At 63.9% G+C, this 53,429-nt stretch carries 38 protein-coding genes, 1 tRNA gene and 1 pseudogene; 18 read left to right on the forward strand and 22 right to left on the reverse strand.

The features are described 5' to 3' along the window. Nucleotides 1-168: 168 nt before the first annotated feature. The 3 genes from ENJ37_09005 to ENJ37_09015 form a co-directional block, all read right to left on the reverse strand. Entirely contained in the window at nucleotides 169-1,239 is a 1,071-nt protein-coding gene (locus ENJ37_09005; GenBank protein HHL40631.1) for an N-acetyl-gamma-glutamyl-phosphate reductase, read from the reverse strand. Between the two features lie 174 nt (nucleotides 1,240-1,413). Further along, nucleotides 1,414-1,806 carry a 30S ribosomal protein S9 gene (locus ENJ37_09010; GenBank protein HHL40632.1) on the reverse strand — a complete coding sequence of 131 codons (393 nt, stop codon included), beginning with the start codon at nucleotides 1,804-1,806 and terminating at the stop codon, nucleotides 1,414-1,416. A 354-nt stretch (nucleotides 1,807-2,160) separates the two neighbouring features. Then, entirely contained in the window at nucleotides 2,161-2,589 is a 429-nt protein-coding gene (locus tag ENJ37_09015; protein ID HHL40633.1) for a 50S ribosomal protein L13, read from the reverse strand. 219 nt (nucleotides 2,590-2,808) lie between these two features. On the opposite strand from ENJ37_09015, the gene ENJ37_09020 reads away from it, so the two are divergent. The 3 genes from ENJ37_09020 (at nucleotide 2,809) to ENJ37_09030 (ending at nucleotide 5,570) form a co-directional block, all read left to right on the forward strand. Beyond that, nucleotides 2,809-2,885 (forward strand) — tRNA-Met (locus tag ENJ37_09020). Between the two features lie 240 nt (nucleotides 2,886-3,125). Further along, complete coding sequence (locus tag ENJ37_09025) at nucleotides 3,126-4,595, forward strand: site-specific DNA-methyltransferase (GenBank protein HHL40634.1); 1,470 nt, start codon at nucleotides 3,126-3,128, stop codon at nucleotides 4,593-4,595. 3 nt (nucleotides 4,596-4,598) lie between these two features. Next, nucleotides 4,599-5,570 (forward strand): XcyI family restriction endonuclease, encoded by a 972-nt coding sequence (locus ENJ37_09030; protein HHL40635.1) that lies wholly within the window; start codon nucleotides 4,599-4,601, stop codon nucleotides 5,568-5,570. A gap of 80 nt (nucleotides 5,571-5,650) precedes the next feature. Here ENJ37_09030 and ENJ37_09035 read toward each other — a convergent pair whose 3' ends face one another. From ENJ37_09035 to ENJ37_09045, 3 genes are all read right to left on the reverse strand, one after another. Then, entirely contained in the window at nucleotides 5,651-6,610 is a 960-nt protein-coding gene (locus tag ENJ37_09035; GenBank protein HHL40636.1) for a hypothetical protein, read from the reverse strand. A 156-nt stretch (nucleotides 6,611-6,766) separates the two neighbouring features. After that, nucleotides 6,767-10,360, reverse strand: coding sequence for a chromosome segregation protein SMC (smc, locus tag ENJ37_09040; protein HHL40637.1), 3,594 nt, complete (start codon nucleotides 10,358-10,360; stop codon nucleotides 6,767-6,769). Between the two features lie 401 nt (nucleotides 10,361-10,761). Continuing rightward, nucleotides 10,762-13,500: a pyruvate, phosphate dikinase gene (locus ENJ37_09045; GenBank protein ID HHL40638.1), complete on the reverse strand. Its 2,739-nt coding sequence runs from the start codon at nucleotides 13,498-13,500 to the stop codon at nucleotides 10,762-10,764. 414 nt (nucleotides 13,501-13,914) lie between these two features. On the opposite strand from ENJ37_09045, the gene gyrA reads away from it, so the two are divergent. The 15 genes from gyrA to ENJ37_09120 all read left to right on the forward strand — a co-directional run bounded on the left by gyrA (nucleotide 13,915) and on the right by ENJ37_09120 (nucleotide 32,603). Further along, nucleotides 13,915-16,347: a DNA gyrase subunit A gene (gene gyrA, locus ENJ37_09050; GenBank protein HHL40639.1), complete on the forward strand. Its 2,433-nt coding sequence runs from the start codon at nucleotides 13,915-13,917 to the stop codon at nucleotides 16,345-16,347. Between the two features lie 56 nt (nucleotides 16,348-16,403). Beyond that, the gene (locus ENJ37_09055) at nucleotides 16,404-17,234 is read left to right on the forward strand and encodes a tetratricopeptide repeat protein (protein ID HHL40640.1); all 831 of its coding nucleotides are present in this window, start codon (nucleotides 16,404-16,406) and stop codon (nucleotides 17,232-17,234) included. A gap of 13 nt (nucleotides 17,235-17,247) precedes the next feature. Next, on the forward strand, nucleotides 17,248-18,264 hold the full coding sequence (locus tag ENJ37_09060; protein HHL40641.1) for an NAD(P)-dependent glycerol-3-phosphate dehydrogenase: 1,017 nt from the start codon (nucleotides 17,248-17,250) through the stop codon (nucleotides 18,262-18,264). A 31-nt stretch (nucleotides 18,265-18,295) separates the two neighbouring features. Continuing rightward, nucleotides 18,296-19,027 (forward strand): protein-L-isoaspartate(D-aspartate) O-methyltransferase, encoded by a 732-nt coding sequence (locus ENJ37_09065; GenBank protein HHL40642.1) that lies wholly within the window; start codon nucleotides 18,296-18,298, stop codon nucleotides 19,025-19,027. A 13-nt stretch (nucleotides 19,028-19,040) separates the two neighbouring features. Then, nucleotides 19,041-20,444, forward strand: a complete 1,404-nt coding sequence (gene pabB / locus ENJ37_09070; protein HHL40643.1) for an aminodeoxychorismate synthase component I — start codon at nucleotides 19,041-19,043, stop codon at nucleotides 20,442-20,444. Next, nucleotides 20,419-21,297, forward strand: a complete 879-nt coding sequence (locus ENJ37_09075; protein HHL40644.1) for a branched-chain amino acid aminotransferase — start codon at nucleotides 20,419-20,421, stop codon at nucleotides 21,295-21,297. The genes pabB and ENJ37_09075 overlap by 26 nt, the downstream gene beginning before the upstream one ends. Nucleotides 21,298-21,328: 31 nt before the next feature. Further along, nucleotides 21,329-22,402: a sensor domain-containing diguanylate cyclase gene (locus tag ENJ37_09080; protein ID HHL40645.1), complete on the forward strand. Its 1,074-nt coding sequence runs from the start codon at nucleotides 21,329-21,331 to the stop codon at nucleotides 22,400-22,402. Then, on the forward strand, nucleotides 22,393-22,779 hold the full coding sequence (locus ENJ37_09085; GenBank protein HHL40646.1) for a hypothetical protein: 387 nt from the start codon (nucleotides 22,393-22,395) through the stop codon (nucleotides 22,777-22,779). Before ENJ37_09080 ends, ENJ37_09085 begins: the two co-directional genes overlap by 10 nt. Before the next feature lie 61 nt (nucleotides 22,780-22,840). Then, nucleotides 22,841-24,952, forward strand: a complete 2,112-nt coding sequence (gene prsK, locus ENJ37_09090; GenBank protein ID HHL40647.1) for a PEP-CTERM system histidine kinase PrsK — start codon at nucleotides 22,841-22,843, stop codon at nucleotides 24,950-24,952. Between the two features lie 29 nt (nucleotides 24,953-24,981). Next, nucleotides 24,982-26,340, forward strand: coding sequence for a PEP-CTERM-box response regulator transcription factor (gene prsR / locus ENJ37_09095; GenBank protein HHL40648.1), 1,359 nt, complete (start codon nucleotides 24,982-24,984; stop codon nucleotides 26,338-26,340). A 103-nt stretch (nucleotides 26,341-26,443) separates the two neighbouring features. Then, nucleotides 26,444-27,385: an SDR family oxidoreductase gene (locus ENJ37_09100; protein HHL40649.1), complete on the forward strand. Its 942-nt coding sequence runs from the start codon at nucleotides 26,444-26,446 to the stop codon at nucleotides 27,383-27,385. A gap of 381 nt (nucleotides 27,386-27,766) precedes the next feature. Then, on the forward strand, nucleotides 27,767-28,408 hold the full coding sequence (locus ENJ37_09105; protein ID HHL40650.1) for a PEP-CTERM sorting domain-containing protein: 642 nt from the start codon (nucleotides 27,767-27,769) through the stop codon (nucleotides 28,406-28,408). Continuing rightward, complete coding sequence (locus ENJ37_09110) at nucleotides 28,366-31,074, forward strand: helicase (GenBank protein ID HHL40651.1); 2,709 nt, start codon at nucleotides 28,366-28,368, stop codon at nucleotides 31,072-31,074. The genes ENJ37_09105 and ENJ37_09110 overlap by 43 nt, the downstream gene beginning before the upstream one ends. A 491-nt stretch (nucleotides 31,075-31,565) precedes the next feature. Beyond that, entirely contained in the window at nucleotides 31,566-32,261 is a 696-nt protein-coding gene (locus ENJ37_09115; protein ID HHL40652.1) for a bifunctional phosphoribosyl-AMP cyclohydrolase/phosphoribosyl-ATP diphosphatase HisIE, read from the forward strand. Nucleotides 32,262-32,267: 6 nt separating this feature from the next. Next, the gene (locus ENJ37_09120) at nucleotides 32,268-32,603 is read left to right on the forward strand and encodes a histidine triad nucleotide-binding protein (GenBank protein ID HHL40653.1); all 336 of its coding nucleotides are present in this window, start codon (nucleotides 32,268-32,270) and stop codon (nucleotides 32,601-32,603) included. 231 nt (nucleotides 32,604-32,834) lie between these two features. On the opposite strand, the pseudogene ENJ37_09125 reads toward ENJ37_09120, so the two are convergent. From ENJ37_09125 to ENJ37_09200, 16 genes and pseudogenes are all read right to left on the reverse strand, one after another. Continuing rightward, nucleotides 32,835-33,017, reverse strand: a pseudogene (locus ENJ37_09125) (cold shock domain-containing protein). Between the two features lie 2,538 nt (nucleotides 33,018-35,555). Then, nucleotides 35,556-35,963, reverse strand: a complete 408-nt coding sequence (locus ENJ37_09130; protein ID HHL40654.1) for a CoA-binding protein — start codon at nucleotides 35,961-35,963, stop codon at nucleotides 35,556-35,558. 43 nt (nucleotides 35,964-36,006) lie between these two features. Next, nucleotides 36,007-36,858, reverse strand: a complete 852-nt coding sequence (locus tag ENJ37_09135) for a proline dehydrogenase (GenBank protein ID HHL40655.1) — start codon at nucleotides 36,856-36,858, stop codon at nucleotides 36,007-36,009. A 95-nt stretch (nucleotides 36,859-36,953) separates the two neighbouring features. After that, nucleotides 36,954-38,267, reverse strand: a complete 1,314-nt coding sequence (locus ENJ37_09140) for a GTPase (protein ID HHL40656.1) — start codon at nucleotides 38,265-38,267, stop codon at nucleotides 36,954-36,956. A gap of 311 nt (nucleotides 38,268-38,578) precedes the next feature. Further along, nucleotides 38,579-40,741, reverse strand: coding sequence for a phosphatase PAP2 family protein (locus ENJ37_09145; GenBank protein ID HHL40657.1), 2,163 nt, complete (start codon nucleotides 40,739-40,741; stop codon nucleotides 38,579-38,581). 47 nt (nucleotides 40,742-40,788) lie between these two features. Further along, nucleotides 40,789-42,069: an aminotransferase class III-fold pyridoxal phosphate-dependent enzyme gene (locus ENJ37_09150; protein HHL40658.1), complete on the reverse strand. Its 1,281-nt coding sequence runs from the start codon at nucleotides 42,067-42,069 to the stop codon at nucleotides 40,789-40,791. 304 nt (nucleotides 42,070-42,373) lie between these two features. After that, on the reverse strand, nucleotides 42,374-42,625 hold the full coding sequence (locus ENJ37_09155) for a hypothetical protein (GenBank protein ID HHL40659.1): 252 nt from the start codon (nucleotides 42,623-42,625) through the stop codon (nucleotides 42,374-42,376). A gap of 38 nt (nucleotides 42,626-42,663) precedes the next feature. Beyond that, a complete protein-coding gene (locus ENJ37_09160) occupies nucleotides 42,664-43,236 on the reverse strand; it encodes a hypothetical protein (protein HHL40660.1) in 573 nt (190 codons plus the stop codon). A gap of 131 nt (nucleotides 43,237-43,367) precedes the next feature. Then, nucleotides 43,368-44,858, reverse strand: coding sequence for an aldehyde dehydrogenase family protein (locus ENJ37_09165; GenBank protein ID HHL40661.1), 1,491 nt, complete (start codon nucleotides 44,856-44,858; stop codon nucleotides 43,368-43,370). Between the two features lie 618 nt (nucleotides 44,859-45,476). Continuing rightward, entirely contained in the window at nucleotides 45,477-46,895 is a 1,419-nt protein-coding gene (gene gltA, locus ENJ37_09170; GenBank protein HHL40662.1) for an NADPH-dependent glutamate synthase, read from the reverse strand. Between the two features lie 259 nt (nucleotides 46,896-47,154). After that, on the reverse strand, nucleotides 47,155-48,012 hold the full coding sequence (locus tag ENJ37_09175; GenBank protein HHL40663.1) for a sulfide/dihydroorotate dehydrogenase-like FAD/NAD-binding protein: 858 nt from the start codon (nucleotides 48,010-48,012) through the stop codon (nucleotides 47,155-47,157). Between the two features lie 123 nt (nucleotides 48,013-48,135). Beyond that, a complete protein-coding gene (locus tag ENJ37_09180) occupies nucleotides 48,136-48,840 on the reverse strand; it encodes a TlyA family RNA methyltransferase (GenBank protein HHL40664.1) in 705 nt (234 codons plus the stop codon). A gap of 1 nt (nucleotide 48,841) precedes the next feature. After that, on the reverse strand, nucleotides 48,842-50,740 hold the full coding sequence (gene dxs, locus ENJ37_09185; GenBank protein HHL40665.1) for a 1-deoxy-D-xylulose-5-phosphate synthase: 1,899 nt from the start codon (nucleotides 50,738-50,740) through the stop codon (nucleotides 48,842-48,844). A 21-nt stretch (nucleotides 50,741-50,761) separates the two neighbouring features. Continuing rightward, nucleotides 50,762-51,652: a polyprenyl synthetase family protein gene (locus tag ENJ37_09190; GenBank protein ID HHL40666.1), complete on the reverse strand. Its 891-nt coding sequence runs from the start codon at nucleotides 51,650-51,652 to the stop codon at nucleotides 50,762-50,764. Between the two features lie 625 nt (nucleotides 51,653-52,277). Next, the gene (locus tag ENJ37_09195; protein ID HHL40667.1) at nucleotides 52,278-52,478 is read right to left on the reverse strand and encodes a cold-shock protein; all 201 of its coding nucleotides are present in this window, start codon (nucleotides 52,476-52,478) and stop codon (nucleotides 52,278-52,280) included. A 204-nt stretch (nucleotides 52,479-52,682) separates the two neighbouring features. After that, nucleotides 52,683-53,390 (reverse strand): divergent polysaccharide deacetylase family protein, encoded by a 708-nt coding sequence (locus ENJ37_09200; GenBank protein HHL40668.1) that lies wholly within the window; start codon nucleotides 53,388-53,390, stop codon nucleotides 52,683-52,685. Nucleotides 53,391-53,429: the final 39 nt, after the last annotated feature.

A 53,429-nucleotide genomic window follows, 5' to 3' on the forward strand; every position in this document is an offset into this window, starting at 1 on the left:
GTAAAAAGGTTCCCTCAGACTCCCTCCAAAAACTTTTAACGCCCTGCGGTTCATCCCGATTTTGCAAGCAAAATCGGGATGAACCGCAGGGAATTAAAGTCTTTGAAGGGGGTCTGGGGGAAACTTTCTACAGAAAGTTTCCCCCAGGGTAATTAATCAGAGTTTCCTTCATATTTGGAGCGGCGCGGTGCGCAGTCCCTCGGTCTCGTCGAATCCGAAGAGGATGTTCATGTTCTGCACCGCCGCCCCTGAAGCGCCCTTCACGAGGTTGTCTATGGCCGAGACTATGACCACACGTCCCGTCCTGCCGTCGGCCCGCAGTCCTATGTCGCAGAAGTTGGAGCCCCGCACCCAGCTTATGTTTGGGAAGACCCCCTCGGGCCGCACGCGGACGAAGGGCTCGCCGTCGTAGAAGTCCCGGTAGAGTTCGAGAAGCGCCACCGTCGTGTGGGTGCCGGTGAGCGAGGCCGTCACGGTGGTGAGGATGCCCCGCGACAGGGGCAGGAGATGCGGCGTGAACGAGACCCTGACGGCGGCTCCGGCCACGTCGGAGAGGACGGCCTCTATCTCGGGCGTGTGGCGATGGACGGCGACCTTGTAGGCGCCGAAGGCCTCGTTGACCTCGCAGAAGGAGGTTGCGAGCGAGGCCGACCGCCCGGCGCCGCTAACGCCGCTCTTCGAGTCGATGACGATGGTCGAGGGGTCTACGACCTCCTCCTTGACGGCCGGCGCCAGGGCGAGCACGGCCGACGTGGGATAGCAGCCGGGATTTGCTATGAGCCTTGCGCCCTCGACGGCGCGGCGGTAGAGCTCGGGCAGGCCGTATACGGCGGAACCGAGAAGCTCGGGGGCCCTGTGCGGGGCGTACCAGGCGCGATACGTCCCGGCGTCACGGAGCCTGAAGTCGGCGCTCAGGTCGACCACCTTCCTGCCGGCCTCGATGAGCCCGGGCACGACGGCCATGGAGGCGCCGTGGGGCAGGGCGCAGAAGATGCAGTCGGCCTCTCCGAGCGGTCCTTCGAGAGAGCCGAGGACGCCGCCCTCGGCTTCCCCCTTCAATTCATCGAAGAAGAGTCCGTCGAGATAGCCCATGAGCGAGGGAAAGACCGACGATACCGGCGCCCCGGCGAACTGTCTCGACGAGGCGTAGCATACCTCCACCTTGTCATGGAGCGCCAGGATGCGCAACAGCTCAAGCCCCGTGTAGCCGCTTGCGCCGATTACGGCCGCCTTTATCATCGCCACCACCCCTTGTCCGGGAAAAAAAGAAGGGAAGGCATATGGCGGCCTCCCCCTCGTGACAAGACGTCCTTAAGCTGCGAACGCCTCAAGGAAACGCTGACTCATTTCACTGCGGGAAGCCTTCTTGAGAAGGTCTCCCGCAGAGCAATCAACCGGAGTTTCCTCAAGGGCCTATCTCTTGGAGAACTGGAACCTCGCCCGCGCGCCCCTCTGGCCGTACTTCTTCCTCTCCTTCATGCGCGGGTCCCTGGTGACGAGACCGTATTTTCGCAGGGTGGGCTTGAGGGCCGGGTCCATGGCGATAAGGGCCCTGGCGATGCCGTGTCTTACGGCCCCGGCCTGTCCCGATATGCCGCCGCCCACCACGTTGGCCTTGACGGAGAACTTGCCGACCGTGCCGGTCACCTCGAAGGGCTGGCGGACGATCATCTTGAGGGTCTCCCTGGTGAAGTACTCGTCTATGGGCCTCTTGTTGATGACGATCTCTCCCGACCCGCCGCAGAGCCTCACCCTGGCCACCGAGGTCTTGCGCCTTCCGGTGGCGCTGTAGACTTCCTGAGTCATTTACTCGATCCTCCGTTTTGTTTCAATTCCTTGCGGGGCGCCCGCCGCGGCAGCGCCGCGACACCGACTCCGCCGAACCGGCAATACCCTGTCGCTTATTCCATCGTCCGGCCCGTCCCGCGCCTTCCGCCCGGAAGCCGCGACACCGGCGAAGTCTCAGGGGGCGGCGCCATTTTCCTCGCCGCCTGCGCCCCTCAAGGCCGCGGCGTCTTCGGGGCCCGCCGATTCGATGAAGCCCTTTTCACGATGCCATTGCCCCCCAGCATGCCGTTGCCCCTGTCTGCCGTTGCCCCTGTCTGCCGTTGCCCCTGTCTGCCGTTGCCCCTCCTGCGCCGCCGTGGCGGCCAGCCGGGCTCAGTCCAGGAGCGGCCTGGGGCGCTGCGCTGCGTGCGGGTGGTCGGGACCGGCGTAGACCTTGAGCTTCCTGAAGAGCGATCTGCCGAGCGGCCCCTTGGGGAGCATGCCCCAGACGGCCTTCCTGATGGCCTCTTCTGGCTTCTCGGCGAGGAGCTTGCCCAGGGCGACAGTCCTGAGGCCGCCGGGGTAGTTGGTATGCCTGTAGTAGATCTTGTCGGTGAGCTTTCTGCCGGTGACGCTCACCTTGTCGGCGTTTACGACGACGACGAAATCGCCGGTGTCCACGCCCGGAGTGTAGACGGGCTTGTGCTTGCCCCTGAGCACCGACGCTATGGCGGCGGCGGTCCTGCCGAGGTTCTTGCCCGCCGCGTCGACGAGGTACCACTCCCTCTTCACCTCGCCGGTCTTTGCAAGATAGGTCTTCATGATCGCGGTAATCCCCTGAAGTCTTATTTGAACGAGTTATTTTAATGGGGCCGGCCGTCTCTTGTCAAGTGTTTTTGTTCTGCTGCGGTGAGCCGCGCCCCCTTGCCGTTCTCGCAGCACGGCCCGCTCGGATTCTCAAGAGGGGGATCTCCCTGCGCAATATTTTTCCCTTCCGCCCTTGACAAGCCCTGGGGTTTTTATTATAATGTTTACTCCAGTTGCGGGGTGGAGCAGTCCGGTAGCTCGTCGGGCTCATAACCCGAAGGTCGCAGGTTCGAATCCTGCCCCCGCTACCATACAGATTCTCGCACTTTGAGGTGCGATTTTAGGGGTCGGCCGTAAGGGCCGACCTTTTTTTGTTTGAAATTCTGGCGATTTTTTAATTTAATATGGCTAAGCATGTATAAGACAGCGGGAGAACAAGGCCCGGTTGTCCCCATTTTTGATAAAAGAAGGAGGCCTTCTTGTCTTGACAGTCCAAGATGTTGTGTGCTATTTATGTTCAAACCACTATATACTGTAAAACGTATAATACCATGGTAATGTTGTTCCAGACTGCAAAGCAGTTGCATCGGAAACAAATAGAGGACTTTGGTATCCCCATCTCTAAAGTCGAAAGGGCTGTACTCTATCAAAAATTTGCTGACAAACTTATCGTGAATCCCGAGCTTACTCGTGCCCTCGTATCCTACCAAGCTAATAAGAGTGCCCCGTTTTACCGCTGGCTGAAGTATAAGGAGGCCTTCTCTTCCGAGCTTGTCAAATATGTCTTGGACAGATTCCGGCCGAATGCAGGGAGGACTCCACGAGTTCTGGACCCCTTTGCAGGTGCAGGGACTACCCTGACCACTTCCTCGAAAGAAGGCTGGAAGGCAACCGGCATAGAGCTTTTGCCTATCGGAATCGCCGCTATTCGCGCCCGTCTTTCTGCAGACAAGGTCAACATCAAATCATTCAAGTACTACTTGGACCATTTGGGAAAATACTCTTTTGATATTGCATCAAATAAGTATACTTTTCCTCATCTCCGCATAACCGAGAAGGCGTTCTCGAAAAAGACAGAAAAAGCGCTTTCTTCGTACGTGGCATTTATCGAGAACATCAAAAATGAAGATACAAGGTATCTTTTCTGGTTCGCCTGCCTTTCCATCCTCGAAGATGTAAGTTTCACCCGTAAAGACGGTCAATACCTTCGGTGGGACTCAAGGTCGGGAAGATCACTGAGGTCGAGCTTCAACAAAGGCAATATCCCGGACTTCAGGACAGCCATAATCAGCAAGCTCCACATCATTTTCGATGACCTCAAGAAGAGAAATGGTGGCACCTTCTCTAAAAATGTCAAGGTGGTTGAAGGATCGTGCTTGACCGAGCTTGCAAAACTGCCGGCAGAATCCTTTGACCTTATAATGACCTCGCCGCCGTACTGTAATCGCTACGATTACACTCGTACCTACGCCCTTGAGCTGGCTTTTATGGGTCACACTGAAGAAGATGTGAGAAACCTAAGACAGACACTTCTCTCAGCAACCGTGGAAAACAAGACCAAGCGCAAGCAACTCGCGCTGGAATACTGCACTGCAGACAGGATGGACAGGTACGAAGCCGCGGTAAAAGCATTCACGAACCAACGAGCCCTCCACGAAGTCCTGGACATACTATACGAGGCGCGAGAGCAGGGCAGCCTGAATAACAATAACATACCAAACCTTGTGGAGAATTACTTCTTTGAGATGAACATCGTTATTCACGAGCTTTCGAGGCTGCTTGCACCGGGCGGTCACGTTGTAATGGTAAACGACAACGTCCAGTATCACGGTGAAGAAGTCCCTGTCGATCTCATTCTCTCGGATTTAGCCCAAAACGCGGGGCTTAATGTTGATCACATCTGGGTCCTGCCGCGTGGTAAAGGAAACAGCAGCCAGCAAATGGGTGCCCATGGCAGAAATGAAATCCGCAAATGCGTTTATGTATGGTCAAAACCAAACAACGAGCAAAAACCTTCATAGAAAATGGCAGAGACAAACCAATATACAGAAGATCTTCGCCTGATAAAATCCCTTCTCATAGTTACATCCCTGCAAAAACGAAGAGACCTCCATGCACTAAAACTTATCAAAAAATTCGCTGGCAAGTTGCGCTGGAAACCATACAGCAACCTCCTTATCGACCCCGAAATCTGGAAATACGCAGTTAAGACCCAGGGATATGACCCAAAGCTCGTCTTTTGCCATCCAGAGGTTCTCTTATACGAGCCCACAACAAGCCTATACTATCGAGGGCTATGTGGACTTTCATTGAAAGCTGTAAGAGACTATTTTGGTGCTGTCGATTCCCTGGAAGCGGGCAACCCGCGGGCACGTTTGGACAATGAAAAGGCGTTAAAAATGGCTCGTACCTATAATGCCTTCATTTGCTCAATCATAAAGAACTCATCTGATTGGACCCTTGAAAATGGCAACCGCACCATTATTGCCACGCTTGGCATCACCCTTGATGGCGTGATGAGGAACAAAATCGGGGATATAGCCGAAGAACGGATAAGGGGGCTTGTCGTAGAATGGCTGGCCGAACGCAATTTAATCATAGAACCGGTTCCTTCGAAGCTCAAAAAGCTCGAAAGTACACCAAGCTACCTAACCCTTAAAAAGGATATTTTGATGCGCTTTAGCCCGGAGCCGGACATATCGTTTCTAAAAGACGACCAGCTACTTGCCGTCATAGAGATTAAAGGCGGGATTGACCCGGCAGGCGCGCTCGAAAGGTACGGAGCGGCCAAAAAATCCTTTGAACATGCTATAGGTGTAAGCCCTATGTGCAAAAACTTTTATCTTGGAGGTGTCTTTACAGAAGAGCTTACCAAGCGCATAAGCAGTGACCGCCTCGTTGAAAAAACATTCAATGTCATCGAAATCCTTGACAAGCCAAAAATACGAAAAGAATTCTTTGACGAGATTTTTCATCACACATTGCGGCTGATATGAAAAGAGGGCGGACTGAGTGAAGAGCTCACCGTGAACCTTCTAGAAATAGGGGGACGCCACCTCGTGGCGTCCCCCTATTTCTAGAATGGAATGTCGTCGTAATCATCTGTTTCAGGTCCGGCTTTCGGTTCTTCATTAGCCGGGTGAAGCTCAAGATGTCGTTTCAAGAGGTAAAGCATCAGGACGCCAGATAGATTTACAGCGAGTTCTGCAAGGCTCTTAGGAGGCTCGTTGACATCTATACCTTGTCCGTGCCCAACCCCCTTTTCAAAATTTCGCACCACGGGAACAGCTCGGAGAATATGCTCCTCAAATGCTTTCAAGAAGCCCTCATGGTAGTCGGGCACAAGACCGCTATCGATAACCTTTTTAATAAGACGCCCTGGCTTTTCCTGGTCAATCCCAAGAATCGCCTTCATCGTGCTTTCTACCGCAAGATTAGCGGCGTGCATGGCACCCTTGTAGTCCCCGCTGGAGAAATCGGACCGAGCATGTTGAAATTCAGCTAACGCACCTTCGAATCCCCCTATGAACAGAAGCTCTGCCGCTTTTGAATGTATTTCTGCTTCCAACCATTTCGAATCAACACGTATGATCCGGCCTTCAAGCATACGCCAGGGTAAATTGGCATCTTCGAAGACAACGTTCAGCTGGCCTTGGTACTGGGCCGGATCGGCTAAAGGAGTATTCCAGTGCACTTTGTCTTCCACGAGAAGATCGTAAAATAGCTCCATAGCATCGAGGACAAACCTGGGGACACCACGCAGAATAAACTCTTTGGCATCCTTCAGAACCTCCCACTCCGACCGCGACTGGTAGGCACGTAGTTCCTCCCAACCGTGTTCTTTTTTCAGACAGTCGGGGAGTTCATCCCAAGCAAGTGTCCGGTTGTTGTTGTTGATACTGTTGGGATCGTAATAGGGATCAAATTCCTCAATCACATACCAGATTCTTCGGCGAACAGGCTGACTAAGGCTTACTTCCCTGGCCGCTTCTGGATGTCTCTTTGAGAAAACTTTCAAAGCCATGGTATTCTTCACCTCGGAATCGCCAAGAGCATCGCGTCCAGTAATCGTTTCCACTGCCTTTCGAGTACATGGCCAAAAGCGCGTTGACCAAGTGCAGGAAGTCAGGGCCGCGATCCTGCTCTATCGTGATGAGCGCGCGCAGTTTATGGTCGGCCCGGAAAGACCCGCTCAGAACTCCACGCTCACGGCCTTCGATACGCCGGGCTCCTCCATGGTGATGCCGTAGAGCCTGTCCGCAAGCTCCATTGTCCGCTTGTTGTGGGTTATGAGCAGGAACTGGCTGCGGGCCGACATCTCCTTCAAGAAGGCGTTGAAACGGTCGATGTTGGCGTCGTCGAGAGGGGCGTCCACCTCGTCGAGCAGGCAGAAGGGACTCGGTTTTATGAGGAAGATGGAGAAGATCAGCGCCGTGGCCGTCAGCGCCTTCTCGCCGCCGGAGAGCAGCGTCATGTTCTGGAGCCGTTTGCCGGGAGGCTGGGCCGCTATCTCTATGCCCGACTCCAGGATGTTGGACTCGTCGGAGAGCCGCAGCTCGGCCCTGCCGCCGTTGAAGAGCCGCGGAAAGGTCTTCTTGAATGTGGCGTTCACCTCATCGAAGGTGCGACGGAAACGCTCGCGGCTTGTCCTGTTTATCCGGGCGATGGCCTTGCGGATGGCCTCCATCGAGCGGGTGAGGTCCTCCTGCTGGGAGACGAGGAATTTGTGCCGCTCGTCGAGTTCGGCGAACTCCTCGAGGGCCGCCATGTTAACCTCGCCGAGCGAGTCGAGTCGGGCGCGAAGCTCATCGCGCCTGCCTTCGAGGGCCTCGACGTCTATATCCCCCTCTCCCGCGGCGGCGCCGGCCGTGTACGCGGCGAGGTCGCAGCCGTAGCGGTCGGCCATCCTCTCGCTCAGGGCCTCGCGGCGAAGCTCCGTCTCCTTGAGCTCCACCGAGAGCCTCCCGGCCTCCTCGCGCACGCGGGAAAGCTCCGAGCGCAAACCCTTGAGCTCCTCCTCGAGCTCCTTTTGCCGGCGGACCAGCCCTGCGATAACCTCCCCCTGCTCGATCTCCCTGCGCCGCACCCCCTCTCTTTCGGAGAGAAGCTTCTCGATGCGCCTCTTGAGCCCCGCGGCCCTGGACTGCGCCTCGCGGCGCTCCCTGAGACCCGACTCCACCTCGGCGGCCTTGAGCTCCATCCGGCCGCCGAGCTCGTCGATGAGTCTCTTCTTTTCGGCGAGTCTCTCCTTGAGCGCCCCGAGCTGCTCACGGGCCGATGCGATGGCCACCCGCGCCTCGGTCACCGAGGCGCGGCACCTCTCGCACTCGGCCGCAAGCTCCGCCTCGCGGGACGAGAGCTCGGCCATGCGGGCCTCGACGGCCCCGCGCCGCTCCTCGAGCTCCTCGCGTCGCGCCGAGAGCGCCGCCTTGGCCGCGGCCACCTCCTTTAGCTTCTCCTCGGCCCCGCTCCGCTCGGAGGCGAGGGCCCCGCACCTGGTCGATAGCCGCTCCACCTCCTCGGCGAGCCTTTTTACGCGGCCTTCGACCTCGACACGCCCGATCTCCGTCGAATGGAGCGTCTCCCTCAGTCCCTCGACGACCTTCCTCGTCTCGGCCACGGCCGCCGAGAGCCCCTCGCGCCGCTGCCGAAGCGGCCGGAGCCGGCCCTCGAGGCGGGCCACATCGTCGCGCAGGCGCTTGATCTCCATCTTCTGCCGGAGTATGCCGCCTTCGGCGCCGCCGCCCCTGCCGCCGGTCACGACGCCGCATGGGTCCACGACCTCGCCCTCACGGGTGACTATGGTCCGCACGGCGCCGTTGCCTCTCCACAGCTCGGCAGCGGCGGCCATGTCGTCGACGACCACCACATTGCCGAGGAGGGCCCTCACAAACCCCTCGCAGCCGTCCTTGACACGAACCTCGTCGATGAGCACCGACGCATCGACGGTTCCGTCAAGGCCGATGGCCGGGTCTCCCACCCCGGCCATGACGGGGCTTCCCGCCTCCTTGAGGGGGACGAAGCTTCCGCGCCCGGCGGACCGCTCCTTGAGGTACTCGACGGCCTCCACGGCGCCTTCCATGTCGTCGACGAGCACGTACTGTAGCCTGTCGCCGAGCACGGCCTCGACGGCCCGCTCGAAGCCCGGCGAAGGCTCGATGACGTCGGCAAGGAGACAGCGCACGCCGGAGGAAAGGCGGGAGCGCCCCCCGCGCTCCCCGTCCCGGCCCAGGCGCATGACGGCCTTCACGCCGTCCTTGAGCCCCTCGTAACGGGCCTCCATCTCCTCGAGGGCCCGGAGTCTCGAAGCCTTGTGCGAGAGCTCACCGGTCAGCGCGCCGAGCTCCTCCTCCACGGCGGCCCGTTCGTCTTCCAGGGCCTTGAGTTCGGCTGAGCTCTTCTCGAGCTCCGCGCCGAGGCTGCGGGCCTTCTCGACGAGGCCGTCGAGACCGCTGCGGAGTTCTCCGAGGCGCGCGCGCCTCTCTTCCAGCGCAGCGCTCGTCTCGGATATCTCCCTCGCCGCCCTCGCCTCGCGAAGCCTCAGGTCGTCCTCCTCCCTCATGGAGGCCTTCATCGAGTGCTTGAGCTCGGAGAGCTCGGAGAGTATCTTGAGGTGGGCGGCCTTCTCCGCGCTGAGAAGCGAGCGCTCCTCGTCGAGACGCTCCCGCGCCTCGGCGAGGCTCCGCTCTCTTGCGGCCAGCTCCTCGCGGCTGCGGGCTATGGAGGCCTCCCTGTCGGCCACGGCGGAGGCGATCTCCTCCACCTGGCCGCCCGCCGCCTCCCTCTCGGCCTCGAGGGCCGCGATCTCCTCGCCGAGCCTGCGCTCGTCGCGCTCGAGCCCGCTTACGAGCATGGCCACACGCTCGTTCTCGCGCTCGCAGCCGTCGATCTCGCCGTCGATGGCGGCGAGCCTGTTTCTCGTCTCGGCGAACGCCGCCTCCGCCTCGTCGCGGCCGCCGCTCAGCTCCTCGCCGGCGGCCTCGGCCGCGCTCATCCTGGCTGCAAGCGCCGCCTCCTCGTCGGCGAGGAGCGAAAGCCTCCTTCTCCCCTCGTCGATCCTGCCGGCAAGCTCCCTGTAGCTGCGGCCGGCGAGCCGCAGCTCCACTTCCCTGAGCTCGTCGCGCAGGGCCTTGCACCGCTCGGCCTTTCGGGCCTGGCGCTTGAGCGAGCCGAGGCGGCGCTTGACCTCGCCGGTTATGTCGCCTATCCTCGTGAGGTTCGCCTTCGTCGCCTCAAGGCGCCGCAGCGCCGCGTCGCGCTTGCCCTTGAAGCGGTTTATGCCCGCCGCCTCCTCGAATATGACGCGGCGCTCCTCGGCTCTTGCGTTTATGAGCCAGCCCACCTGGCCCTGCTCTATTATGGAATAGGCCCTCGTGCCTATGCCCGTGTCGGTGAAGAGGTCTACTATGTCCCTGAGCCTGGCCCTCACCTTGTTTATGTAGTACTCGCTCTCGCCCGAGCGGTAGAGCCTGCGCTTGACCTCTATCTCGCCGAAGGAGGCGAATCGCGGCGGGGCGGCCCCGCCGTCGTTCGAGAAGGTGAGGACCACCTCGGCCATGCCCATGGGCTTTCGCGTCTCGCTGCCCGAGAATATGACGTCCTCCATGAGACGGCCGCGCAGGTGCCGGGCGTTCTGCTCGCCCAGGACCCAGCGCACGGCGTCGACGATGTTGCTCTTGCCGCAGCCGTTGGGGCCCACCACGGCCGATATGCCCAGCGGGAGGTCGAAGACAACGGGGTCGGCGAAGGACTTGAAGCCCTGTATCTTGAGTCTCTTTATCTTCATGAACACACCTCGGCGCCACGGACCCGCCGCCGGCCCCGCGACGAAACCGCTCCTCGCCACGGCAACCACACCGGCCGGACACGGGGCCTCACCTGTGTGAAGAGGTTAGCAGAGTCCCGAGACTTTGTAAAGGGAAAAATACTACGGAAAGTATACCGGAGAGACGCAGGATACAATATGTTGGGGCAAGCCGGCGATTGCACTGAGGGAACCTTTTTGAAAAAAGGTTCCCTCAGACTCCCTCCAAAAACTTTTAATGCGAGTTGGCTTCCCCCTGTTTTGCCAGGCAAAACAGGGGGAAACCAGCTCGTATTGAAAGTCTTTGAAGGGGGTCTGGGGGAAACGTGGGCCTGTGGCCCTTCTACAGAAAGTTTCCCCCAGGGTATTTAATCAGGGCTTCCTTAAGATTTGCGGCTGCTCTTTGCGCTCTTTCGTCCCCTGCCCTTTTTGCCTTCCTCGGCGTCCTTGAGCGCCGCGTGGGCCGCGGCGAGCCTTGCTATGGGGACCCTGAATGGAGAGCACGAGACGTAGTCGAAGCCGTTACGGTGGCAGAACTCCACGGTCGCCGGGTCTCCGCCGTGTTCTCCGCAGATGCCTATCTTGAGGTCTCTTCTCACGGCCCGGCCCTTTTCTATGGCCATGCGTATTAGCAGGCCCACGCCCTCCTGATCGAGCGACTGGAAGGGGTCGTTTGCGAAGATGCCCGCGCGGTTCTCGTCTACGTAGACGGGGAGGAAGCGGCCCGAGTCGTCGCGCGACATGCCCATGGTCATCTGCGTGAGGTCGTTGGTGCCGAAGCTGAAGAACTCGGCCACCTCGGCCACCCTGTCGGCCGTGAGCGCGGCCCTGGGCACCTCGATCATGGTGCCCACCAGGTAGCGGACCTTGACGCCGTAGCCGGCCATGACGGCGGCGGCGACCTCTCTTGTGCGCGTAGCCAGTATGTCGAGCTCCTTTGCGTCTATGACGAGGGGGTGCATGATCTCGGGGAGCACGCGCACGCCCTTCTTCTTGCACTCGCAGGCGGCCTCCATGATGGCGCGCACCTGCACCTCCAGTATCTCGGGATAGGTGATGCAGAGGCGGCAGCCCCGGTGCCCGAGCATGGGATTGGACTCGTGGAGCCGCTCTATGCGGTGGCGCACCTGGTTGAAGGGGAGTTCGAGGGCCTGGGCCAGGAGCTTCTGGTCGCTTTCGTTGTGGGGGACGAATTCGTGGAGAGGGGGATCGAGCAGCCTGATGGTGACGGGCTTTCCGTCCATGGCCTTGAAGATGCCGATGAAGTCCTTGCGCTGGAGCGGCAGGATGCGCTCGAGCGCCTCCTTGCGCGAGGCCGTGTCGTCGACCAGTATCATGCGCTGGATGGCGAGCCTCCTCTCGTCGGTGTCGAAGAACATGTGCTCCGTGCGGCAAAGCCCTATGCCCTCGGCGCCGAGTCGGACGGCGTTCTCTGCGTCGTAGGGGGTGTCCACGTTGGTGCGCACCTTGAGGGTGCGGGCCTTGTCCACCCACTTCATGAGCTTGAAGTAGGAGTCCGGGAGCTGCGGCTTCTTGAGCCTAAGGGCCGCGCGGAAGACCTCGCCGGTGGAGCCGTCGAGCGTTATCTCGTCGCCTTCCTTTATGACCGTATTGCCCACGGCGGCCGTCTTGGCCTCGTAGTCGACCGCGAGGTCCTCGCATCCCACGACACAGCACTTGCCCCATCCGCGCGCCACCACGGCGGCGTGGGAGGTCTTGCCGCCCTTGGCCGTGAGGATGCCCTTTGCGGCGTGCATGCCGCCCACGTCCTCGGGGCTCGTCTCCTTCCTCACCAGGATCACGTCCTTGCCCGAGGCGGCCCACTCCTCGGCGTCCTTTGCCGTGAAGACCACGTGCCCCGATGCGGCGCCCGGCACGGCTCCGATGCCGGAGGCGAAAAAGTGTTTTTTCCGCTCCTCGACGGTTATGGAGGGGTCGATGATCGGGTAGAAGAGACCTTCTATGTCCTTCTCCGTTATCCTCTTGACGGCCTCCTCCTTCGTTATGAGCCGTTCCTTGACCATATCGACGGCTATCTCGAAGGCGGCTATGGGCGAGCGCTTGCCCACGCGGCACTGGAGGATGTAGAGCTTGCCGTCCTCGATGGTGAACTCTATGTCCTGCATGTCCTTGTAGTGGCGCTCGAGCTTCTTGCGCACCTCGCAGAGCTGCTTGTAGGCCGCGGGCATTATGGTCCTGAGCTCATCGAGGTGGATGGGCGTGCGGATGCCGGCCACCACGTCCTCTCCCTGGGCGTTCATGAGCAGGTCGCCGTAGAAGACGTTCTCGCCGGTGCTCGGGTCCCTGGTGAAGCACACGCCCGTGCCGGAGGTCTCGCCCATGTTGCCGAAGACCATCTGGACGATGTTGACGGCCGTGCCGAGAAGCCCCGTTATGTTCTCCACGCGGCGGTAGGTCACGGCCTTCTCGGCCATCCACGAGCCTATGACGGCGTCTATGGCGCCCCAGAGCTGCTCGAGCGGGTCCTGGGGGAAGTCCTCGCCGGTGCTCTCCTTGTAGACCTTCTTGAGGACGGGTATCAGCTCCTCCAGTTCTTCCTCGTTCACGTCCGTGTCGACCACGGCGCCGGTGCGCTTGCCCAGGCGAACGCGCGTTCTCCTCTGTTTTATGTCCTCGAACTCGTCCTCGAACCTGGCCTTGTCCACCCCCTTGGCCGTGGAGCCGTACATGAAGATGAAGCGGCGGTAGGCGTCGAGGGCGAAGCGGCGGTTCGAGGTCTTGCGCGCAAGACCCTCGACGGAGCGGTCGTTCAGGCCCAGGTTGAGGATCGTCTCCATCATGCCGGGCATGCTCCGCGCCGCGCCCGAGCGCACGGAGACGAGAAGCGGGTCGTCGGCGTCGCCCAGCTTCTTGCCCGTGAGCTTCTCCAGTCTCCTGAGGTGGGTCAGGACCTCGTCCTCGAATCCGGGAGGGTACTTCCTGCCGTGCCTGTAGTAATAGTCGCAGACTTCGGTGGTAATGGTGAAACCGGCGGGCACCGGCAGACCTATGTTGGGCATCTCCGCCAGTCCGGCGCCCTTACCACCGAGGAGATCCTTCATGTCCCCCCTGCCCTCGGCCTTGGCCGCGCCGAAGAAATAGACGTACTTTTTCCTGGCCATAAAACCCCTCCCGCAAACAGTTTGGTCTACGATGCAAAAAGGTTAACAAAAATAGAGGCGGAAGTCATCAAGTAATTTCCCCGCCATGGCCTCTTTTTCCGCCCCCCGGCGGGCCGTGAGGGCCGTCCCGCCCCCTCCTGCTAAGGGGTCGAAAACAAAAAAGTTTGACACGATGGGCCATCCTTCATATCATTAGGGAAACTCTGATTTATTGCACTGAGGGAACCTTTTTGCAAAAAGGTTCCCTCAGATTCCCTCCAAAAACTTTTAACGCCCTGCGGTTCATCCCGATTTTGCAAGCAAAATCGGGATGAACCGCAGGGAATTAAAAGTCTTTGAAGGGGGTTCCGGGGGAGACTTTCTACAGAAAGTCTCCCCCGGTCAATCGACCCGAATCTTATCCGAGGAGAGACGATGGGCCGCCAGGAAAGACCTGTAGCCATAGAAGACGAGATGAAGAAGTCCTACATGGACTACGCCATGTCCGTCATCGTGGGCAGGGCGCTGCCCGACGTGCGCGACGGACTCAAGCCCGTCCATCGCAGGATACTCTTCGCCATGCACGAGATGGGGGTGGAGTGGAACAAGCCCTACAAGAAGTCGGCCCGCGTGGTGGGCGACGTCATAGGCAAGTACCATCCCCACGGCGACGCCGCGGTCTACGACGCCATAACCAGGCTCGTCCAGGACTTCTCCATGCGCCACCCGCTCATCGACGGCCAGGGAAACTTCGGCTCCATCGACGGCGACCCTCCGGCCGCCATGCGCTACACCGAGGTGAGGATGGCGCGCCTGGCCTCCGAGCTCCTGGCCGACATAGACAAGAACACCGTAGACTTCACGCCCAACTACGACGATTCGCTCCAGGAGCCGGTCGTACTGCCGGCGTCGTTCCCGAACCTGCTCGTCAACGGCTCTTCGGGCATCGCCGTGGGCATGGCGACCAACATGCCCCCCCACAACCTCTGCGAGGTCGTCGACGCCCTGGTGCGGCTCATCGAGGACCCGGAGGTTGAGGACGGGGAACTTCTCGATATCGTGCCGGGGCCGGACTTTCCCACCGGCGCGTTCATCCACGGCCGCAAGGGCATAGTCGAGGCCTACACCACGGGAAAAGGCGTCATCCAGATGCGCGCCCGCGCCGTCATAGAGAGCAACCCCCGCACGGGCCGCAAGTCCATCGTAATCACCGAGATACCCTACATGGTCAACAAGTCCAAGCTCATCGAGAGCATGGCGGCGCTGGTGCGCGACAAGAAGATAGAGGGCATCTCGGACATACGCGACGAGTCGGACCGCGACGGCATGAGGGTCGTCGTCGAGCTCAAGCGCGACGAGACGGCCGAGATAGTGCTCAACAACCTCTACCTCCACACCCAGCTCCAGAGCTCCTTCGGCATAATAAACCTCGCCATAGTGGACGGCAGGCCCAGGGTCCTCACCCTGCGCGAACTGCTCGGCCAGTTCATAAAGTTCAGAAGAGAGGTCGTCACAAGGCGCACCGTCTTCGAGCTCCGGAAGGCGCGGGAGCGGGCCCACATACTCGAGGGGCTGCGCATCGCCATAGAGAACCTCGACGCCGTCATAAAGCTCATCCGCTCGTCGGCGGGACCGAAGGAGGCGAAGGCGGGCCTCGTGGAACGCTTCGGGCTCACGCAGGCCCAGGCCCAGGCCATCCTGGAGATGCGGCTCCAGAGGCTCACGGCGCTCGAGCGCGACAAGATAGAAGAGGAGTACAGGGCGCTGCTGGAGCGGATAGGGCGTCTCGAATCCATACTCGCAAGCCCCGCAAAGCTCATGGAGGTGATAACCGGCGAGCTGCTGGCCATCAAGGAGCGCTACGGAAACGAGCGGCGCACCGAGATAATAGAAGACACGGGCGAGCTCACGCCCGAAGACATAATAGCCGAGGAGGAGATGGTCGTCACCATCTCCAAGCGCGGCTATATAAAGCGCAACCCCACGAGCCTCTTCCGCATCCAGCGCCGCGGCGGCAAGGGCAAGACCGGTGTGACCACAAGGGACGAGGACTTCGTCTCCCATCTGTTCATCGCATCGACCCACAGCTACATCCTCTTCTTCACCGACCGGGGCAAGGCCTATCCCCTGAAGGTCTACGACATACCGCAGGCCGGACGGGCGGCAAGGGGCAAGGCCATAGTCAACATCATCAACGTCGAGCCAGGCGAGAACATAACGGCCTTCCTGCCGGTCAGGGAGTTCGTCGAGGACCGCTACGTCACCATGGCGACCCGTCGCGGACTGGTGAAGAAGACGGCGCTCATGAGCTTTGCGAACATCCGCTCCGGCGGCATCATAGCCATAAACCTCGACGAAGGCGACTCCCTCATCGCCGCGAGGCTGACCGACGGAAAGAAGAACATATTCCTCGGCACCAGGAAGGGCCAGTCCATCCGCTTCAGGGAGGAAGAGGTCCGTCCCATGGGGCGCAACACCAGGGGTGTAATAGGCATAAAACTCGCCGACGACGACGAGGTGGTCGACATGGAGGCCCTCGACGACGACGCCACCATCCTCACGGTCAACGAGAAGGGCTACGGTAAACGCACCCGCGTCGACGAGTACCGGGTCCAGTCGCGCGGCGGAAGAGGCATAATAAACGTCAAGATAACGGACAAGAACGGGCCCGTCATAGACATGGCCCAGGTGCGCGACAACGACGAGATAATGATCACCACCACGAGCGGCAAGTTCATAAGGATAGCCATGAGCTCGGTGCCCGTCATCGGCCGGAACACCATGGGCGTAAGGCTCATGGACATAGAAGAAGGAGAAAAGATCGCCAGCGCGGCGCCGCTTGCCGAGAAGAGCGAAGAGGCTTCTTGAGGGGAGCTCTCTGCGGAAGGTTTCCCCCGAAACAATCCGCCGACAGGGGGTAGGCGTTGGTGAAGTGCCGGTGTGGCGGGTGGTGGCTGGTGGGCCTCTCTTTCGCAGTCCTTGCGTTGCACGGCTGCAGCGAGGACGGTCTGCGGGCCGACTTCGAGGCGGCCGAGCTGGCGCTCGCCGGGGGCCGTTACATCGAGGCCGAACGGCTGTACCGGCGCATCGTAAAGGAGGACCCGGCCGGGCCCCTGGCCCCCAAGAGCCAATACAGGCTGGGCTTCATATACGACCACTACCTCGACGACGCCTCGAGGGCGCTCGACGCCTACGAGGTCCTGCTCGGCTCCTACCCCGGGAGCCCGGAGGCCGCGGAGGCGAGGGGCCGGCGGGCTGAACTCTACTCGCGGCTCGGCGCTCACCGCAAGGCTATAGAGGACTACCAGGTCCTCAAAGAGCTCGCCCGGGGGCCGGGAAAGGCCGACTACCAGTTCCGCATAGCCATGGAGTATCTGAAGATGAACGACCTGAGGCAGGCGAGGATCGAGCTCGGCGAGATAGTGAAGGCCGACCCGGCGAGCGAGCTTGCGCCGCGGGTCTACTTCCACACGGCCTCGACCTACTACATCGAGGGCGAGCTTGCAAGGGCCGTGGAGAACTACGAGAGGGTGATGAGGGACTTTCCCGACGACCCCCTGGCGCTGGAGGCGGCCATCGGCATGGCCGCGGCCCTGGAGGAATCGGGGGACCTGGAGGGGGCGCTCCGGATGCTGCGCTCCGTGGAGAAGCGCTATCCGAACAGCGGGGTCGTCACGACACGGATAGGGCGCATCGAGAAGCGACTCGGCAAGAGGCCGGGGAGCAAGGCTGAGAAGGGCCGCCGGCGGCGGTGAGCGGGATCTGCCGATGAAGAACAGTTCGGACCTCAACGACGTGAAGGTGAGCGTGCTCGGCGCCGGGAGCTGGGGCACCACACTGGCCGACCTCCTGGGCCGAAAGGGCCTCAGGACGACGCTCTGGGTGAGAGAGGCTGAGCTTCTCGAGACGATGGAGAAGACGGGCGAGAACGAGATATTTCTGCCGGGCGTTAAGATTTCGGAGAACGTGCTGCCCACGGGCTCCCTCGAGGTGGCCTGCCGGGCCCCTCTCATCGTCTGCGCCGTGCCCACCCACGGCGCAAGGGAGGTCTTCAAGGAAGCGGCCCGCTTCATCTCCGACCCCGAGACGGTCATCGTGAGCGCCTCCAAGGGCATAGAGGAGGAGACGGGCATGAGGGTGAGCGAGATCATGGCCGACATGCTCCCGCCGGTCCGGGCCGTCGTGGTGCTCTCGGGACCGAGCTTCGCAAGGGAGGTCGCCATGGGAAAGCCCACGGCCCTGTGCGCGGCGTCGGCGAACACGGAGGCGGCCCTGCTCGTGCAGAAGACCTTCAGCACCGACTGCTTCAGGGTGTACACAAACAGCGACGTAACCGGGGTGGAGCTGGGCGGCGCCCTGAAGAACATCATCGCCATAGCCTCGGGCATATGCGGGGGGCTGGGGCTGGGCCCCAACGCCAGGGCGGCGCTCATAACGCGGGGACTCGCCGAGATGACGCGCCTGGGCACGGCCCTGGGCGCAAGGGCCGAGACGTTCTCGGGCCTGTCGGGGCTGGGTGATCTGGTGCTCACCTGCACCGACGAGATGAGCCGCAACTACACGGTGGGACTCAGAGTGGGCCGGGGCGAGAAGCTCTGGACCATCATGTCGGAGATGAAGATGGTGGCCGAGGGAGTGCGCACATCGCGGGCCGTGAAGACGCTCGCCGAGCGCCACGGCGTGGAGATGCCGATAACCGGCGAGGTGTGCAGCGTCCTCTACGAGGACAAGGACCCCCGCAAGGCGGTAATGGAGCTCATGACGCGCAGGCTGCGCCGGGAGTAGGCCGGCGTCGGGGGGAGGCGGAGGAGAAGAGATGTACCGACGGGCGCCCTCGCAGGCCGCGGTGACGGCCCTTGCTCTCCTCGGCCTGCTTTGCGGTGCCGGGGCGCAGGGCGCCGACCCCTACGAGAAGGTTAGGGCCCTCATGGTGGAGCGCCAGATCGAGGCCCGCGGCATCAAGGACAGGCGCGTGCTCGAGGCCATGGCCACGGTGCCGCGCCACGAGTTCGTGCCCGAGACCTACCGCGACGAGGCCTACGCCGACCACCCCCTGCCCATAGGAGAGGGCCAGACGATCTCGCAGCCCTACGTCGTCGCCCTCATGACCGAGCTCCTCGATCTCAAGGGCGGGGAGAAGGTGCTCGAGATAGGCACGGGCTCGGGCTACCAGGCCGCCGTGCTCGCCGCCGTCACGGAGAGGGTCTACACCATGGAGATCCGCGCCGCCCTGGCCAAGGAGGCGGCCGCAAGGCTCGAGCGCCTGGGCTACAGGCAGGTGCGCACACGGCTCGGCGACGGCTACTACGGCTGGCCCGAGGAGGCGCCGTTCGACGCCATCATAGTGACGGCGGCGGCCAACCACGTCCCCCCGCCGCTGCTGGCCCAGCTCAAGGAGGGAGGACGGCTCGTCATCCCCATAGGCTCGACGAGGTACTACCAGACGCTCACGCGCATAACCAGGGTCGAGGGCGAATTCGAGGTGGAGCACGTAACGAGCGTCATGTTCGTGCCCATGGTGGGGGCGGCGCAGAAACAGCGCCCCTGACGGCGGCGCCATAATGCACCAGGAACGCATAGCCATAGAGAGCCCGGCGGCGGCGCTGCGCGCCATCTCACGCCTTGAGATGCCCTTTGCCTGCCGCTGCCAGGCCGAGGGGGCCGGCGGCCCGCTCGTGCTGCTCGGCGCCGAACCCTACATGGTCCTGAGCTGCGACGGCCGCGGCACAAGACTCTCCGGCGCGCGGGACGGACTCTTCGCCGACCCCTTCTCGGCTCTCTCCGCGATCATCGCCGACCACGCCCCCCTTCCAGAAGCAGAAGGCCCCTTCCCATTCAACGGCGGGGCCTTCGGCTACTTCTCCTACGACCTGAAGGACCTTGTCGAGCCCTCCCGCCGCCCCGCCTCCCAGCCCGCCGCCTCACAGGCGGTCGAACTCGCCGCCGCGGGGCTACCCCGCGCGCTCCTCGGCTTCTACGATCCCGTGATAGTATGGGAGGAAGAGACACGGCGGGCGTGGGCCGTATCCTACCAGACGCAAGGCTGGCAGGGCAGGCTCGAAAGACTCAGGGAGGCCCTCTCTCTCGGCGGGCCGGAGCCCGGAGCCCTGCGGCCCTCGCGGTTCTGTCTCTCCGACTTTACGCGCGAGGGCTACATGGAAGCCGTCGAAAGGGCCATAGACTACATAGCGGCGGGCGACATATACCAGGTGAACCTCTCGCAGCGGCTCGTACTCGAGTGGAGCGCTCCGGCGCTGCGCGCCTTCGAGGCCCTCGGCGGCACGGACGGCGCGCCGTTTTCGGCATACCTCGACGCCGGCCCCTTCCAGGTGGTCTCTAACTCGCCGGAGCTTCTTTTGCGTGTAAGGGGGCGCAGGGCGGAGACACGGCCCATAAAGGGGACGCGGCGCAGGGGAGCGGACCGCCGGGCCGACAGGGCCATGGTCGATGAGCTGAGAAACAGCCCCAAGGAGCGGGCCGAGCACGTCATGATAGTGGACCTGGAGCGTAACGACCTCGGCAGGGTCTGCGAGCCCGGGACGGTGCGCGTGCGCTCCTTCGGGCGCATAGAGACCTTCCCCGGCCTCCACCACATGGTCTCGGTAGTCGAGGGGAGGCTGAGAGAGGGCGTCGACTCGGCACAGTGCCTGCGCAACGTCTTTCCCGGCGGCTCCATAACGGGGGCGCCCAAGATCAGGGCCATGGAGATAATCGACGAGCTCGAGCCCACGCCCAGGGAACTCTACACGGGAGCCGTCGGATGGTGCGACCTCTCGGGCGACATGGAGCTGGCCATGGCCATACGGACGGCGGTGGTCAAGGACGGGCTCATGTACCTCGGTGTGGGCGGCGCGGTCGTTGCCGACTCCGACCCCGCCTGCGAATACGACGAAACGATCCTCAAGGCCGCCGGCTTCCTCGCGGTGGCCGGTGTGAACGATGGGCTACGCATACGTAAACGGTGAGATGGTGCCCGCGGAGAAGGCCGCGGTCAGCGTCTTCGACCGGGGCTTCCTCTACGGCGACGGCCTCTTCGAGACGATGAAGGCCTATGACGGCCGCGTCTTCCTCTTCAGGGAACACATGGAGAGGCTGCGCCGCGGCGCCGTGGCGCTTGGCATAAGCACCTCGCCTCTGAAGGGGCTCCGCCGCGCGGCGGCCGAGCTCATGGAGCGTAACGGCCTCGTGCGCGGCGAGGCCCGCCTGCGGGTCACCCTCACCCGCGGCGTATTCGACGGCGGACACGGCCCCGTCGGGAGGACGAGGCCCACCGTCGTCCTCACGGCCGGGGCGCTCGACGACGGGGCGCTCTCGCGGCTTCGGCGCCGCGGCGTAAGGGCCGTGCTCGCCTCGGTGCCGGCGCCGCCGCTTGCGGCGTTCAAGACGCTAAACTACCTCCCCTGCGTCATGGCCAAGGCCGGGGCCCGGCGCGCCGGCGCCTTCGAGGCCCTCTTCACGACGGCCGACGGCCGCCTCACCGAAGGCACATCGACAAACCTCTTCATCGCAAGGGACGGAACCCTCTTGACGCCGCCGCCCGAGTCGGGCCTGCTGCCCGGCATAACACGCCGCGCCGTCATGGAGATGGCCGGGGAGGCCGGCATATCCGTCGTCGAGGCCGACCTGCGCAGCCGCGACCTCTACGAGGCCGACGAGGCGATGCTCACGAACTCGATAATAGAGGTGGTGCCGCTCGTGGCCGTCGGGGACCGGCCGATCGGCACTGGCGCTCCCGGCGACCTCACACGCCTGGTACAGTCGCTCTACAGCGCGGCGCTCAGCCGACTCGCCTCCCGCCGCCGGGCGGCGGCGCCTTGATTTTCCGGCCGCCATTCGGTATATTTTCCTTATGAAACCGGCAGACGCCAAAGGTCCGGGCGGCGAAAGCGAAGGCGCCGCGGACGGCGGGTCCGGGCACACGAGGTGGACGCCCGAGCTCGATACGCTCGTAGAGGTCGGCAAGGCCGTAACCTCTTCGCTCGACATCACCCATATCCTCAAGGTGGTGATGGAGAAGATAAGCGAGCTCTTCCGTCCCTCCAACTGGTCGCTTCTCCTCCTGGACGAACGCAGCGGCGAACTCACCTTCGAGATAGTCGTGGGCGAAGGGGCCGAAAAGATAAGGGAGCTGAGGCTAAAGCCCGGCGAAGGCATAGCCGGCTGGGTGGCCCGCGAGGGCGTGCCGCTTCTCGTCCCCGACGTGGCCACAGACCCGCGCTTCTGCGGCAAGATCGACAGGCTCGCCGGCTTCTCGACGAAGTCGGTCGTATGCGTGCCCCTGAAGGCAAAGGGCAGGTGCCAGGGCGTAATCGAGCTCATCAACTCGGTGGAGTCCTTCACCGAGGACGACCTGCGCCTGCTCAGCGCGCTCGCCGACTACACGGCCATCGCCATAGAGAACGCCAAGTACCTCGACAAGGTGGAAGAGCTCACCATAACCGACGACCTCACCGGCCTCTACAACACGCGCCACCTCCACAGCTGCCTCGAATACGAGGTCGAGAGGGCGCGGCGCTACGAATACGACGTCTCCATGATATTCCTCGACATCGACAGCTTCAAGTCCATCAACGACCGGTACGGCCACCTCCGCGGCTCGAGGCTTCTGTGCGAGGCCGGCTCTCTCATCAGAAAGAACGTGAGGAGCGCCGACATAGTATGCCGCTACGGCGGCGACGAGTTCGTCGTGCTCCTGCCCCAGACCTCGAAGAAGAACGCCATGGCGGCGGCCGAGAAGCTGCGGGAGGCGCTGCGCAGCCACAGCTTCCTGCGCGGCGACGGCCTGGACTGCCGCATAACGGCCAGCTTCGGCGTGGCCTCGTTCCCGGCCGACGCAAAGGACAAGTACGAGCTCATAAGCCTTGCGGACAGGGCCATGTACAAGATCAAGAACCTGACAAAAGACGGGGTGTCATGTCTTTGAGAAGGCGGCGGCTCATCGGCGCACGGCCGGTCGCCGCCGCAGCGGCCGCGCTGCTCGCGGCGCTGCTCGCCGGCGGCTGCGCCACGGTGACGCGCACGGCCGTGGGCGTGCCCATAGAGGCCGAACGCGTCGAGGCCATACGCCCCGGCGAGACGACAGAGGCCGAGATAATCGGCGCCTTCGGAGAGCCGGCCGGGATATCGAGGGACGGGGACGGCGACAAACTCGTCTTCCGATACGAGCAGAGGGAGGTCCCCTCCTACTTCGGCGGCCTCGTGGTGAACGAAAAGAGGGCGTCGGTGCGGACGACGACCCTGGAGGTGACCATCCGCAACGGGAAGGTCAGCTCCTACCGCCTGACGACGACGGAGAAATGAGGCGCCCGGCCCCCCGCCCGGCCCCCCGCCGCCGCGCACGCCCGTACCTGCGAGAGGTGTCGTGAGCCTGTACGCCTACCTTGCCCTTCTGCCCGCTGCAAGCGTCGTGCTCTGTGCGTCGCTGGGTCTTTTCACCCTCTCGCGCAACCCACGCAATCCCGCCAACATCGGGCTCTTCGGCGGCCTGGCCGCCCTCACCGTCGTCGAGACCGGCGCGGCCTTCATGCTCCTGCACGCGGGCGATGCTACGGGCCTTGTGGCCGGCGCCCGCCTGGCGGCGGCCGGCATGGCGCTCCTGCCGCCGCTGTGGCTCGTCTTCACGCTATCGTTTGCAAGGAGCGAGCCTGCGGCGGTGCTCAGACGGTGGTCTCCCGTCCTGGCCGCCTTCACGCTCCTCTCCCTCGTCTTCATCTACATCATATGCCTCCACGCCCCATCCCCCCTGCGCGCCGTCCAGCCGAGCCTCTTCGCCCCTTCCCGCCACACCGTGACCGTCTCGACCGCGGGACGCTACCTCGCCGTATACGTGATACTCGGCCTCCTGCCGAGCCTTGCACACCTTGAGAACACGCTGCGCTCGTCCACGGGCGGGAAACGATGGTCGGTAAAGTACATAGTCTTCGGCGTCGGCGCGGTCCTGGTCTTCTTCGTCTACCTCGCAAGCCAGATGATGCTGCTCGGCGCAATGGAGCTTGAGCTCATGGCCACGGTCTCTGCGGTCATACTCATCTCGGTCTCCCTGCTCGCCGTGTTCATCATCCGTTACAGGCTCATGGACGTGGACATCTTCATATCGAGGTACGTGGTATACAACTCGCTTGTGCTGCTCATCGTGGGCATATACCTCATCGCCGTGGGCCTCATCGCCCACGGCATCAAGTACTTCGACCTCCCCTTCGACTACTTCGTGACGACGCTCTTCGTCTTCGCGGCCCTTCTCCTGCTCATGGTCCTGCTCTTCAACACGCAGCTTCGCCGCCGCTTCCAGCTCTTCATAAACCGCCACTTCTACAGCCACAAGTACGAGTTCCGCGACAAGTGGATGGAGACCATCGAGCGGCTCGGCTCGTGCACCACCGTGGCCGCCACGGCCGACATACTGGTGGAGATGATATCGGAGACGATGGGCACAAAAAAGGTCTTCCTCTGGCTCCACGAGCCGGGCATGAAGCGCTACAGGCTCATACGGCCGCCGGACGAGAACTCAAGTATAGGTGAAGATCATCCGATAGTAAGGCATCTGAGCTCGCGCAAGAGACCCTTTTTCCTCAAGGAAGCGATGGAACGGGAGAAGAGGGACGAAGAGGCCGCAGACGCGCTGGAGCGGCTCGCCGAGCAGACCGGGGCCGTGCTCTGCGCCCCCCTTGCCGCAGGGGACGAACTGCTGGGCTTCACCCTCCAGCAGCCCGACCTAAGCGGCGAGGAGTACCGCCAGGACGACTTCGACATCCTCGGCGCCTTCACCGCCCAGGCGGCCGTGCAGATAAAGAACGCCATCCTCACCGACGACCTCATGGACATGAAGGCCGTGGAGGGCTTTCACAAGATGAGCTCCTTCATAATGCACGACCTCAAGAACCTCACCAACTCGCTGTCGCTGGTGAGCCAGAACGCAAGACACAACATGGACAACCCCGACTTCCAGCGTGACGCCATAAAGACCGTAGACGGCACGGTGCGGCGCATGAAGGAGCTCATAGGCAGGCTCTCGACCATAAGGAAGGGCCTGGAGCTGCGCCGGGAGCCCACCGACCTCTCGGCCGTCATCGAGGAGGCCGTGGCCAAGACGGTCGTGCCGCCGGAGAAGGAGATAACGCTCACCAGGGAGCTTAGGGAGATGGGGCCTGTCATGGTGGACCCCATGGCCATGGAGATGGTGCTCGTAAACCTCATATCCAACGCCTGCGACGCCATAGCCTGCCGGGGGCGGGTGCACGTGAGCTCGGAGGCAAGCGACGGTTTCGCACGGATCGAGGTGAGCGACGACGGCGAGGGCATGTCGGCGGAATTCATGGAGCACTCTCTCTTCAAGCCCTTCATGAGCACCAAGAGCGGCGGCATCGGCATCGGGCTCTACCAGTGCAAGATAATCGTCGAGGCCCACAAGGGCCGCATCGAGGCGGAGAGCGAAGAGGGCCGCGGCACGACCTTCACCATACGGCTGCCCCTGTGAGCCGCACCACCGCGCAAAGAGCGGAAACGATGGAACAGAAACCCAAGCTTCTCATCGTAGACGACGAAGAGTCCATCAGGACCCAGATGAAGTGGGCCCTCATAGACGACTACGACGTCTACCTGGCGGCCGACGCCGACAAGGCCATGCAGCTCGTGCACGCCAAGAAGCCGCACCTCGTCACCCTCGACCTCGGTCTGCCGCCCACGCCAAGCGACCCACGCGAGGGCCTCGATCTCCTCGCAAAGATACTCCACTTCGAGCCGGGCGCAAAGGTCATGGTCGTCACCGGCGACCCGGACAAGAAGACGGCCCTCGAGGCCGTAGCCCACGGCGCCCACGACTACTTCACAAAGCCCATCGACATAGAAGAGCTCAAGATGAGCCTGCGGCGCGCCCATTACATCTACACCCTCGAAGCCGAGCACAGGGCCATGAGCATTCGGCTCCAGCAACAGGGCTTCTCCGCGATCATAGGCTCCTGCAGGCCCATGCAGAAGATATTCGACGCCGTGCGCAAGGTGGCCACCACCGACGTTCCGGTGCTCGTCACCGGCGAGAGCGGAACGGGCAAGGAGCTCGTCGCCATGGCCATCCACAAGCAGAGCGCGAGGCAGGGCAAGCCCTTCGTACCCATAAACTGCGGCGCCATACCGGAGACGCTCATGGAGAGCGAACTCTTCGGCCACGAAAAGGGGGCCTTCACGGGCGCGCACGTCCAGCGCAAGGGCAAGGTCGAGCAGGCCGACGGCGGCACCCTCTTCCTCGACGAGATAGGCGAGCTTGCGCCGGCCCTGCAGGTGAAGCTCCTGCGCTTTCTCCAGGACCACACCATCGAGCGCGTCGGAGGCCGCAGGACCATAGAGGTGGACGTGCGCATAATAGCGGCGACCAACAAGGACCTTGTGCGACTGATCGAAGAGGGCCTCTTCCGTGAGGACCTCTACTACAGGCTCGCCGTGGTCAACATCGAGCTTCCGCCGCTGCGCGAGCGCGGCGAGGACAAGGTACTGCTGGCCAAGAGTTTCCTCCAGAAGTTCGGCGACAGCCGGGCGGGCCCCCGCCATCTCTCGCGCGAGGCCGTGGAGGCCATCAACGCCCACGACTGGCCCGGCAACGTGCGGGAGCTGGAGAACAGGATGCGCCGGGCCATAACCCTTGCCGAGGGACCGTCCATCACGCCCTCGGACCTCGGCCTCGAGGAGACGGCCGGCACGGCCATGCGGCTCGACCTCAGGAAGGCGCGCGAGGAACTGGAGACGAGGTACGTCAACATGGCCCTCGTAAAACACAACGGCAACATCACAAAGGCGGCCGAGGAGCTGGGGCTTACGAGACCGACGCTCCACAGCATGATGAAGAAGTACGGGATCGTCACGCAGCGCTGACGCGAGGTCCCGGACCGGCGCCGGGGCGGGCTCCCCCTCCCCGCGGGAGCCCGCCCGGCGGCCACACACAAAGGCAACCCGGCAGGGTGCTTCGAGGGAGAAGATGAAGAGATTTCTCGTAACGGGAGGTGCTGGCTTCATAGGTTCCAACCTCTGTGAGATGTTGACGGGCGGAGGCCACCGCGTCCGGGTCCTGGACAACCTCTTCTCGGGCAAGAGGGAGAACCTCGCCGCAGTGGCCGACTCCATCGAGTTCATGGAGGGCGACATACGAGACGAAAGGGCGCTGAAGGAGGCGATGGAAGGGATCGACTACTGCATCCACCTCGCCGCCATAGGGTCGGTGCCCCTCTCGGTGGAAGACCCGGCGACGACCCACGAGGTCAACGCCACCGGCACGCTCAACGTCCTGAGGGCGGCGCTCGCCGCGGGCGTGAGGAAGGTCGTCTACGCCTCCACATGCGCCGTATACGGCGACGACCCGAGGCTTCCGAAGACCGAGGAGATGACGCCCACGCCCAAGACCCCCTACGCGACCACCAAGCTCATGGGCGAGCACTACTGCGCCAACTTCAGCGACCTCTACGGCCTCTCCACCACCTCGTTCCGCTACTTCAACGTCTACGGCCGCCGCCAGGACCCGGCCTCCCACTACGCCGCCGTCATACCGAAGTTCATAACGGCGCTCCTCAAGGGGGAGGCGCCGGTCATCTTCGGCGACGGCGAACAGAGCAGGGACTTCATATACGTGGACGACCTCAATCGCGCCAACATGCTCGCCGCCATGGCCGAAGAAGAAAGCGGCCAGGTGTACAACCTCGGAACCGGCCGCAGCGTCACCGTGAACGAGCTCTTCACCGTAATCCGCAACTGCGCGGGCCGCCTCGATATCGAGCCGGTCTACGGCGAGGAGCGCAAGGGCGACATAAAACACTCCCGCTCCGACATCTCGAAGGTCAGAGGGCGGCTGGGCTTCAATCCCCGCTTCGACATGGAGCGGGGCCTCGCCGAGACGGTGCGCTACTACGAGGAGACGGCCCCGTAGGACGGCCCTTGTTCCCCGCCGCCGCTCTCGTCGCCGCCTTCATCGGGAAGCTTCCCTGCGGGCCATGAGGGGGGAGCGGCCCGACGTATGCTTTCTTTACACCGGGACGATCTCAACAATCCTCATATATTACGGTATGTTACCGCCAAACGCCCCCTCTCGGCATCCTCATCCCCGTCAGCTATTGTTGACACTTTTTCCCCTCCCCAGCGATCTTCAATAAATAGTAATGTAAATTCAACACGTTGAAACTCCGGTACGTTAATTGCATATCTAAAAATGGCAGGACGCAGGGAGTCTCCGCCACTTCGAGCAACGGTAGGGGACTGACCGACGGAACGGACGATACGTGCGAGCGGAGAACTACGGAAAGGAGTTGACATGAACAGCCTCAAACGAATCATAGCGGCAGCGGCCGTCTTCGCCGCCGTCGTACTCACAGCCGGCAAGGCATCGGCCCTCGTGCTGCTGAGCGACGGCTTCGAGACGGAGACGACGTTCTCCTGGCAGCCAGCCTTCATGAACTTCAACAACTGGGACGTGACCAGCGGCACGGTCGACATCATAAGCGAGTGGTCGTATTGGAACTGGTTCCCCGGCTACGGCTACTACGTGGACCTCGACGGCAGCTCTTACAAGGCCGGCACCCTCACGTCGAAGACCAACTTTTCACTGACGCCCGGCGTATATACCCTCTCCTTCGACCTCGCCGGCAGCCAGAGGAAGATTCCCTCTACGGATACAGTGACGGTGAGCCTCGGATCGGTATTCAGCCAGACCTACACCCTCCCGTCGACAGCACCGATGTCCACCTACAGCTACAGCATCACCGTAACCTCGCCCACCACGGGCCACATCTCCTTCAGCCACGCAGGCGGCGACAACGTGGGCATCATACTGGACAACGTGCTCTTCGAGAAGATGGCCGCCAGCGTTCCCGAGCCCTCCACCCTCCTTCTGACCGCTTCCGCGGCGGCGGGATGGCTTTTTGCGAGACGCCGCCACGGCGGCTCGCCGCTCTGAGAAGAGACCGGGCGCAAGCGCAGGCAAAAAGGCCCCGCTCCGGGACGGAGGGGGCCTTTTTCTTTGGGGCCTCGACCTCTTGTCCCCTCCGTGTTAACATAACGGTCATGGCTCCCACCATCGACTCGCTCATAAGCCCGGACGCCGCCGAGCGGCTGCGCCGTGAGATCGCGTCGGTCTCGGGCAACGAGGTCTTCTTCGAGGGCTCGGTCGAGGACGGCGTGGTCACGGCCGTGAGGCCCCTTGCGCGGGGCAACGGCCGGGCCGTGCCCGCCGCGGCCGCCACGGTGCGCCCCGGCTCTGTGGTCATCCACAACCATCCCGGCGGTACGCTCACCCCGTCGGAGGCCGACATCGAGGTGGCGTCGCGGCTCGCCGAACGGGCCGTGGGCTTCTACATCATCGACAACGACGCCTCCCGTGTCTACGTCGTCGTCGAGGCGGCGGCGCAAGGCAGGCCGCGGCCCGTCGAGGCGGCGGAGCTGAAGGCCGTGCTCGGCCCCGGCGGGGCCGTGGCCCGGACCCTCGAGGGCTACGAGCACCGCCCCCAACAACTCTCCATGGCCGCCGCAACGGCAGCCGCCTTCGGCTCGGACGCCGCGGCCCTCATAGAGGCGGCCACAGGCGTGGGCAAGAGCTTCGGCTACCTCGTCCCCTCCATCATCTGGGCAACGGAGAACAAGGAGCAGGTCGTCGTATCGACGAACACCATAAACCTCCAGGAGCAGCTCATAGGCAGGGACCTGCCGCTGCTGGAGTCGGCCATGCCGGGCTCCTTCAGCTACGTGCTCGCCAAGGGCAGATCGAACTACGTCTGCCTGCGCAAGGCCGCCGAGCTCGAGGCCGCTCCCCAGTTCTTCGAAGACACGGCCGGCCTCGAAGGGCTCTTGCGATGGATCTCGCGCACCAGGGACGGAAGCCTCACGGAGCTGCCATTCACGCCCGAGCCCGCGCTCTGGGACGCCGTGGCCTCGGAGACCGACACCTGTCTCAAGCTGCGCTGCCGCCACTACCGCCGCTGTTTCTTCTACGAGGCCCGCCGCGCCGCGGCGGCCGCCGACATCGTGGTGGTGAACCACCACCTCCTCTTCGCGGACCTGGCCATAAAGCACGCCCGCGGCACCTTCGCCGAGGCCGGGGCCCTGCCGCCCTTCGAAAGACTCGTCATAGACGAGGCCCACCGCATCGAGGAGATCGCAACCGAGCACTTCGGCGAGAGCGTGGGCGGCGCGGCCGTGGCCCGCGCAACGGGCAGACTCGTGTCGGCCCGGAACCCGAAAAAGGGTCTCATCGCCCTCTTCTGCGCAAAGCTGCGGCGCTGGCTGGAGATGCCGGAGCTCTCGGCGCTGCTCGCCTCGCTCGCCGACGAGACGGCTCCGCTCGTTGAACAAGCTCGCCTTGCCGGGGCCGAGGCCTTCGCCCTCCTCCACCACTTCGCCCTCTCTCTCGACACCGAGGGAAGCGGACGCACGAGGCTGCGCCTGACCGGGGAGCTGCGCTCGCGGGCGGGGTGGGACGACGTGGAGGAGGCGCTGGGGCGGTGTTCCGCCCTTCTCAAGAGACTCTCCCGCGAACTCAAGAGCGCGGCCAGGACCACGGCAAAGGCCGCCGAGGAACGCAGGGAGCTCGACGAGGAGCTGGGCTCCATGGAGGTCGAGGTCTCGGCCATGGCCTCGCGCACGGCCGCCCTCGCCGCGGCCGTGGAGGCGGCGCTCGGCCCGTGCCCGGAAGGGTACGTGCAGTGGATCGAGGCGACGGCTCCGGCAAGGGGCCCTGTTCCGAGGGCGCGGCTCAACGTATCGCCCGTGGACGTGGGCTCCGCCCTGCGCGAGGCCCTCTTCGACACCATGCGCTCGGTCGTCATGACGTCGGCCACGCTCACCGTGAAGGGCGGCTTCGAGTACACGGCCCGGCGGCTGGGACTGGACCGCTGCGGCGGACGCCGGACGGTGGAGGAGCGCTTCGACTCGCCCTTCGACTACGAGCGAAACGTCCTCCTCGCCGCGGCGACCGACATGGCCGACCCGCGGGACGAGGACTATGCCGGCGCCCTCGCCGCCGCGCTCGCTCCCCTAATTCGAGCCTCCGGCGGAGGCGCGCTCGTGCTCTTCACATCGCACGCCCTCCTCGACGAGACCTACTCGGCGCTCGAAAGGACCTCGGCCGGAGAGTTCACGCTGCTGCGCCAGGGCGCCCGGCCCCAGCGCCGGCTGATCGAAAGATTCAGAAGGGAGATCGACTCGGTGCTCCTGGCCACGTCGTCCTTCTGGGAGGGAGTAGACGTGCCCGGTCCCTCGCTGCGTCACGTCATCATAACGCGCCTGCCCTTCGAGGTCCCCGACGACCCGGTCTTCCAGGCGCGCTGCGAGATGCTCGCCGGGGCCGGCAAAGACCCCTTCGTCCACTACATGCTCCCCAGGGCGGTCCTGCGGCTTCGCCAAGGCTTCGGCAGGCTCGTCCGCTGCCGCACCGACCGCGGTGTCGTGACCATCCTGGACAGCAGGCTCGCCTCCAGGAGCTACGGCAGGGCCTTCACGGCATCGCTGCCGCGATGCAGGAGGGCCTTCGGCCCCATCGAACGGATCGAAGCGGAGATCAGGGCCTTCTTCGACCGGCCTTCCCGCACAGAGCGGCGGACCTGCCGTCACGACGGGCAAGGAGGTTGAGGGCCTCTTCCCCCTCCCCCGGCAAGACCTTCGGAAGAAGAGACAAGGACTCCCTCATATTCGGACAGGCCCTGCGGCCCCCGGCAGGTTCGGACCGCGCCATGCGGGGTCTCTTTACGCCTTTGCGGTCCGAACCCGCCGGGGGCCGCAGGACAGGCATGCCTCCAGGGTCCCCCTGACGGCGCTCCAAAAAACGCTTCGGCGACCGCTGAAACCGAAACCCGAAAGGAAATGCCCGCCTGCACTATTGACAGCGCTCCGTCCGCTGGTATATCCTTAGAAAAGTTCTGCTTAATTACTCTGGGGGAAACTTTCTGTAGAAAGTTTCCCCCAGACCCCCTTCAAAGACTTTCAATCCGAGTTGGTTTCCCGCTGTTTTGCCTGGCAAAACAGCGGGAAACCAACTCGCGTTGAAAGTTTTTGGAGGGAGTCTGAGGGAACCTTTTTACAAAAAGGTTCCCTCAGTCACGGGGAGGTTGCGGGTCGGGACGATGGAGGGTGATATAGGGAGGGGTGTTGACCTCAAGGAGATAAGGTTCGACGAGCGCGGGCTTGTTGCGGCCGTGGCGCAGGACGCCGTCACCGGCGAGGTCCTCATGGTGGCATGGATGAACGCCGAGGCCGTGGAGAAGACGCTTTCAAGCGGCAAGGCCCACTATTACAGCCGCTCGCGCCGAAGGCTGTGGCTCAAGGGCGAGACGTCGGGCAATTTCCAGTACGTCCGGTCGGTCTTCTACGACTGCGACGGCGACACTCTGCTGCTCAGGGTCGATCCCGCTGGGCCGGCATGCCATACAGGCGAGCGCACGTGTTTTTATCGGACCCTCAAGGACGGAGGCGGGGGGGACGGCGGGGGCGGCGAAGCGACGAGCCGCATAATAGACGAGCTCTACGGGGTGGTCGCCTCGCGCAAGGGAGCAGACGCCGCCAGCTCCTACACGGCCTCGCTCTACGCGGGCGGTCTCGCCAGGATAAACTCGAAGGTCGAGGAAGAGGCGGCCGAGCTCGTCGAGGCCGCAGCGCAAAAGGGTGACGACCAGGTGGTCCACGAGCTCTGCGACCTCTGGTTCCACACGCTCGTACTCCTTGCACACAGGGACATCGCCGTCAAGCGGGTCTACGACGAGCTTGCAAGACGTTTCGGGACCTCGGGCATAGAGGAAAAAAAAGCGAGAAAGAGAGGTTGAAGCCCCATGGACTGCATTTTCTGCAAGATAGCCGCCAAAGAGATGAGCTCCACGATCATAGACGAAACGGACGACATGATCGTCGTCCAGGACATAAACCCGCAGGCCCCGACCCACGTTCTCGTCATACCGAAGACCCACTACTCCACGCTGCTCGACTGTGAAGACCGCTCGCTTCTCGGCGAGATGCTCAAGACGGCCTCCCGCGTGGCCCGCGATCTCGGCATCGACGAGCGGGGTTTCCGCGTGGTGGTCAACACCAACGACGAAGGCGGCCAGACGGTGCGTCACCTCCATATGCACGTGCTGGCCGGCAGGCCTCTCTCCGGCAACATGGGCTGACGCCGCTTCTCGTCGACGGCGGGCTCCGCCGCCGGCCGACGACAAAAGAGCCGCCGCACCCTCGCTGGTGCGGCGGCTCTTTTTGTCTCCGCCTGCGACGACCGGGCTTCAGGACCTCTTCCTCGAAGCCGCCAGGGCGGCGCAGCAGGCGAGACCGGCCAGGAGCAGCAGCGAGGTCCGCGGATGGGCCGCCCCGTAAACGAGCGGCGTGAGCGCCCAGCGCGTGGCGCTGCGAAGCGGCTCGTGGCGGGCTATGAGCCGCGCCACAGGGGGAGAGACCCTGTAGTAGGCGGCGACGAAGAGCCTGCCCGGACCGTTTGTGAGGAGGTAGCGGTCCCTGAACTTGCGCAGGACCTCTACGTGCGGGTCGAGATAGGAGCCGTAGGCCGCCGTGGCTATGAAGCAGTTGCCGCCGTCGCCCGACGATGACGACGAGCCCGTCGTCGCGGACGAGGTGGACGACGAAGACGAAGTGGCCGTCGTGTCGGCCGTGTAGGTGTAGAGTCCTATCGCCGTGCCGGCCATGATGTCGTCGTACTTGAGGACGTTCACGTCCTCGTGGGAAGAGGTGCACGAAGAGCCGAAGACCGACCATGTGGAGCCGCCGTCGGTGGTCTCGTATATGCAGTTGGAGACCGCTGCGTAGGCCTTGTCGGCGTCGGAGGGGTCTACCGTGACGGCCGTGAAGTCGGTGCTCGAGGCCCCTATGGCCGAGGTGAGCGACGTCCATGTCCAGCTCGAAAAGCCCGAGGAGGTCGGTATGTAGAGCACGCCCTTGTAGACGCCGCCGGTGGTGGCGACGTAGACGGTCATGTAGTCTCCCACGGTCGTGCCGGCTATGTCGGTCACGATCTCGCCGTCGAGCGATGTGCCCGTGGAGGGAGTCCACCAGTTGCCCGAGGCCGTCACCGAGGTCCTGGCCCGAAGTCCCCTCGCCGTGCCCGCCCCGTTGCCCACGCCAGCCCAGACGGTCGAGTCGGTGACCCAGAGGACGTTGACCGGCGTGCCCGTGATGGAGGCGTCCTCGGTCCAGGTGGCGCCGCCGTCGTCGCTGTAGAAGACGCCGCCGTCGTCACCGGTCTCCCAGTTGTAGCCCGCCAGATAGACGCGCGTCGGCGTGGAGGGAACGAAGTTGATTGAGGTTATAATCGAATGGTCGGCCCTGGTCGTGCCGAAGACCCCCGCGTGGTCCTCGGCCCTGAAGACGGTCGTCCACGTGGGAGGCGTGGTCGTGCCGTTGGTGGTCCGGTAGACGCGGCCCGCGTTGTTGCCGACCAGCACGGCGGCCGGGTCCGAGGGGTCGATGGCCGCCTCGGTGGGCGGCGCGCCGTCGCCGCCGGGGTAGATGGGGAATATCCAGTCAGAAGGCGAGGCGGTGGAGGTCGGGTCGGTGGGATCGAAGTTCACGGCCCTGCCGGCCCCGCTCTTGGCCGTTATCCAGAGCTCCTTGTGGGTAGACGAGTACTCGTAGAACTCCATGTCGTTCAGCACCACGGCCTCCATGCCGTCGTTGTTTCCCAGCTCCGATCCGGCGGTCCAACCGCCGGAGCCGTGGTTCATCTTTCCCAGGCCCCAGTCGGTGCCGATGTATATGATGGTGGAATCTATGGGGTCGACCTCGAGGGCCCCGTCGTTGACGTTGGTCGTGACCACGGCCGAGCCGACGGTGGAGCTCAGTTGCGGGGCGTGGGACCACGTGGAGGACGAAGGGGGGTCGAGCACCGATGCGCCTATGAAGACCCTGTTGTTGTCGAACTTTATGTACTGGGGGTATCCGCCCGGAAAGCTGGCCGAGCCCGGGCAGCTCGAGTCCCAGGAGGCCGACCAGGTGACGCCTCCGTCGGTGGACCTGTAGACCTGGGGATTGGCCGAGCTTCCGGCGACGAAGAGGGTGTTCGCGTCTGAGGGGTCCACGCCGATAAGATGCACCTCCACGGAGCCGGAACCGCAGGGCACGCTGCCGGGCTTCGGGATAGTCGAGGCCGTGAAGGAGCCGCCCGAGGCCGTGAGCCTGTAGAGTGTCGTCGTGGCGCCGCCGGTGCGGGTGACGGCGAAGAGGGTGTTAGCGTCGTAGACCGAGAGGGAGACGACCTCGACGCCCGAGCCGAAGGAGTAGATGGTGTCGAAGGGGTCGCTCACGCCGCCGGTGCTGCGGTAGACGGTACCGTCGGAGGTGCCCACGTAGAGGCCCGAGCCGTGGGCCTTGAGCACCAGCGGGTTCGGCACGCCGCTTACAGCCGACCACGTGCCCGCGGCGCCGCCGCTGCCGCTGCCGTAGAGCGCCGTGCCGGAGCCGCTTACGCTTATGACGGCGTAGACGTCGTCGGTGTATCCCGAGGCGAGGTTGGCCTCCACCTCCGTGGCCTTGCCCGCTATGGAGGGATGGGTCACCGACGTCCAGCGCGAGGCCGACGAGTCCCACTTCATGACTCCCTTTATGCCGTCCACTGCTATGAGCAGGGCCGTGGAGCCGGAGTCGTCGTAGGCCGTGATGTCCATGACCTGGGCGCCGTATACGCCCATGTTCACCTTCTGGAGCGCGCCCTGCGAAGGGGCGGCCCCCAGGAGCAGGAGCGCCGCAAGCAGTAACGCGCTCCCTCTGAGGACAGCTTTGCTTCCCATGAGTCCGTACCTCCTTTAGTGGTATTCGACCTCTCGCGTGGAAACTTCCGCGGCTGAAAGAGACTTCCCGCGGCCCGCAACTGCGAGGAAGAAACCTCACTCTCGATGGGAACGCTCCAGGTGAGCGGCGCGGCAAGGTTATTGGTGGAAAGTGTCGGTCCGTGCCTGACGGACTGCGGTCTGCCCGCCGGTGGAATCCTCTCGGGAAGGGGCCTGGGTCCGCGACTGCCCCGGCGAAGCGAACCTGGGCCTCTCCGTTGCCACAAAGGTTCTATCGGACGGAGGCGGAGAAAACTTGATGGGCCGGCTGGCCGGCATCGAAGGAGCCGCTCAGCCCATGAGCCGCAGGTACTCCTTGAGCATGCACCGGTCCTCGACGTAGTCCATGCCCGCCTCTACTGCTATGGAGGCGGCCTCAGGGCTTGTAATGCCCTCCTGAAGCCACAGCACATGGACATCGCCCCTCTCGGCCCGTCTCCTCGCGGCCCGCGCCGCTATGGCCGGCACCTCGGCCGGAGGGCGGAAGACCTCGAGCACGTCTATCCTCTCTTCCACCTCATCGAGCGAGGCGTAGCAGCGAAGCCCCATGATCTCCCGTGCCGAAGGATTTATCGGTATGATCCGGTAGCCCTTTTCGGCGAGAAAGGCGGGCACGCGGCTGGCGGCCTTTCGGGGGTCGCGGCTCATGCCGCAGACGGCGATGTTCACGCTGTCGGTGAATATGCGCTTCAACGTCATCCTGACCCCCTTCCCCGCCGGTCCGGCCCTCGACGACGCGGCGTCAGTCGAGTATGTTCCTCAGCACGAAAAAGAGGTTCTCCCTGCGCTCGCGCACGCGCCGCAGCATGTAGGGGAGCCAGTGGGAGCCGTAAGGGACGTAGACCTTGACGCGGTATCCCTCGTCGGCGAGCCGCTGCTGAAGCGAGCGCTTTATGCCCATGAGCATCTGGAACTCGAAGGAGCGGGGGTCTATGTCGTTGTCGGCGGCGAAGCGCCTGGCCTTGTCGATGAGGACCGTGTCGTGGGTGGCCAGGGCCGGACGGTTGCCGCCGAGGAGCAGCAGCTTCATGAGCCTTTCATAGCTGCGGTCCACGTCGGCCTTGCGGGGCCAGGCGATCTCGGCGGGCTCCCTGTAGGCCCCCTTGCAGAGCCTCACGCTCGCACCCAGCGAGACGAGCCGCTCCACGTCGGCCTCGCTGCGGTAGAGGTATGCCTGGATGGCGATGCCGATGTTACGGTACTTCTCGAAGAGCCGGCAGAAGAGCTCGATGGTCTTTTCGGTGTAGCGCGAGCCTTCCATGTCGAAGCGCAGGAAGTTGCCGAGCCGGGCGGCCTTCTCTATTATGCGCTCGGCGTTCTCCAGCGCAAGCGACTCGGCGATGTCCAGCCCCATGTGGGTGAGCTTGAACGACGCCGATGCGTCGAGCCCCGCGGCGGCGATGTCCTCGAGCAAGGCCACGTACTCGTCGGCCGCGGCCCCGGCCTGCGCCTCGTTCCCGACGTTCTCGCCCAGGTAGTCGATGGTCGCCGCAAGGCCCCGCTCGTTGAGCGAGGCCGCCGTGCGCAGCGCATCCTCCCTCGACTCGCCGGCCACGTAACGGCCGGCGAAGAACCTCGTCAGGGCCTTCACCAGGCGCCTCCTTGTGCGGCTCCCCCCGGACGCCTACTTCAAGAGAGCGTCCGCCCGGGGTCTCTTCAAAAAGGTTCCCGCAGACGATTCCCCCGGCGTCAGAGTCCGGCGATGAAGCTTTTTACTATGTCGGCGAGGCCCGGGCTCTCGCGGTCGCGTATGCCGTAGCTTACGCGCACCGCCGGTCTTTCGAGTTCGAGCACCCGGGTCAGGTCTATGGGCGTTGCCACGAGCACGGCGTCGCAGGGCACAGCCTCGATGGTCGCCTTCAGGTCCCTTATCTGCTCCGGGCCGTAGCCCATGGCCGGCACGAGCTCCTTGAGGCCCGTATGGAGATCGAGGGTCTCCTTTATGGAGCCTACGGCGTAGGGCCTGGGGTCCACGGGCGCCGCGCCCTCGCGCAGGGCGGCGGTGTAGCCCGCTCCGTATGCCATGCCGCCATGGGTCAGCGTGGGACCGTCCTCGACGACCAGGACCTTCTTTCCCTTTATGTCGCCGTCCATCTCGATGGGCGAGTCGGTCTCCACGGTGCGCGCCCCGGGGTTGACGAAGGCCACGTTGGCCCTCAGGGCCTCCACGTCCTCGGCCCGCGCGCTGTCGACCTTGTTGATGACCACCACGTCGGCGCGCCGCAGGTTGGCCTCGCCCGGATAGTAGGAGAGCTCGTGGCCCGGGCGCAGCGGGTCGGCCACGACGATCTCGAGGTCGGGATAGAAGAAAGGCATATCGTTGTTGCCGCCGTCCCAGACGATGAGATCCGCCTCCTTCTCGGCCTCGGCGAGCACGGCGGCGTAGTCCACACCGGCAAAGACCGTTACGCCGGCGCCGATAAGATGCTCGTACTCCTCGCGCTCCTCTATGGTGCAGCCTGCGCTGTCGAGGCTCTCCATGTCCGGGAAGCGCTGGACCCGCTGCGAGGCCAGGTCGCCGTAGGGCATGGGGTGGCGCACGGCTACGGCCTTCTTGCCGGCCTCCGCGGCGAGCAAGCAGACAAGCCGCGTGACGGCGCTCTTGCCGCAGCCCGTCCTTACGGCGCAGACGCTTATGACCGGCCTGCTCGCCCGGAGCATCGTGGACTTCGGCCCGAGCAGCCTGAAGTCGGCGCCCATGGCCAGGGCCAGCGATGCCTCGTGCATTACATGCTCATGGGAGACATCGCTGTAGGAGAAGCAGACCTCGTCGACGGAAAATTCCTTTACGAGCCGCGCAAGTTCCTCTTCGGGGTATATCTCGATACCGTCGGGATAGAGGGGGCCGGAGAGGACGGGCGGATAGGTGCGGCCCTCGATATCTGGTATCTGGGCCGCCGTGAAGGCCACGACCTCGACCGAAGGGTCGTCGCGGAAGACGACGTTGAAGTTGTGGAAGTCGCGCCCGGCGGCGCCCATGATGAGAACCCGCCTCTTCTTCATACAACGGTCCCTTTCCGGGGGGAAACTTTCTTAAGGAAACTCCGATTTATTGCCCTGAGGGAACCTTTTTGTAAAAAAGGTTCCCTCAGACTCCCTCCAAAAACTTTTAACGCGAGTTGGTTTCCCCCTGTTTTGCCTGGCAAAACAGGGGGAAACCAACTCGTATTGAAAGTCTTTGAAGGGGGTCCGGGGGAGACGTGGGCCTGTGGCCCTTCTACAGAAAGTTTCCCCCGGGGAAGTCAGAACTTGCCGAGTTTCTCTGCTTCACAGAGGTTCCCTCTATATTATGATAGCCGTCAAATGGAGACAGGTCAAGAGAGCTCGCAGAACCGGCCGATGGGCGGGAACTCTTCGCCTATGCCCACGAGGAGGTAGCCGTTTCTCGCGTCGATGAACTTGAGGGCCGGGAAGGCGGCCTTGAGCTCGTCGAAGCGCTCCTCGGCGGTGACGACGACCACCGCGCCGTCCTCACCGAGCGAGGCGAGCCGCGACAGCTCTCCCCTGTCGAGCTTGGGCACCCTGCCTCCATAGTAGAAGGCGAGGCTCGGCCTGTTTATGTCGTAGGCGACGAAGGAGTATCCCTCGCCGAGCCCCCGGCCGTAGAGGGCGTAGTCGTAGAGTGCGCCCTGGAGGAAGAGGTTGGCCGGCGGGACGACGTAGGTCCTGAGGAAGACGAGAAGGCAGACCGTCACGAGCCCCATGGCCGCAATTCCCGCGGCCCTGTGGCGGAGGGCGAGAAACGCCGCTGCGGCGACGAGCAGCAGCAGGACGGCCGGGACGACGAAGTAGAAGCCGCGAAGCGGCACGGGAGAGCGGATCTCCACGAAGGGGAGGACGAGGAGCGGCAGGGCCGCCAGGACCGAGACGGCGGCGAGCGCGTAAAAGCCCTTCCACCGCTCGTTGAAGCGCACTATCTCGGCAAGCCTCGTCCCGACCATTATCGACGCCGCCGGCCAGAGGGGGAATATGTAGTTGGGCAGCTTGGTGCGCGAGAGGGAGAAGAAGACGAAGACGAAGAGGAACCAGAGGGCCGCGAAGGTGAAGAGTCCGCCGCGCTCGGCCACGCCGCGCACGAGTCCGCCCGGAAGCCACAGGTACCAGGGGAAGAAACCCACGAGCAGCACGACGACGAAGAAGTAGACGGGGCCGCTGTGGCCGGAGATGACGCCCGTGTAGCGCCGGATGTGGTGCTTGATGATGAAGGCGTCGATGAACTCCCATCCGTTGGCGGCGTAGACGGCGACGAACCACGGGAGGGCGACGGCGAGAAAGAGCGCCACGGCCCCGGGACGCAAGGGCTCGGCGAGCCTCGAGGCGGCGCCGCTGAAAATGAGGTACAGGGCCGTCACGGCCGCTGGGAAGAGCAGACCCACAACCCCCTTTGTCAGCACGGCCAGCGCCGAGGCGCCCCAGAATCCGTACCACCAGCGCCCGTCACCGCCCGTCAACGCGAGATAGGCGCTGTAGAGCGAGGCCGTTATGAAGAAACAGAGCGTCATGTCCGTTACGGCCGAATGGCTGTAGACGAAGAACTCGATGTTGGCCGCCAGGACGAGTGTGGAGAAGGCCGCGGCCTGCGCGTCCCTTACGCGTCTGACGAAAAGGTATGTGACGGCGCAGAGCGCGACCCCCAAGAAGGCCGAGACGGCCCTGGCTCCGAAGTGGCCTGTGCCGAAGACCTTGTACGAGACGGCCATGAGCCAGTAGAAGAGGACGGGCTTGTCGTAGCGGGGCTCGTAGTTGTAGGTGGGGGTGATGAAGTCGCCGGTCTCGACCATCTCGCGGGTCGCCTCGCTGAAGACGGCCTCGTCCACGTCGAAGAGCAGAAATCCACCGAGCTTGAAGAACGAGACGAAGATGGCGAGGAAGAGGACGAGCGCCGCTATGCGCTGCTCCCTTGTGGTGCGGTTGACGAGAAAATAGGCGCTGGCCAGGCCGAGGACCGCGCCGCCGACGATATCGGTGGGGTAGTGGGAGCCGAGCGCCACGCGCGAGAGGCCCACCAGTGAGGCGAGAGCGTAGAAGAGCGGAGCAAGGCGCGGATAATAGCGGGCCAGGACGAAGGCTATGGCGAAGCTCGTCGTCGTGTGGCCCGAGGGAAAGGAGTTGAAGCGGCCCGTGGTGTCGAAGACGACGGGGTTGTTGAGGAGCTCGGTGAGGGCGCCGTCGGCGTGGGCCATCCTGGGCCGCTCGAAGGCGGCCTTGAGAAGATGGAGCCAGACCGACGAAAGGCCGAGCGCAAGCAGCGACCTGAAACCGGCCTCCCTGAGCCTTGACTCCCGGAGGGCGTATCCGGCGGCCAGCAGCGCCGCGCAGAAAGCGGCCTGGAGCCCGCCGTCGCCGAGGGCGCTTAAGAACCTCGCAACGGCCGTGAGCCCGGGGCCGCGCTCCATGGCCGCTGCCGCCGGGTCGAGCATCCACGCGGCGGCAAAGGCGGCTGCGGTGATGACGGCCGCACGCAACCCCTCAGACAACGGCCCCCTCCGCAACGGGCGCGCCGCAGACCATGGCCGCAGCAGGCTCAGCCACCGATTATGTCCTCTATCACGTCGAGGGCGCGGTGGAGCTGCTCCTCCGTTACGATGAGCGGCGGCATGAGCCGAACGACGTTCTTTTCCGTGCCGCACTCGACGAGGAGCAGGCCCTTGCGCTCGCTCTCCTTTATGATGCGCTCCACGAGCCCGCGGTCCGGGCTGCGGCCGTCCTTTACGAACTCTATGCCTATCATGAGCCCCAGGCCGCGCACGTCGCCTATGCAGCCGTGGCGGGCCTTCATGGCGGCGAGCCTCTCCATGGCGGCCTCGCCCACGCGGCGGGCGTTGTCGAGAAGCCCGTCCCGCTCTATGGTGTCGATGGTCGCCGAGGCGGCGGCGCAGGAGACGGGATTGCCGCCGAAGGTCGTGCCGTGGGCACCCGGAGGCCAGGCATCCATGATCTCCGAGCGGCCGGCGACGGCGCTCAGCGGAAAGCCCGAGGCTATGCCCTTGCCGAGCGTCATTATGTCGGGCCTCACCTCGTAGTGCTCGCAGGCGAACCAGCGGCCCGTCCTTCCGAAGCCGGTCTGGACCTCGTCGATTACGAGCAGTATGCCGTGCTCGTCGCAGAGCCGGCGCAGCCTTTGCAGGTACTCACGCGGCGCGGGCGCGTACCCCCCCTCGCCGAGCACGGGCTCCACTATTATGCAGGCCGTCTCCTCCGGCGTTACGAGATGGCGAAGCGTCGTCTCCAGGTAGCCGAAACACTCGAGCGAACAGTCGTCGCTGCGCCGCCCCATGTGACAGCGGTAGCAGTAGGGGTAGGGCACGTGAAAGACCGACGGCAGGAGCGGGTGGTAACGCCTCCGGTAGCGGGCCGACGAGGTCGTCAGCGCCACGGCCCCGGTGGTCCTGCCGTGGAAGGCGCCGATGCAGGCCACAACGCCCTGGCGCCCCGTGTAGTGGCGGGCGAGCTTTATCGCCCCCTCCACGGCCTCGGCGCCGCTGTTGGAGAAGAAGAAACGGTCCACGCCCTCGGGCGTTATGCGCGCAAGCCTCTCGGCGAGCTCGGCCACGGCGTCGTAGTAGACGATGCAGCCCGAGTGGATCATCCTGTCGAGCTGGGCCCTGACCGCCTCGACCACACGGGGGGGACGGTGTCCGAGGTTCGTCGTCGCAAGCCCCGAGGCGAAGTCGAGATAGCGTACCCCGTCTTCGCCCGTTATGTAGATGCCCTCGGCGCTGCGGGCCACAACGCCCGTGTGAAAGACGAGCGCCGGTGTCAGATGGCGCCTGACCCTCCCGATAACGTCGTCGCCCATGGCCATGCCCTCCTCGCAGGTAAGTGGAAAAGCAACGCTCTTGCCTTAATTGCCCTGGGGGAAACTTTCTGTAGAAGGGCCACAGGCCCGAGGGCCACAGGCCCACGTTTCCCCCCTCACCGCCCCATCGTATGTTGTTCGGACTTCGGCTGTACCGGGGCTCGGCCCGCGCCAGGCGGGGTTGTTACGCCTTTGCGGCCCGGTCTCCCGGAGGGCGCCGCAAACAGCTTGACATACAGGGAAGTCCCGCGAAACCGGGGAGCACGACCTCCTTCAAGAACGCCTCACTTCGGGACGGATGAGCGTCTTTTCAGTCCGTCCCCCCTATGAGTTCGGGCTCGCAGACGAGCGAGTCGTAGACGGCGAGCCTGCCGCACTTTTTGCAGATGTATTCGATCTTGTCGAGCATGGGGGGGCAGACGTGACGGGCGTCGTCCACCTCTTTTCCGCAGAACTCGCACGTGAAAGGCACGGCGTCCTTGAGGGGGTGGCAGAGGTGCCCCCTGCCGCTTGCGATCACCCCGCAGTTGGGACACTTGAAGGTTTCAACGTATTCGGTCATGACAAGAGGCTCCTTTCCTGCTCCCCGAGGGGACCTCGTCACCTGCGGCCGGTCAGCTCCTCTTCGAGCTCGATGAGTCTTTTGAGGTGGTTTCGTTCCTGCGCTATCAGCTCTTCCACCACGGCGCGGTCGCGCTCTTCGAGCGCCTTCTGGAGCTCGTAGTAGAAGAGGAGCGAGTCCTTTTCCATGTCCATGGCCTTTTTGACGGCATCGAGGTCGCTTCCCGCCTCGGCGGCGAGCCTGGCGCCCTCGGCGGGACGGGTGAAGACCTTGGTGTCGGCTATGGCCCGCAGGTACCGGGCCACCTCCTCGATGTAGGGGTTGAAGACGCCGGCAACGCCCTCGCCTTCCTTCTTCCCGGTGAGACGGGCCTTTATGGCGAGAAAGCTGTCCACGTGGCGCCTCTCCTCCTCGGCCAGGTACTCGAAGACGGCGCGAAGCTCGTCGCTCCCGGCGGCGCCGGCCGCATCGGTATAGAACTTCAGGCCGTTCTCCTCGATCTTGACGGCCATCTCCAGTATCTCCTCGCCGGAAAAACGGACCGGATCCATAAAAACCTCCCTCTCACATGGGGCGGCCGCCTTCAGCGCCTTCGTAAATCCCGTGAACATGGGGCTGTCCTCTCGGGACAAGGACGGCTTGAACCGGGGATTGAAGCTCTTTGAAGGGAGCCGGGGGGAATTTTTTCACCAAGAAGTTTCCCTCCGACTATACCAGAAATCGCCCCATGGGGCAAGGCGCTTCAGGTGTCGATCTGGGCCTTCTGGAGCCTGTTGCTGAAGTCGCGGTAGATGATCTTCCACTTGCTGAAGAAGTCGAGCGCGCCGCCGCGGCCTCCGGCCTCGCGGTGTCCCATGCCGCTTCGCTTTATGCCGCCGAAGGGCAGTTGTATCTCGGCCCCTATGGTGGAGGCGTTTATGTAGACGAGGCCCGTGTCGAGCTCGCGCTCGGCCAGGGCCGAGCGGTTCACGTCGCCGGTGTAGATGGCCGACGAGAGGCCGTACTCCGAGGAGTTGACGATGGAGACGGCGTCGTCGAGGTCGCGGGCCTTTATGACGGCCACGACGGGACCGAAGATCTCCTCGCGGGCTATGCGCATCTGCGGGGTGACGTCGGCGAAGACCGTGGGCTCGACGAAGAAGCCCTTTGCGAGATCGCCGCTCGATGCGTCGGATCCGCCGCACACAAGGCGCGCGCCCTCGGCCCTGCCCACCTCGATATAGTCGAGGACCTTCTTCTTCTGTTCGGCGTTTATGAGGGGCCCCACGTCTGTTGCGGGATCGAGACCGTCGCCGAGCCTCAGGGCGCGGGTCTTCTCGACGAGCATGTGGAGGAAGCGGTCGTGGACGGGCTCGTGCACGACCACGCGGCTTGCCGCCGTGCAGCGCTGTCCCGTCGTTCCGAAGCCGCCCCAGAGCACGCCCTCCACGGCGAGCTCGAGGTTGGCGTCGTCCATTACGATGATGGCGTTCTTGCCTCCCATCTCGCAGGAGACCTCCTTGTCCCAGGCGGCGCACCGCCTGGCAAGCGCCTCGCCCACGGCCGACGACCCGGTGAACGATACGCCGTCCACGTCGGGATGGGAGGCGAGGGCCTCGCCGGCCTCGCTTCCCGTGCCGTGGACGAGATTGAGCACGCCCGGCGGCAGGCCGGCCTCGACGAGCAGCTCCACGAGCCGCGTGGCCGCAACGGGCGTGTAGCTCGAGGGCTTGAAGACCACCGTGTTTCCGCACACCAGCGCCGGCAGTATCTTCCAGGCCGGTATGGCGGTGGGAAAGTTCCATGGCGTTATGAGGGCGAAGACCCCGACGGGCATGCGCACCGACTTGCAGTCCTTGTCGGGGAGCTCGCTGGGCACGGTCTCGCCCGAGAGCCTGCGGCCCTCTCCGGCCATGTAGTAGGCCATGTCGATGGCCTCCTGCACGTCGCCGAGCCCCTCGCTTATGACCTTGCCCATCTCCCTGGTTACGAGCTCGCCGAGGGAGCGCTTGTTCCTTACGATTAGCTCGGCGGCGCGGAAGAGTATCTCGCCGCGCTTGGGGGCGGGCACGAGCCTCCAGCTCTCGTAGGCCTTCCTGGCGGCGGCCACCGCCGCGTCAACGTCCTCGGCGCCCGAGGCGGCCACAACGCCGACGACGTCGGAAGTGTCGGCCGGATTGACGCTCTCTATCGTCCTGCCCGAGGCGGCCTCCACCCACCGCCCGTCGATGAGGTTCATTATGCGCTCCGCCATTCAAACCCTCCTTTCCCCTCTTCTCAGGGAACCATGATTTACTTCACCGGGGAAGCTTTTTTGTGGAAGGGTCGAAGCCCCCTCTTCAGGGTCAAAGACCCCCGTCTTCCGGCGGGGAATGAACCGGAGTTGCATGGAAGAGCCCCTTGTTTCGGTCACACGGCGCCGCTGCGGCCGGACCGCGCCAGGCGGGGTTCTTTTACGCCTTTGCGGGCCGGCCGCCCCGGCGCCGTGCGGGCAAAGGGCCTCCCCGAGAACAATCGGCCGCGGAATCCCCGGTATTGAGGTGAATATTCAACGGCTTACAGGGAAATTATAGCAGAGGGATCGGGGCTCGTCCAGAAGCCTTGGGGGGAAGGTAAGGTATATCAATTTGTGTCAGTAAAGGAAGCTCTGATTAATTACCCTGGGGGAAACTTTCTGTAGAAGGGCCATGGGCCCACGTTTCCCCCAGCCCCCCTTCAAAGACTTTTAATTCCCTGCGGATCATCCCGATTTTGCAAGCAAAATCGGGATGATCCGCAGGGCGTTAAAAGTTTTTGGAGGGAGTCTGAGGGAACCGTGGGTCTGTGACCCTTTTACAAAAAGGTTCCCTCAGAATAGTTTAAGCGGCGAGGCTCACCAGACGCCGGTCGTAAGGTACTCGTGTATGGAGTCGGCGGCCCTGCGGCCGTCGCCCATGGCGAGGATGACGGTGGCGCCGCCGCGCACGATGTCGCCGCCCGAAAAGACGCCTTTCTTGCTCGTGCGGCCCGTGTCCTGGTCGATGGTGATGTTGCCCCACTTGTTGGTCTTTATGTCCGGCGTGGTCTGCTGGATGAGCGGATTTGCGCCGTTGCCGATGGATATGATGGCCACGTCGGCGTCGATGCAGAACTCGGAGCCCTTTATCTCGACGGGACGGCGGCGGCCCGACTCGTCGGGCTCGCCGAGCTCCATGCGCACGCACTCGATGGCCCGCAGCCTCCCCTCGTGATCCCCGATGAAACGCTTGGGGTTTGTGAGCAGCTGGAACTTCACCCCCTCCTGCTCGCCGTGGTGGATCTCCTCCTCGCGGGCCGGCATCTCCTCGCGCGAGCGGCGGTAGACGATAGTGACCTCCTCGGGACAGAGCCGAAGCGCCGTGCGGGCCGCGTCCATGGCCGTGTTGCCGGCGCCGATGACCACCACGCGGCGGCCCCTGATGATAGGCGTGTCGTACCGGGGGAACTCGTAGGCCCTCATGAGGTTCACCCGCGTAAGGTACTCGTTGGCCGAATAGATGCCCACCAGGTTCTCGCCCGGTATGTTCATGAACCAGGGAAGACCGGCGCCGGTGCCTATGAAGACGGCGTCGTAGCCGCCGTCGAGGAGCTCGTCGACCGTGTCGAGCTTGCCCACCACGGCGTTGCAGACTATCTCCACGCCCATGCGCTCGAGGTACTCCATCTCGGCCTTGACGATCTTCTTGGGGAGCCTGAACTCGGGGATGCCGTAGACGAGCACGCCGCCCGGGGCGTGGAGCGCCTCGAAGACCGTCACCTTGTGCCCCTTCTTCACCAGGTCGCCGGCCACGGTCAGGCCCGCCGGACCGCTCCCCACGACGGCCACCTTCTTGCCCGTCCACTTGGGGATATGGGGTATGGTGACCTCTCCGTGCTCGCGTTCGTAGTCGGCCACGAACCTCTCGAGCCTGCCTATGGCCACGGGCTCGTACTTCTTGCCCACCACGCAGACCTTCTCGCACTGGTCCTCCTGGGGACAGACACGGCCGCAGACGGCCGGCAGGCTGTTCGTCTCCTTTATCTTGCGCGCCGCCTCGACGAACTTGCCCTCGCCGATGAGACGGATGAACCACGGTATGTCTATGTTCACCGGACAGCCGGCCACACAGAGGGGCTTTTTGCACTGGATGCAGCGCCTGGCCTCCTCCATGGCCTGCTCCGGCGTGTAGCCGAGCGGCACTTCGTAGAAGTTCCTGACCCTCTCGGCCGGTTCCTGCTCGGCCATCCCCTGCCGGGGGATCTTCATCCTCTCCTTTATCTCCTTAGGGTCCATCTCCTCTCCTTTCGGGCCGTCTTTTCTGGAAGGCCCCGATTAGTCCGCTCTTTTTGGGAAACTCTGATTTATTGCACTGAGGGAACCTTTTTGTAAAAAGGCTCCCTCAGACTCCCTCCAAAAACCTTTGACGCCCTGCGGTTCATCCCGATTTTGCTTGCAAAATCGGGATGAACCGCAGGGAATTGAAAGTCTTTGAAGGGGGTCCGGGGGAAACATGGGCCTGTGGCCCTTCTACAGAAAGTTTCCCCCAGGGTAATCAAAGATTTTCGCGTTCGTAGCAGCGCGGTCCCTCGTGGTATGTGAACTCGTCCATGGCCATGCGTTCTTCCTTGAGGTAGCTGCGGTTGCGGCGTATGAGCTCGTCGAAGTCCACTTTGTGGCCGTCGAACTCGGGGCCGTCGACGCAGACGAACTCCGTCCTGCCGCCGATGGTGACCCTGCAGGCGCCGCACATGCCCGTGCCGTCGACCATGATGGGGTTGAGGCTCACCATGGTGTGGATGCTGTAGGGCCTTGTCACCTCGCTCACGGCCTTCATCATCGGTATGGGGCCTATGCCGATGCAGAAGTCCATGGAGCGGCCCTCGTCGATCATGTTCTGGAGGACCTGGGTCACGAATCCGTGGTGGCCGTAGGAGCCGTCGTCGGTGGTGACGAGCAGCTCATCGCTCGCCGAGCGCATCTCGTCCTCGAGGATGAGGAGCCCCTTGTTGCGCGCGCCTATGATGGATACGACGGTGTTGCCCGCGGCGCGCAGGGCCTTGGCTATGGGCAGAAGCGGCGCAACCCCTATGCCTCCGCCCACGCATACGGCCGTGCCGAAGTTCTCTATGTGCGTGGGCTTTCCGAGGGGGCCGACCACGTCGAGGATTCGGTCTCCCTTGACCATGTCGCCGAGCTGGGTCGTCGTCTTGCCCACCTCCTGGACGATGATCGTGATGGTCCCCTCGCCGGTGTCGGAGTCGACGATGGTGAGCGGGATCCTCTCGCCGTGCTCGTCGAGACGGAGCAGGACGAACTGACCGGCCCTGCGTTTGGCGGCGATCCTCGGCGCCCTGATCCTGTAGAGATAGACCGTGTGGGCCAGCTCGACCTTTTCTGTTATCTCGTACATGGAAACGCTACGCTCCTTTCCTGTTGTGGCGCGGCCCGGGGCGGCGCCCAAAGAAGATACGAGACCGCCTCTTCCCCCCATGCCGGTCCGAAAGGCAAGGCCGACGAAGAAAGGCGCCTCCCTTCAGGCGGCGAAGAGGACCCAGAACTCAACGTTGCCCTTCGCCCCCCTTATGGGCGAGGGTGTCGTGCCGAGGCAGCGAAACCCAAGCGCAAGGCCGCAACCCTTTATTTTCTCGACAACGGCCCTGTGCTTTGCCGGGTCCCTGACGACGCCGCCCTTTTCGACCTGCCCCCTGCCCACCTCGAACTGGGGCTTCACCAGCGCAAGCACCCTTGCGCCGGGCGCAAGGAACTCCCTCACCTTCGGCAGGACCTTTTCGAGCGAGATGAAGGAGACGTCTATGACCGCCAGGTCGATGGGGTCGGTTACGGCGTCCCGTGCGAGGTTGCGGACGTTCACGCCCTCGAGTAGACGGACCCGCCCGTCGCGGCGGAGCCGCCAGTCCAGGAGCCCCCGGCCCACGTCCACGGCCCAGACCGCGGCCGCGCCCCGCTGGAGGAGGCAATCGGTGAAGCCCCCGGTGGAGGAGCCCACGTCCATGGCCCTAAGGCCCCTCACATCGAGGCCGAAGCGGTCGAGCGCCCCCTCGAGCTTGAGCCCCCCGCGGCTTGCGTAGCGCGGCCCCTCCTTGATCTCTATGCGGCAGTCCGCCCGATACTCGCGGCCCGGCTTGTCGGCCACGGCGCCGTCCACCACGACGCGTCCCGCCATTATAAGAGCGCGGGCCTTCTGGCGGCTCTCCACGAGCCCCCGCTCCACGAGCATCCTATCGATGCGCGACTTTTCTCGCACCGCCGCCAAGGCCCGCAAAGAGCAGCGCCGCCCGCTCTATGCCCGCGGCGTCGAGGCCCAGCATGGCCCTAAGCTCCTTCTGCCCGCCGTGCTCTATGTAGCGGTCGGGGACGCCGAGTCTCCTTACGGGCAGGTGGATGTCCCTCGACTCGAAGAGCTCGAGCACCGCCGAGCCGAAGCCTCCCTGCAGCGCGCTCTCCTCGACGGTGAGCACCCGTCCCGTCGCCTCGGCGGCCTCTATTATCGTCTCCTCGTCCAGGGGTTTTACGAACCTCGCGTTCACGACGGCCGCCGAGATCCCGGCGGCCTCCAGCGCCTCGGCCGCCTCCATGGCCGGATGGACCATGGAGCCCAGGGCGATGATGGTGAGGTCCCCGCCCTCCCGCATGAGCTCGGCGCTGCCCGGCCGTATCTCGCGCAGCGGTCCCGAGAGGTCCGCCCCCACGCCCTCGCCCCTCGGATAGCGTATGGCCGTGGGAGCGCCGTAACCGACGGCCGAGTGGAGCAGGTGGCGCAGCTCGCCTTCGTCCCTCGGAGCGGCCACCACCATGTTGGGCAGGTGGCGCAGGTAAGAGACGTCGAAGAGGCCGTGGTGGGTGGGACCGTCGGCGCCGACCAGGCCGGCGCGGTCCATGGCTATGACCACGGGCAGCCCCTGGAGCGCCACGTCGTGGAAGACCTCGTCGTAGGCCCTCTGCAGGAAGGTTGAGTATATGGCCGTAACGGGCCGCAACCCCTCCTTGGCGAGCCCTCCGGCAAAGGTCAGGGCGTGCTGCTCGGCTATGCCCACGTCGAAGAACCTCTCGGGGAACTCCTCGGCGAAACGCGAAAGCCCCGTGCCCTCGGGCATGGCCGCCGTTATGGCCACGACCCGCTCGTCACGGCGGGCGAGCTCGATGAGGGTGGAGCTGAAGACCTCGGTGTAGGTGGGGGCCGACTTGCCGCCCCTGCTGCCCGTGGAGGCGTCGAAGGGACCGACGCCGTGGAAGCACGAGGGATTGCGCTCGGCGGGCTCGTAGCCCTTGCCCTTGGTCGTAAGGGCGTGGACGAGCACCGGCCCCTCGAGCTCGCTGACGGCGTTGAAGGTCTCCACCAGCGACGGGATGTCGTGACCGTCCACGGGACCGACGTAGTGGAAGCCGAGCCCCTCGAAGAGCATGCCCGGCGTAAAGAGCGTCATGAGCGAGTCCTCGGCCCGCTTGGCGAAGTCCATGATCCTGTCGCCTATCATGGGTATGGACTTTATGAATATCTCGATCTCTTTCCTGAGCCTCATGGCGAAGCGCCCCGTGATCTTGCGGCTTAAGAAGGAAGAGAGGGCGCCCACGTTGCGCGAGATGCTCATCTCGTTGTCGTTGAGCACGACGATGAGGTCTTTTTTCAGGTGGCCCGCCTGGTTGAGCCCCTCGAAGGCGAGCCCCGCCGTCATGGAGCCGTCGCCTATGACGGCTATGACCTTGTTGTCGCCGCCCGAGAGGTCCCGCGCCGCCGCCATGCCGAGGGCCGCCGATATGGAGGTTGACGAGTGTCCGGCGACGAAGGCGTCGTAAGGGCTCTCCGAGGGCTTGGGAAAGCCGCTTATCCCGCCGCGCCGGCGAAGCGTGCGGAAGGCCTCGCGCCGGCCGGTCAGTATCTTGTGGGCATAGGCCTGGTGACCGACGTCCCAGATGAGCCTGTCCCCGGGCGCGTCGAAACAGTAGTGGAGCGCCACGGCGAGCTCCACGGCCCCGAGCGAGCTTGCAAGGTGTCCGCCCGTGCGCGCAACGGTCTCCACGATGAGCTCCCTTATCTCGCCGGCCAGTACGGAGAGCTCTTCGAGCGAGAGTCCCTTGAGATCGTCGGGAGCGTCGATCCTGTCGAGAACAACAGCCATCTTCAAGACACCTTTTCCCTCTTACCTGCTTCTTTCCACCATGTAACGGGCCATGGCCCTGAGAGGCTCGGCCCTGTGGTCAAGCCCCTCTATGGCCGCGAGCGCCCGCTCGACGAGCTCCTCCGCCCTGCGGCGCGACTGCTCGACCCCCATGAGCGCCGGGTAGGTGGCCTTGCCCCTCTTTACATCGGCGCCCGCGGTCTTTCCCATGAGCTCGCCGTCGCCCTCCACGTCGAGCACGTCGTCGGCTATCTGGAAGGCCAGGCCCACGGCCTCGCCGTAATCCGTCACGGCTTCGAGCCCCCTGTCGTCGGCCCGGCCGAACATGGCGCCGCACCGCACGGCCGCCCGTATGAGCTCGCCCGTCTTGTGTATGTGTATGTACTCCACGAGCGGCAGCGTCACCTCGCCCCCCTCGCTCTCGATATCGACCATCTGGCCGCCTATCATGCCCTCGCTCCCTGCGGCGCGGGCAACCTCCCTGATGACGCCGACGATCAGGGCCTTGTCGTCCGTGGGCGTGCGGGCGATGATGTCGAAGGCGCAGGTGAGCAGCGCGTCTCCGGCCAGCACGGCCGCCGCCTCTCCGAAGGCCCTGTGGCAGGCGGGACGGCCGCGCCTGAAGTCGTCGTCGTCCATGGCCGGCAGGTCGTCGTGAATGAGCGAGTATGTGTGGATGCACTCGAAGGCGCAGGCCGTGTTCATGGCCTCTTCCTCGGCGCCGCCGAAGGCCCCGGCCGCCGCCAGCACCAGAAGCGGCCTCAGCCGCTTGCCGCCTGCAAAGAGGCTGTAGCGCATGGCCCTGTGCACCGTCTGGGGATAGGCACTCTCCGGCGGCAGCAGCCTCGAGAGCGCATCGTTGACGCGGGCCGCCCCGTCGTTGAAAAAACCTCTCAGATCGAATCCCGTCATCGACCGCCGCCCTTTCGGGACCGTCGCCTCGAAGAAGAAGTGAATGACAATTCAAAGAAAGCCCTGACCAATTGCCCCGGGGGAAACTTTCCGAAAAAGGGCCGCAGGCCCCTCTTCTCCCCGCGGCCCCCTCGTATGTTATGCGGATCTTTGACGGTCCTCTGGAGGTTCGGCCCGCGCCAGGCGGGATTTTTTTACGCCTTTGCGGCCCGAACCTCCAGAGGACCGCCCCCCCCCGGGCAGCTAAAGCGGGCAAGACACCCCCTTCAAAGACTTTCGATTCCCTGCGGTTCCTCCCGATTTTGCTTGCAAAATCGGGAGGAACCGCAGGGCGTTAAAAGTTTTTGGAGGGAGTCTGAGGGAACCTTTTTACAAAAAGGTTCCCTCAGTGCAATAAATCAGAATTCCCCTGAGTAGATGGTAATTCTATCAGATGGGTTGCAAGATTACAAGACCCGGGGGCGGGAGGCCCCCGGCCCCCTCCATGAAAGAAGACCCCCGCCGGCGGAAAGCCGGCGGGGGTCGGAAACAGGGCTTCTGAAAAGCCACCGGCGGCGTCCCCATCCGTCGTCCGCCGCCTCCAGGCCGAGCGTGTCAGAAGACGCGCAACCAGAACTCCCGGAGTTCAGACCCTCACCACGTGGGATGCCTGGGGCCCCTTGGGGCCCTGGACGACCTCGAACTCCACCTCTTCGCCTTCCTTGAGGGTCCTGAATCCCTCGCCCTCGATATTGGAGTAGTGGACGAATATCTCATCGCCCGACTCTTCCTGTATGAATCCGAATCCCTTTGTGTTGTTGAACCACTTCACCTTGCCTTTGGCCATGTTGCGCGTCCTCCTTTCCTTGGGCGATGGGCAAAAGCCCGGCTCGAAAGATCAAGGCCTGGAGGGCCGCCCGCCCGGCGGGGCAAGAGGCCCTCGCGGCCGCAAGTAGCTAAAAGCCCTTGGAAAATATCGACAATCGTAGCAGGGTTGGCAGGGGGTGTCAAGTCTTTTTGGTGGAGCCGGCGCCGCGGCGCAAGCCCCCGATCACCGTGCAAGCGACGAGAGCCTGACGACCGTAACGCCCTGGCGCGCGAGGGCGGGCACCTCCTCCTTGAGGACCTCGATGGTCTCGCTGTAGGGGTGGCCTATGGCGACGGCCGAGCCGTTTCGTCTGGCCAGGCGCACGGCCTCGCGAAGCCGCGCCCGTATGCGGCTCCTGTCGCGTTCGTTGTCGAGAAAGACGCTTCGCTCCACGGTCCTCAGGCCGAGACGGCGGGCCACCCTGGCCGCCACGGTGCGCCCCGAGGTCCTGCTGTCGAGGAAGAAGAAGCCCCGCTCCTTGAGCTCGCGCAGGACGAGCTCCATCAACCGCTCGTTCTCGGTGAAGCGCGAGCCCATGTGGTTGTTGACGCCCGAAAGGTGGGGCACGGCGTCGAGGTCTGCGAGGAGGTTGTCGACGATGTCGCGCTCCGACATGGAGGTCAGGAGGGCGCCGCGGCCTGGGTCGTGGTCCCGGCTGTTTCGCGGCTCCATGGGGAGGTGGAGGATGACCTCCCGGCCCGAGTCGTAGGCCATCTGCGCGGCCCGTCTCGAATGGCGCAGGTGGGGGAGCACGGCGAGCGTGATCGGCGCGTCCACCTCGAGGAGCCCCCGAACGGCATTGAGGTCGTAGCCGAGGTCGTCGATGACGATGGCGAGCCTCGGTCCCCGCGCCGCCGGGGAGGGGGGAGACGGGGGGGGCGGGGACGGCACCGGAAGGGGGCGGGCCTCCCTCTCGGCGGGCGCCGGGAC

It is taken from the genome of Deltaproteobacteria bacterium, assembly GCA_011375175.1.
Classification (GTDB): Bacteria; Desulfobacterota; GWC2-55-46; order GWC2-55-46; family DRME01; genus DRME01.

Excerpts from the sequence above, each read along its gene's own strand:
- ENJ37_09005 (HHL40631.1), bottom strand. The coding sequence starts at position 1,239 with ATGATAAAGGCGGCCGTAATCGGCGCAAGCGGCTACACGGGGCTTGAG.
- ENJ37_09010 (HHL40632.1), bottom strand. The coding sequence starts at position 1,806 with ATGACTCAGGAAGTCTACAGCGCCACCGGAAGGCGCAAGACCTCGGTG.
- ENJ37_09015 (HHL40633.1), bottom strand. The coding sequence starts at position 2,589 with ATGAAGACCTATCTTGCAAAGACCGGCGAGGTGAAGAGGGAGTGGTAC.
- ENJ37_09025 (HHL40634.1), top strand. The coding sequence starts at position 3,126 with ATGGTAATGTTGTTCCAGACTGCAAAGCAGTTGCATCGGAAACAAATA.
- ENJ37_09030 (HHL40635.1), top strand. The coding sequence starts at position 4,599 with ATGGCAGAGACAAACCAATATACAGAAGATCTTCGCCTGATAAAATCC.
- smc (HHL40637.1), bottom strand. The coding sequence starts at position 10,360 with ATGAAGATAAAGAGACTCAAGATACAGGGCTTCAAGTCCTTCGCCGAC.
- ENJ37_09045 (HHL40638.1), bottom strand. The coding sequence starts at position 13,500 with ATGGCCAGGAAAAAGTACGTCTATTTCTTCGGCGCGGCCAAGGCCGAG.
- gyrA (HHL40639.1), top strand. The coding sequence starts at position 13,915 with ATGGGCCGCCAGGAAAGACCTGTAGCCATAGAAGACGAGATGAAGAAG.
- ENJ37_09060 (HHL40641.1), top strand. The coding sequence starts at position 17,248 with ATGAAGAACAGTTCGGACCTCAACGACGTGAAGGTGAGCGTGCTCGGC.
- ENJ37_09065 (HHL40642.1), top strand. The coding sequence starts at position 18,296 with ATGTACCGACGGGCGCCCTCGCAGGCCGCGGTGACGGCCCTTGCTCTC.
- pabB (HHL40643.1), top strand. The coding sequence starts at position 19,041 with ATGCACCAGGAACGCATAGCCATAGAGAGCCCGGCGGCGGCGCTGCGC.
- ENJ37_09075 (HHL40644.1), top strand. The coding sequence starts at position 20,419 with ATGGGCTACGCATACGTAAACGGTGAGATGGTGCCCGCGGAGAAGGCC.
- ENJ37_09080 (HHL40645.1), top strand. The coding sequence starts at position 21,329 with ATGAAACCGGCAGACGCCAAAGGTCCGGGCGGCGAAAGCGAAGGCGCC.
- ENJ37_09085 (HHL40646.1), top strand. The coding sequence starts at position 22,393 with ATGTCTTTGAGAAGGCGGCGGCTCATCGGCGCACGGCCGGTCGCCGCC.
- prsR (HHL40648.1), top strand. The coding sequence starts at position 24,982 with ATGGAACAGAAACCCAAGCTTCTCATCGTAGACGACGAAGAGTCCATC.
- ENJ37_09100 (HHL40649.1), top strand. The coding sequence starts at position 26,444 with ATGAAGAGATTTCTCGTAACGGGAGGTGCTGGCTTCATAGGTTCCAAC.
- ENJ37_09105 (HHL40650.1), top strand. The coding sequence starts at position 27,767 with ATGAACAGCCTCAAACGAATCATAGCGGCAGCGGCCGTCTTCGCCGCC.
- ENJ37_09110 (HHL40651.1), top strand. The coding sequence starts at position 28,366 with ATGGCTTTTTGCGAGACGCCGCCACGGCGGCTCGCCGCTCTGAGAAGA.
- ENJ37_09115 (HHL40652.1), top strand. The coding sequence starts at position 31,566 with ATGGAGGGTGATATAGGGAGGGGTGTTGACCTCAAGGAGATAAGGTTC.
- ENJ37_09120 (HHL40653.1), top strand. The coding sequence starts at position 32,268 with ATGGACTGCATTTTCTGCAAGATAGCCGCCAAAGAGATGAGCTCCACG.
- ENJ37_09130 (HHL40654.1), bottom strand. The coding sequence starts at position 35,963 with ATGACGTTGAAGCGCATATTCACCGACAGCGTGAACATCGCCGTCTGC.
- ENJ37_09140 (HHL40656.1), bottom strand. The coding sequence starts at position 38,267 with ATGAAGAAGAGGCGGGTTCTCATCATGGGCGCCGCCGGGCGCGACTTC.
- ENJ37_09150 (HHL40658.1), bottom strand. The coding sequence starts at position 42,069 with ATGGCCATGGGCGACGACGTTATCGGGAGGGTCAGGCGCCATCTGACA.
- ENJ37_09155 (HHL40659.1), bottom strand. The coding sequence starts at position 42,625 with ATGACCGAATACGTTGAAACCTTCAAGTGTCCCAACTGCGGGGTGATC.
- ENJ37_09160 (HHL40660.1), bottom strand. The coding sequence starts at position 43,236 with ATGTTCACGGGATTTACGAAGGCGCTGAAGGCGGCCGCCCCATGTGAG.
- ENJ37_09165 (HHL40661.1), bottom strand. The coding sequence starts at position 44,858 with ATGGCGGAGCGCATAATGAACCTCATCGACGGGCGGTGGGTGGAGGCC.
- gltA (HHL40662.1), bottom strand. The coding sequence starts at position 46,895 with ATGGACCCTAAGGAGATAAAGGAGAGGATGAAGATCCCCCGGCAGGGG.
- ENJ37_09175 (HHL40663.1), bottom strand. The coding sequence starts at position 48,012 with ATGTACGAGATAACAGAAAAGGTCGAGCTGGCCCACACGGTCTATCTC.
- ENJ37_09180 (HHL40664.1), bottom strand. The coding sequence starts at position 48,840 with ATGCTCGTGGAGCGGGGGCTCGTGGAGAGCCGCCAGAAGGCCCGCGCT.
- dxs (HHL40665.1), bottom strand. The coding sequence starts at position 50,740 with ATGGCTGTTGTTCTCGACAGGATCGACGCTCCCGACGATCTCAAGGGA.
- ENJ37_09190 (HHL40666.1), bottom strand. The coding sequence starts at position 51,652 with ATGACGGGATTCGATCTGAGAGGTTTTTTCAACGACGGGGCGGCCCGC.
- ENJ37_09195 (HHL40667.1), bottom strand. The coding sequence starts at position 52,478 with ATGGCCAAAGGCAAGGTGAAGTGGTTCAACAACACAAAGGGATTCGGA.